Below are 57,671 nucleotides of genomic sequence, written 5' to 3'. Positions count from 1 at the left end.
CTTAGCGGGGCATTGGGCATGTTCAGCGTCCTGTTCCTGCTACCGGTTTATATTTTCCTACTACTCCTGTACAAGCCGCTGATATTAAATTTTCTTTATGAGGTGTTTTCCAAGAAGAACACCAGCAACGTGGCGGCCATCTTACACGAAACCAAATCGGCGGTGCAGAGCTACATTGTGGGTTTGCTGATAGAAGCTGCCATTGTAGCGGTACTTAACTCCACGGCACTGTTGCTGCTCGGTGTCCGGTATGCTATTCTGCTGGGCGTAATCGGCGCCATCCTCAACATGATTCCGTACATCGGCGGCCTGATTGCCATATTGCTGCCCGTACTCATTGCAACCATCACCACAGATGGTTATACCACACAACTTGCCATTGTGGGAGCATACATCGTTATACAGTTTATCGATAATAATATACTTGTTCCGCGTATTGTTTCTTCCAAAGTACAAATCAACGCACTGGTATCGATTCTGGCGGTGCTGCTGGGCGGGGCATTGTGGGGCGTGTCGGGCATGTTTCTGTCCATACCTTTCGTAGCGGTGTTAAAAATTATTTTTGACAGGATTGAACACCTCCATCCCTGGGGCAAACTGCTCGGCGACGAGATTCCGAAGCGCTACAAAGCGCCTCTGTAGCTTTAATAAGTATAATACTGACAAAACACTGCACAACTGCTGGAAAAGCAGTATAAAACAAAATGCCGTAGCAGCTGCCACGGCATTTTGTTTTATACTAATGATGCATGCTGAGGCATCCAAGTATACTTAATAACGGTTGTACCCGCCCATGTAACCATAGTTACGGTCGTTATTAGTTCGGTCACGGCTGCCGTAATGGTCGTTGCCGAAGTCCAGGAACTCATCTTGGTTGCCGTAAGCCGCATCATGGCGGAAACCATGGTTGCCCCGGCTGTCAAAGTCACGATACCTGTCGCCTTCTTCCGGGTTGTCGTAGTTAGGGTTATATCCCTGGCTGTAGCGGTAGCTGCGCGGCTCGTAGTCGTCCGGGAAGCGTTCTATTCTGCTCAGGTCATTGCTTTCTGTTCCGTAAGGCAGCCCGTAATCAAATTTGCGGGGCTCATCCGAATAATTGGCAGTGTCATACATCGCTTTATACCGATTAGGGTTATGGCTCACATCTCCGTCCCCTCCTATTCTGTCGTAGCCCGGCTCTCGCTGCGGCCGGTAAGGTCCGGGGTCATAGGTGCTGTCTCTTCGATAGCTCTCCTGCCTGCCGTAAAAATAATCGTTGCCGTTATAATTATTCCGCTCATCAAAATTCCGGCGGTTATAGTTTCTATAATTTTCTTCTCTGTTATTTCTCATAGCTGTTTAAGTATAGCGCAGCAGTTAGTTGCTGCAGATTAAACTTTTTTAGTTACCTGTTTTGGTTTCTATTTCCCTCATCGTAGCGGTCACGGCGGTTGTCGCTGTGGCCGTTGTTCCACCGGTCCAGGTTGCTGTAATAGCTGCCTTCGCCGTAGTGAGTTTCGCCTGGTGCATAGTTGCGGCCTGCAAAGCCGGTAGTATAATCATTGTCGTAGTCAGGGTTGCCTTTTTCATAGCGTCTGTACGACTCATAGTCGCTGCGTGAATCACTGGCCCACCGGCCATTATCATTTCCGCGTCGCATCTCGTGCCCGAAGCGTTCATCGGCCATCCGATACCTGTAATCTGATTCTCCCTGGCGCCGTAGATCATCATAATCCCGGTTGCTGTAATCTGCCCGTGCATCGTAATGCCGTGATGAGTTATAATCGTCATCGGGCGTATACGTCATACCATAGGGATTGCTGCTGTGGCTGTTGCGGGTATAATCTTCACCGCTGTATGGTGCGCCGCCTGCCTGAAAGCGCCCCTGCGGTGACATCCGGCTCTGATCGGCATTGCTGTTATAACTGCTTGGGTCGCCGTACTGGCTATAGGAATTATCTCCCTGGCCGCGGTTAAAATGTGTATCTACTGTATAGTTGCCGCGGTCTGAATTCTGGCCGTGGTGATGGCCATGCAGCCAGCGGGCATCATCAAAATCTCGGCCATAGCGGTTGTTGCCGGCATTATCATTTCTGTTTCTCATAGCTTAGGGTTTGTTTGGTAAATAACTCGTTACACTGTTCTTATGTACGGGAGGTACGGGTGCTTGGGTTAGCGGCTATACTTAAACCCCCAGCACGCGCAGCCGTTAAAAAGGTATAACCAAATAAGAACTACGACTATGAAAGGAAACGATTGGTATAATAGAACCGGGTATACGGATAACAGAAATCACTCAGGCAGAGATGATCAGCCCGTAGATGAGGACAGATACAGAGGGGCCTACCGCTTCGACAACAAAAGCGCAGACCGCAACGAAACCACCTACGACGGCTTCGACAGAAACCGGCATCCTTACAGGCGGGCCGACAATCCGGGCAACAGCCGCGATTTTGGGCGGGACCGGGGCGGCGCTTATCAGAACGATTGGAGCGCACAGGATCGTAACAGCCGTTACCAGCAAGGTGGCAGTAACAGCAATCAATACCGCAACAATAGCGGCAGCTATGATCGATATTCTGACAGGAATACAGACAGGTACAGCAACCGCTATGAAGGAGAAGGCCATTCGGGACTCGGAAACTTTAACCCGGATTATGGCCCCGATCATTACAGAAGCGGAAGCGGCGAAAACTATGGCAACATGGCCGGTTCGCTCAGCTATGGCTACGATGGTACCAGCAACTACAATCATGACAAAGACAATTATTATGATCCCCTGACGGGGCATCACCACAGCTACCATGGCAACTATAGCAGCCGCCACCCGGACTTTTACAACGAACGCGAACGGCGAAGACATCAGGATGACTTCAGACCGCTGGGTCGGTAGAAACACAGTTAATACTCTTAAGTAAAGTTGCCGGCAGATAAAGGCCGGCCGTTATTCACCATAAAAGAAGAAAACAATGAGCACGAATAAGGAAAACGACAAAAAAACAGGCATGCTGAAAGACGAGGATGTAAACAAAACCTTAAATAAAGGCAACAAAGTGCCCAACATACATCCTACCCCCGAAGCCAGTGATGATATAAGTGAAGAAGATATCATGGAGGGCCGAGTAGGTGGCGCTCCTTCTCAGAAAAGTGGCAGCAGAGGCAGCGCCGACGTACAGGACGGTGGCCAGGATGTAGGCAGCAGCGCCGGAAGCCATTAAGTTTTGAATCAGTTTAGCGCTGTAATACAGAAAAGCGTGCAGCAATGATTATTGCTGCACGCTTTGTTTTAAACTTTACCTCGTAGAGGCCTGTCAGTCGCCGGTGGTAGTTTCTGAAGTAGTGGTACCAGTAGTTGAGCCACTGGTTGTACCGGTTGTATCCGCACCCGCTGAATCAGAAGCAGCACCGGTCTGCTGCATGGAGGAATCGGCAGAAACAGAATCTGCAATATTTCCGAAGCCCGTGATATTATCTGTTGCTTCGGGCGCGCTCTCTGTTGTATTCTGATATTCGTCTTCTGCAGGCATATCACCGTTATTGCCACCACAACCAGTCAGCAACAAGGCCAATCCTGCAGCTATCATTGTAAAAATTCTTTTCTTATTCTTTTTCATTGTACATGCATCTTTATAAGTGAATTAAACCAGCCGGGCGCATCTTTTAACGCCCGTTGTCTCCTACACATACGCAAAGGACAGATTTACTATACAAATACTGCTGAAATTTGAATTTAAGCGTTCCCGGCAACAAATTATTTTATTATGCAGCAATAAAAAAGCCACCGCTGCAGGTGGCTCTTTGGTAAGTATAGATACAACATTTTAGTTTATACCGGATGTTGTTACCCGCTTTTGTCAATCCGGCACTCGTCGTGAAAAGTTTATCGTGCCACGCAGTACATAGTTAGCCGACTGGCCGCTCTACCTGCCAGGTTGCATTTGCCTGCATGGCGGGCCGGTTACCAGGGAGTTAAGCGCAGGTACGGCCGGGGGTACTTCGGGCCGTTGAAGTATAAATTTATACTTTACTGCAGTTCTTCCTGCTCCAGATATTCCCACATGGCATCTTCGCTGGCACCTGATTTCACCGCATACAGCAGCATGATGGTATACACGGCAATTAACAGGAAGCTTAGCGGAATAGAAAACAGGAAAGCGACAATAACAGCTTTTACCGGATCCGGCTGTGATTTCATTTTAGTGGAAGCGTACCAGAAAAACAACACATTGAAAATGCCTGAAATGGCAACAAAATTAATAATGTCTAACATTGGCTAAAAACCTGACTTATATAATCAATTAAATTTTGATTTGATTCTTACCTGAACGCAATAACTCTTGTATATATAAAGCTACTATTTAAAAGATAAAGCCCTGTTTCTAAAAGGAATGCTCGCGAATATGGATACAATTTAAACGCCCTCTAATTAACTTACAAGTGTTTTGTCATTTTAAATTTATAAACAGTAAAAATTTATGCTGAATAATTATAATATTATATATTTAAAAAACCAGTGCAATTTACTCTTATCCTCTTATAGAAATAAACTGTTATAACACCCTATTTATCCGGACGCATCAGCATCTTAAAATACAATTAAATTCAAGCTTCGACAGCCCTCTACTTCCGGAATAAGTATAAGCAAGTCCGGCAGCCAAAGCTTTAAAACAGCGGGCAAGGCAACAGACAGCCCATATCTGTTCTACCCTGTTTAAAACAACAAAGCCCACCGGGACTGGGCGGGCTTTGTTGGGCAGAAAGAGCCTGGCAGCAGAAACTGCTTCAGGTATAAATTCCTTTATGATAACGCTGTACTTTATTCTGTAAGATGTTGCACGAAGAAGATGCTTATAAGCTCCGCGTCAGGATCTTCTCTATATCTTCTATCTGGATATCGGCACGTTCTCCCAGGTTTTTTGTGCCGCGCTCCTGTAGCCGTTTTACAATGGTACGAATGGTGGCTTCGTCCACGTCATAGTCCTGCAGGCGGGTACGTATATCCAGCGACTCGAAAAAGCTGATGGTGGCCTGTATAGTCGCCTCAATTTTTTCATCATCCGTTCCGACGGTTACGCCCCATACGCGCTCGCCGTACTGCAGCAGTTTCTCTTTCTTGGTTTCCTGCTTGTAGCGCAGCAGCGAGGGCAGCACAATGGCCAGGGTGCGGGCGTGATCAATGCCGTGCAACGCCGTTAGCTCGTGCCCGATGTAGTGCGTGGCCCAGTCGGTTGGCACCCCAACCCGGATTACACCGTTCAGGGCCATGGTAGCAGACCACATAATGTTCGCCATGGTATCGTAGTCGTGCGGGTTGTCCAGCGCTTTGGGACCCTCTTCTTTCAGCGTCAGCAAAACAGCCTCCGCCATGCGGTCCTGCAGCGGCGCATTTACGGGGTAAGTCAGGTACTGTTCCAGCACATGGGTAAAAGCATCTGCCACGCCGTTGCTAATCTGGCGCAGCGGCAACGTAAAAGTCGTTTCGGGGTCCAGCACAGAAAACTGCGGAAATGTAAACGGACTTCCGAAGGAGAACTTTTCGCTTGTTTCCGCACGCGTAATTACGGCGCCGGAGTTCATTTCTGAGCCCGTGCCGGGCAATGTAAGCACAGTGCCAAACGGAACAGCCTTTTTAGCTTTTATACCTTTCGAAAGCATATCCCAGGGGTTATCGCCGTCGTAAAGCATAGCAGCCGCAATAAACTTAGTGCCATCTATCACGGAGCCACCGCCCACCGCAAGTATAAAATCAACCTGTCCGCGCCTGGCAATGCTTACGGCCTGCATCAGGGTTTCGTAGCGCGGATTTGGCTCTATCCCCTGAAACTCTATTACCTGGTGGTTTTTCAGCGCCGCCATCACCTGGTCGTACACGCCGTTTTTCTTAATGCTGCCGCCGCCATATGTCAGCATAACGCGGGCATTAGCCGGTACTTCCCTGGCGACAGCTGCAATCTGGCCTTTGCCAAAAATTATTTTAACGGGATTATAAAACTGGAAATTATTCATTGTATGATTTAAAATATAAAACATGAAGCAGGCAGAGTAGGCTGTTTACTGTCTGCCAGAAATTGATATAAAAGGTTCTTCTAAAAAGTATGACAAGCGGGATTAAACTGTTTCTGTAGATTTTCCCGGCTAGGCACTTTTTAACTCGTAATCGCTGACTACCTGTGCCAGGCAGAAGCAGGTATAAGTTTGCTGCTAAAGTATAAGTAGCCGAAGTATAAGTATAAATCAACCCTTGCTGGTATGCGCTTATAGCCTGTACCCTTACATCTATAGAATAAAGCACAAACTATAGTTTGCACCAGCGGAATAGCCGGAAATTAACCCTTATCATACTTGCTTAAGAGGGATCTGCTATTCTCACCAGTTGCTTGCCGGTATTTTCGCCTGTAAAAAGCCCCAGAAAAGCCTGCGGCACCTGCCCGAAACCTTCTGTGATGTTTTCCTGGTATTGCAGCTTTCCTTCCTGCACCCATTTGGCCAGGCCGCGGGTTGCCTCCCCGAAACGGCCGGTATAATCATTTACGATAAAGCCTTTCATCAGCGCGCTTTTCTTCAGCAAGGTACTTTCTATGCGGGGTCCCACCGGTACAGTGGTGGCATTGTAATAAGCAATCTGACCGCAGATGGCAATGCGCGCAAACTTGTTCAGGTTGGCATACACGCCATCCGTTATCTCACCGCCCACATTGTCGAAGTATACATCCACCCCGTCGGGGCAGGCTTGCGCAATAGCTGCAGCCATGTCACTGGTTGCCTTATAGTTAATGCCTTCATCGAAGCCCAGTTCGTTTTTCAGGTAATCTATTTTGTCGTCGGAGCCGGCAATGCCCACCACGCGGCAGCCTTTTAATTTTGCAATCTGGCCTACTACAGTACCCACCGCGCCGGCTGCGCCCGATACCACCACTGTTTCCCCTTCTTTCGGTTCGCCGATGAACAACAAACCACAGTAGGCGGTCAGGCCCGGCATACCCAGTATACCCAGATGGTAGCTGAGTGGCGCTACTTGTTTGTCTATTTTGGTGAGTCCTTTGCCCCTGGCGATTGTATAGGTGCTCCAGGGCAGGTTTCCCAGCACAACATCTCCTTTCGCATATTGCTGCTCCCGGCTTTCAACCACTTCCGCTATCACGCCTCCCGCTATGGGTTCGCCTACTTTGTAAGGCGGCACATAGGATTTGGCCTCGCTCATGCGGCCGCGCATATAAGGATCAACAGAAATATACAGCGCTTTCAGCAGCACCTCTCCCTCCTTCAGGGGGGACAGTTCCTGCTCCTCAAACTTAAAATTTTCTTCCGTAGGCGTCCCGTGCGGACGGCTCGCCAGTAGTATACTTGTAGCTTTCATTTATGTACCATTTGTTAATAAGTACCCGGACAGAATTGACTTTCATTCGCCACAAAAACATTCCGCGGCGCAAGGCATTGAACACCATACAAATAGTGCTTGAAAAGTCCTGTGTCTTGATACCAGATACTTATGTCTTTTTACTTAGTATAGACGCATAACTGTTGGCGCGTGTTTTTGTTTGCGTGTAAGTATAGGCGCTTTCGGGGCAATCCTTTATCTTGGGAGCTCATTGAACAGGCATAATCAACCAACACCTTCGCCGCTATGCACCTGAGAGAAAAAACGCTATTTATACTTACCCTTGTCTTTGCCGCCGGATTTATAAACGGGTGCAAAATGGTGCCTGCCGTAAGCTCCGATGGCTTTGCAGATTATAAAAATGATAAGATAGCCTATACAGGCCGGATAGGAATGCAGGGCCCCGAAGCAGCAGAACTATACTGGTCGGGTACCTCCGTGAAAATCAACTTTGATGGCACATCTGTAAAAGCATGGCTGCAGGACGAAACCGGCGACAATTATTACAATGTGATTATAGATGGCGACAGCCTTCACCTGCTACGGCCCGATACCACCCGGCGCGCTTATACTTTAACTTACAATCTGCCCGAAGGTAAACATACGCTGGAGCTTTTTAAGCGCACCGAGTACGACCGCGGTAAAACCCTGTTCTATGGCTTTGATTTAGGGAGCGGCACAGCGTTACTTCCGCCGCCGCCACCCAAAGCACGCAAGCTGGAGTTTTATGGCAACTCCATTACCGCAGGTTATGCGGTGGAAGATACCTCAGGCAAAGACAGGCCGGACAGCACCTATACCAATAATTACCTGAGCTACGCCGCCCTGACTGCGCGCCACTTCGATGCCGCTTATACCTGCATCTGCAAAAGCGGTATTGGTATCATGATCAGCTGGTTCCCTACTGTTATGCCGGATATTTACGACCGCCTCAATCCGTCTGAGCCAAACAGTACCTGGAACTTTACAAAGTATACGCCCGACGTGGTGGTTATCAACCTGCTGCAGAACGATTCTTGGCTGGTAAACATGCCGGAAAACGCCGAATTTAAAAGAGTGTTCGGCAGCACGCCCCCGCAACCCGATGATATTGTTAAGGCATATGGCCGTTTTGTGGCATCTGTCAGGGAAAAGTATCCGGAGGCGCAGATCATCTGCATGTTGGGCAATATGGACATCACCAAAGCAGGATCGCCCTGGCCCGGCTACGTGCAGCAGGCAGTGGACGCGCTGCAGGACGACAGCATTTATACACTGGTGGTGCCTTATAAAAACACGCCCGGTCACCCCGATATACGCGAGCAGCAACAACTGGCCGACCACCTCATCCGCTTTATAGACAAAAACATAGTATGGTAGCCGCAGGCATGGTGCTCCGGCAAGCTTATAACAGAAAAGGCTCCCTTACAGGAGCCTTTTTATACTTGCAAGCCGCCATACTTTCAACTGGCGACTACCGTTTGCTGATAGCTTTTTAAAAATGTTTGCAGTTTCAACACCGTTTGGGCCAGTTCTGTTACATCCGGCAGGTATACAATGCGGAAGTGGTCCGGCTGCGGCCAGTTAAAACCGCTGCCCTGCACCAGCAACACGTGCTGCTCACGCAGCAAATCCAGGATAAGCTGCTGATCATCCGTAATCCTGAACCTGCGCACATCAACTTTAGGGAACATGTAAAAGGCTCCCTTAGGCTTAACGCAGGTAATACCGGGTATAGCTGTCAGCATTTCGTAGCACAGGTCGCGCTGCCTGCATAGCCTGCCCGTTGGCAGCACCAGTTGTTCCATGTTGTAGTCGCGCTCCAGGGCTGTTTTAATGGCATACTGTGCCGGCACATTGCTGCACACCCGCAGGCTGGCGAGCGTATTTAGCCCGTCAATATAGTCTGCGGCCTTTTCCCTGGCGCCGCTCATCACCATCCATCCGGCCCGGAATCCTGCCGCCAGGTAGTTCTTGGAAAGCCCGCTGAAAGTGACAGTCAGCACCTCATCCGAAAAAACGGCCGTAGGATGATGCACCACGCCATCGTACAGAATCTTGTCGTAAATTTCGTCTGAGAAAACCACCAGGTTGTGTTCCGCCGCCAGTTGTACCATTTGCTGCAATACTTCCGGGCTATACACCGCGCCCGTGGGGTTGTTGGGATTGATGATAACGAGGGCACGCGTGCGGGGCGTAATCCTGCTTCTGATATCCGCCAGATCAGGGTTCCAGTCAGCTTCTTCATCGCAAAGGTAATGCACAGCCTTACCTCCTGAAAAACGCACGGCGGCTGTCCAGAGCGGGTAATCGGGCATGGGTACCAGCACTTCATCGCCATCGTTCAGCAGCGCCTGCACCGCGTGCATGATCAACTCACTTATGCCATTGCCTATAAAAATATCATCGGCGTCAATATTGCGCAGGCCTTTGGCACTGTAATACGCACACAGCGCCTCACGCGCCTCCAGCAAACCTTTGTGGTCTGAGTAGCCTTGTGCCTGCTCTAAATTCTGAACGAGCTGTGCCACAATCTCCGGTGAGGCGTGGAAACCAAACGGCTCCGGATTCCCAATGTTAAGTTTGGTAATGGTGTGCCCCTGTTGCTCCAGTGCCTTTGCCTGCTCGTATACCTGCCCGCGTAGTTCGTAATGAACACTGTTTAGCCGTGTGCTGCGCTGTATCATGTCATCTGCTGAAAAATTTATCAAAAGTAATGTTTTGGCGCCGATTATAGTACAAAGCAGTTGCAACAGAAAGAAATTTTAAGGCAGGCGGCGCCTGCAGGGCTGTAAAACACCACTAAAACTTTTGTGCGTGGCAAGCAGTAAAACAGGGCCTTAAGACTCCTGTAGCACGAAACCGGGATTATCGTAAGGAGATGTTCGGGAGAATAACTAACTTTGCTTTGCAAGACAGCAAAAACAGATTTACTTTTACTCCCTTAATCAAGACTCATCAAGAGATTATTTGTATGGCAACCACCGCTGATATCAAAAACGGCCTGTGTATGGAATACAACAACGATTTATATGTTGTTATTGACTTTCAGCACGTAAAGCCAGGAAAAGGCCCCGCATTTGTTAGAACAAAACTCAGAAACATAAAGACAGGCAAGGTGATTGACAACACCTTTTCGGCCGGGCACAAAATAACGACGGCGCGTGTGGAGCAGCGGCCGCACCAGTTTATTTACAAAGATGACCTGGGATATAACTTTATGGACATGAGCACCTTTGAACAGGTTACGCTGGAGGATACCATGGTTCCTTTTGCAGACCTGATGAAAGAAGGCCAGGAAGTAACCATCCTTTTTCATGCCGAAACAGAAACACCGCTTACCTGCGAGATTCCTCCTTTCGTAGAACTCACCATTACGTATACCGAACCCGGCCTCAAGGGCGATACCGCCACCAATGCCTCTAAGCCAGCCATTGTGGAGACAGGCGCTACCATACAAGTGCCCCTGTTTATAGGCCAGGACGAGAAAATTAAAGTAGATACCCGTACTTATTCATACGCTGAGAGAGTAAAATAAAACATGAAAGCTAAAGAAATCCAGGATCTGATTGACTTCATCGCCAAGTCCGGCCTCAACAAAGTCAACATTGAGACAGAAGAGTTCAAAATTTCGGTGCAGCGCGAGCCCAACCAGAAAGTGAAGTACATGAGCGAACCGGCACCACGTGCCGCTGCTCCGCAGGAAGTTCCGGCTGCTGCGCCACAGGCGGCAGGCGGAGCACCAACTGTTGCTGCTCCGCCTGCCGCCCCTGCACCCGCTTCCGACGAAAGCAGGTACATCGCCATTAAAGCCCCGATGATTGGCACTTTTTACCGATCAAATAGTCCCGAGTCTCCTTCCTTTGTAAATGTTGGCGATGAGATGAAACAAGGCCAGGTTATCTGTATTATCGAAGCGATGAAGCTGTTTAATGAAATCGAGTCAGAAGTATCGGGCAGGATAGTGAAGGTGCTGGTAGACAATGCCTCGCCGGTAGAGTATGATCAGCCGCTGTTCCTGGTAGATCCCAGCTAATTTTACGATTTGAAAATTTGAAAATGAGAAATTATGAAGATGGAGATGGTGCTGATCGCCTCCTTTTAGTTGCTTATTATCTTCAAATCCACAAATCTTCAAATCTCCAAATCAAAAAATATGTTTAAAAAGATACTGATCGCCAACAGGGGCGAAATTGCACTGCGTATTATCCGTACCTGTAAGGAGATGGGCATTAAAACGGTAGCCGTATACTCTACCGCCGACAAAGAAAGCCTGCACGTGCGTTTCGCCGATGAGGCCGTATGCATTGGCCCGCCACCCAGCCCCCTGTCGTACCTCAACATACCCAACATTATTGCAGCCGCAGAGATAACGAACGCCGATGCCATTCACCCGGGCTACGGCTTTTTATCGGAGAATGCCGAGTTCTCCCGCATCTGCGCCGAAAACGGCATCAAGTTTATAGGTGCTACGCCGGAGATGATAAACGCCATGGGCGACAAAGCTTCGGCCAAGGCAACCATGAAAAAAGCAGGCGTGCCTACCATTCCCGGCTCCGAAGGGTTGCTGAAAAACATTGAGGAGGGTATAAAGCTGGCCAACAAGATCAAGTATCCGGTTATACTAAAGGCGACTGCCGGCGGTGGTGGCCGGGGCATGCGCATCGTGCGCAGCGACGCCGAATTTGAGAAGGCCTGGAACGATGCCCGCACTGAAGCGAAAGCTGCTTTCGGCAACGATGGCATCTACCTCGAAAAATTTGTGGAAGAGCCGCGCCATATCGAAATTCAGCTGATTGGTGACCAGTATGGCCATGTGGCGCACCTTTCGGAGCGTGACTGTTCTATCCAGCGCCGCCACCAGAAGTTGGTGGAAGAAACCCCCTCGCCGTTCATTACCGACGAATTGCGCGACAAAATGGGCCAGGCAGCTATTGCGGGCGCCAAGGCCATCAACTACGAAGGTGTGGGCACCATCGAGTTTCTGGTGGACAAGAACCGTGATTTCTACTTTATGGAGATGAACACGCGCATCCAGGTAGAGCACCCGATTACGGAAGAGGTAATTGACTACGACCTGATTAAAGAGCAGATCAAGGTTGCCGCCGGTTACGAGATAACGGGCAAAAACTATTACCCGAAGATGCACGCCATCGAGTGCCGCATCAATGCCGAAGATCCGAAGAACGGATTCCGACCGTCCCCGGGTAAAATCACCACCCTGCATGTGCCGGGCGGCCACGGCGTACGCATCGACTCGCACGTTTACTCGGGCTATACTATTCCGCCCAACTATGATTCGATGATTGCCAAGCTTATCGTAACGGCGCAAACCCGGGAAGAGGCTTTGGTGAAAATGAAGCGGGCCCTGAGCGAGTTTGTGATTGAAGGTGTGAAAACAACCGTGCCTTTTCACCTGAAACTGATGGACGACGAAGGCTTTAAAGAAGGCAATTTTACAACGGCTTACCTGGAGAACTTTGACTTCGGTTCGTTAGAATAAGCAACTGAATTGTACTATAATAAAAACCCGGCTACCTGCATAGCCGGGTTTTTTGTTGAAGATAAAGTATAAACCATCTGCCGTATTGCTGCCGGCCACTGTAAAGTGAATTAAACGCTAAAATAATCAGGTATAAAATTGATAATTTAAAATTTATAGAGTATACTGTATTCCGGCAGAAGGCTATTGCTAAAATGTTTTAGCTGTAGCCTTCTGGTTTGTTTTAAATTATCGCGCGGAAACTGCTGCCGGCCCTGTGCAGGCAGAAATGGTTACTGTAATAAATCCAATAATGCGGCATATCTAAGTAAGAGAAATTTACATTTAAAATGAAGTTAAACCAGTATACTGTTCTCACGAATACAAAATCCATCCGCAGATCCTTTTCCGTTATAACGCTCTTACTTCTCTTTATACATCTTTACAGACCTGCTGCCGCGCAGGATGTGGTGCTTACACGGGTGCTCACGCTTCCGGCAGCTGTTGCGCTGGCCCAGGAGCAATCGCCCAGTTTCCGGTATGCTTCTGTGCTGCTAGAAAACAAACAATGGCAATACAGGACTTACCGCTCAAACTTTTTCCCGCAGCTGAACCTGAGCGGCGTGCTACCGGAGTATAACAAAACCATTGAGCCGCGCCTGACAGATAACGGCAGCCTCATTTTTATTAATACCCACAATGCCAACTCTTCCCTGCAGCTCTCGCTGCAACAGGAAGTCTGGTTTACCGGCGCAACCATTTCAATTAATAGCCAGATCAAGCGCATCGACGACTTCCAGGCTGACGTGAACCGCACCAGGTACTCTTCCGTGCCGGCTACCATCACACTAAACCAGCCTTTTTTCGGGTATAATTACCGGGCCTGGGAAAGAAAAGTAGCCCCGCTCCGCTACCAGGAAGCCAAACGCGATTACTGGGAAGCCATGGAGGATATTGCCAAGGCTACAACCGATCATTTTTTCAACCTCCTGCTGAGCCAGAAAAGCTATGAGATAGCAGAAAAAAATGTGGCCAACAGCGATACCCTCTACAAAGTAGCCCTTGCCAGGTTTGAACAGAACAAGATTCGTGAAAATGAATTGCTGCAAATGGAACTGACCCTGCTGAACGCCCGGCAGAACCTCGAACAGGCAGCCCTGGATGTGGAATCGAATACACTTAAGCTCAAAGTATACCTGGGCATTACAGATGATGAGCCCATATCTTTGGTTCCTCCGCAGGAAATACCAGATTTTGACGTAGATGAGAAGGTTGCCCTGGCAGAGGCCCACAAAAATCGCCAACAGATAATTGGCTTTAAACGCGAACTGCTTGAGGCTGATATGCGCATGGCCCAGGCAAAAGGGCAAACAGGTTTCCGCGCAGATTTGTACGCTTCTTTTGGCCTAACCCAGCAGGCGCTGGAAATTGACGAGGCCTACCTGGACCCTTCACAGCAACAGCGTTTTCGGCTGGGCTTTAACTTACCGGTGGTAGACTGGGATCGCACCGCCTCGCAAATTGGAACAGCCAAGGCCAACCAGTCGTTGGTGAGAGCCAATGTGGAGCAGCAAAGGATTAACTTTGATCAGGAGATTTACTTAAATGTCAAACGCTTCAAAGTGCTCAGAAAGCAAATGATAGGTGCTAAACGTGCCGACGAAATTGCAGAAAAGCGGTACAGCATTACCAAATCCAGCTATCTGTCTGGCGAAATTGATATCATCAGCCTCAATGTGGCTACCGAAGAAAGAGATCAGGCCACACGCAGCTACATCAGTGCCCTGTGGAGCTTCTGGTCGGCTTACTATAATCTCCGCCGCCTTACCTTGTATGATTTCGAACATCACGTGCCCTTAATTCTGGATTCTTAGGCGCTAATTGCTAAGGCAAGAAATAGCTTCCATAGTCCTGACAGCATCAGAGACAAAAGTGCAAAACAAGTTGCTGTAGCAGTATAATATTATTTATACCTGTGCAAGGCCAGGAACAGAAACACTCTGGCTGTTCAGCATAGAAACTGCATTTTATTAATTTATTCAGCTTTATTACTGGTTTTGTAGTAGTACACGTATGCCGTAGCAGCAAGACCGGCAATATGAAAAAACTTATTAATGGCATATGCGTTTTTGCAATACATACACTTTTATTTATCTTTAGGGTCGTTATGACCTGCTTTTTACGCGTAGCCCCACTTATGAAAAAGAGCATCCTTCTTTTTTCTGCTATTATAGTGTTTAATGCCAACGTATACGCCCAGGATACCACTGCTGAAGCAGGCTCCCTGGTGCTGCAAACCGTTGCCACTCCCCTGAAACTCTCCTTTCCGGATAAGCCTGGCTGGAATGTGCTAAAAGAAGGACAAAAACTGGAGTTCGATGTGAAAGCATCAGGCGGTACCGGCAACAAGATCGTTTTTGCCCTTCCCCAGGGGAGAATAGATGGTATAACGTTCGATTCGCTCGGCCATTTCTCCTGGACGCCCAGCTATGATTTTGTAGATCGCCTGGGTGGCGGGCGCACCATCCAGCTGCTTTTTGAAGCACGAAATGAAAAAGATGAGAGTGTGCGGCAGGTAGTAGATTTCACGGTGGAGCATGTAAACCGGCCACCGGTAATTGGCGAGCTAAAACCCTTTTATGTCCGGTACAATACGCAGAACACCTATACCATTGAATCGTCGGTGGTAAAAGATGAAGACAACGACCCGGTTGCGTTTGTGCCCATTATGGATGCCATGCCCGAGGGCGCTAAGCTGTCGGCACAGGGAGAGTTTACCTGGAAGCCTTCGCTCACCCAGTATAATGATCTGCGCGAAAAGCCAATTTTTATAGAGTTTTACGTTGAAGATCAGCCGGCAAAAGCCCGCACCAAGGGTTCCTTTAAAGTGGCGGTAACCCAGCAGGACCTGCCTCCCAGCATTCAGATGATTCCGTCTCAGAAAAGATTTGTGTATAAAGAAGGCGCCACGATCGATCTGATGTTTCAGCTCTATGATCCGAATGGCGAGAATAACCTCGCTTCCTTCAACTTTATTTCCGGTAACGCCGATGTGCCGGCCAGCGCCCTGGTAAAAAATACACCTTCGCAGTACGAGTTTATCTGGAAGCCAGGCTATGATTTTGTAAAAGATCCGCTGGACTCGCTCTCGTTCGATATCACTTTTTTTGTGATGGACAAATCCAACAAGCGCGAAGAACGCACTGTGACTTTCACGATCCTGGAAGCCGTGAATGAGGCAGAAATAGATCAGAAACTATACAACGAATACCGCTCTGCGCTGGTAAGGGCCTGGGACTTGATGGAACAGCTGAAGCAGGCGGAAGATGACCTGAAGAAAAAGTATAAACGGGCAAAAAAAGGAAAGAAAGGCAGATCGCTTACCAATGCCTCGCTTGGAGCGGTTACGGGTATTTCGCCGGTGGTTGTTGAGGAGCCTGCCACTTCTAAAAAAATAACGACTGTAGGCGGCACCATGGTCATGACAATCGGTACGCTGGAAGCAACCGAGGTAATAGGACGCTCTACCAAAGACTTGATTGAGCGCCTGAACTATATCATGGAAAAGCGGAATGAACTACAGACGAAAGGCGATGTTTTCGCGCGCAAATATGCCCTTAAGTCGTCGCGCCGCAAGCCCGAATTCATGAAAGATGCAGACGAGTTTGTGGCGCTGATGAACCTCAAAGGATTAGTAGCGCTGGAACTGGATGCTACCTGGCAAAACAAATCCAAACCCACCGATCAAAACATATCCAAAACGTTCAAGGACTTTAGCCCGGACAACTGATAAACCCACGCCATAGTTTGTTATAAGCAAGTATAACTCTGCTGAACAGAAGCAAGCGCTGTTTAGTTAAGGGTGGCTGGTAGCTTAAGCGTAAGCTATCAGCTACCCTGAATTAAACAGTTTATTGCAGCTTATTTGGGGTAGAGATGAGTGGATGTTTCTTATACTTAACATAACATTAGTTATCCAAGAAACAGCCTTTCCAGCCACTACTGGAGGGGGTGCCGGATTTTGTACTTTCAAGAGGAGTAGGAAATGTCTGCGGGTCCTTTTATTTTAACAGGAATATATAGTATATTCGTTAGTTCAGTTCCGTTTATCCTCCTGATTTGGAAGGATAGCAGGAATAACTCCTTATATCCAGTAGTTGGTGGGAATTATAAGAGACATCCTGTAATGACAATAAGACGATTAATAATTTTAGTTCTGACAATTTCGATTTTGACAAGTTGCAGACATGGATATAAAGTTGAAGACGGCAAAGTATACTACGAATATTGGCACGAAGGATTGGGATTTGAACAAGGTAAACGACTGATTGAAGTAGCAGATGCAAAGAGCTTTAAATCATTAAGTTTCGATTGTGATTGTAGTTTCGAATTTGGCAAAGACAAGAATCACCTGTTCATAAATGGAGAGCCTATTAAAAATATAGACCCAAACACTTTTGCATTTATCGGAAACTATATTTTTCGTGACAAAAACTCAGCTTACTTTTTTGGTTTCTATAATAACTTGAATGATTGTGTTATCAAAGGAGTGAATCCTGACAAAATAAAATTGATTAAATATCCTTGGGCAAAGGCTGATAACTTTTTAATTCACGGGAGTGACACAGTTAGACTTGATGATATCAATGAATTTATCCCAATTGACGATAACTGGGGAAGAACAAAGAAATACATTATAAATAAGGATAAAATTTTATACAGAGCAGACGTAGAAACTTTTAAAATCACAAGTTCTTTTCAAGGGAAAGATAAAAATTACAATTATGAATCTGGATTCATAGCGAGAGACGATTTTAAGAAAACGAGTTACAAAAATTTCAATTTTGACAAGGCAGATATTTGCAAATCTGGGTTATTGGAATTTACAGACATATATGATAATGAAGAACCAATACCTGATTACCAACATGAAAAAAGTGTACTTACAGAAAGTTTAAAGATTAATGGGTTTACAATAAAAGCATTTAGACAGGGAAATTGGTCTAGTGGACCAAAAATTGTGAGTTATACGCTGACAGATAGCAAGTGTGATTGCTATGTTGACAAGCTCTATTATTATGACTATTCAAAACCGTTTGAAACAGAAAAAAAATATAGAGTAACAGAAAGAATTTATTGCAAACCGACAGAGAATAAATAAACGAAGTGGAAGATAGATTACAAATAACTGCCACCAACACGGCACAGACTCCATATTCGGCTGCGCCTCATCCGCAGCCTGTACTAATCCGTTGGCGGTAAGTTGAATTAATGAATTTTGGAATAAATGACATTGGTAAGAAGCAATAGCTTGTTAAAAGCATTTTATGTGATATATAATATCATCTATCAATGTTTTGGCTTTATAGCTTTAGTCTTTGCAGCCACATATATCAATGACTTCATAATTCCCGATAATCTCAAATGGGAAAATGGCAGACTAAGAAATGACCTGACGAATTACTCAATTGTTGGAATAGGGATTTTAGTTATAGAAGTTGTTCTTCTTTTGCTGGTAATTTATGGTATAAATAAAGCCTATTTAATAAAAGTATTGAAATCTAATATTCCAACTTATGTAGCTAATTGGACATTAGGTATAAATCTGATATTGACATTACTCACTGTAATCTTTGTTGCTTTCCTTAGCTATAGAGCCTGAAAAATAAAATAAACCAGCCGCCAACAAGGTGCATAAGTTAGGATCGGCTACGCCTCCCCACATTATAGCACAAGCACGTTACCAGCAATTAGAATTATAAAGAATCACATTTGAAAACAAAAACATCCTTAAAAAAGCGGCTTCTAATATCGCTGCCACTGTTATTAATAGGTTCTGGATTTGTAATTTGGCTTATTTTAAAACCTGAATACGATTATCATTACTATAAACTGAATGATTGTGAGAACAGCTATTTAACAGCAATTATTTATTGGGAACCTGGCGAACGTGGGGTGATTTTAGCTAAAGGTAAACATGAAAGTTTGCCAACTAATGATTTTCTTATTTACAGAGGTTTAAGCGGCTTTGATGCTTATTTCAGAGCTGTCGCGACTTGTGAAAATGGTACTGTGATTGTCAACTCTATTGAACACTTCTTTTATAAACAAAAAGGTTCAGAAAATATAAAGCCGAGAGTTACATATTCTGATACTTATAAGAAATTGAGAGAAGAAGGTAACGGTATAGAAATAGAGTTTTATTAAAAAAAAACAAACTGGTAACCACACCTTTACTGTAGCTACGCCACAGCAAAGCCAAGTACGTTACCATAGATTTAAATGAAAAGAAACTGGGAAGATATAAAATGGATTTTTGAACCTGATGGTTCTTTGAGAGACATCTATGTTCAAAACGTTTCCATTTCAGATTGGGAGAAGCTTATAGACCTCCTGAATGAGAACTACCCGTTGAAGTATGGAATAACAGGTGAAGCAAGAAGTGCAAGTCAAATAGATAAGCAAGACGTAATCAGTTTCCTGACTGATAGAACAGGCGAAATGTATTGCAGGAGTACTACTGTTGACGTTGGTGGAGTACATGCTAATTGCCATTTCTTCTTATCAGAACAAATAGAGTTTGATATTGACCCAAAGGAAATTTCTTCAGTTGAAGACTTTGAGAAGGTAGAAAAATTCATGCAATCAATCAGTTGGGCTTTAGAACAGCAAGTAACCTTGACAGATGAAAACACCCCTGAATTTCCATTGATAAAGGTTGATGTGGTAAAAAATACACATAAAGTGTTGACTCGAAAAGAAGTACAAGGCTTACAGGGAAATGAAAATACTCTTATAAACCAAATAGCAGACTTAAAGTTGAATTTAGAAATGAAGCTATTCACTAAAGATTTTGAAGAGAGAATCCTAATGAGTGCAAATGAACCATATAGTTCAACAAAGCGGAATCAAAACATATGGTAACTACACCTTTACGGTAGCTGTGCCACCTCATGTACCAAGCCGTTAGCTTCTAGTTCAAACTTACGGTTCCTTTTTATACTTGATATGGCGGAATCCTTGTATGAAGCAGTTTAAACAACAGCACAAAGTATAATCCGGCTTCGGAAGGACGTATGTGTTTTACTACTGCTCCGTTACCTCTCCCTCATCAATCATCTGTCTCAGCTCCTATTATCCTGTTCAGCTGCCGGCCTTTTGCTTCCTTTTCAGGAAGAAAGCGGCCTGGTCGCCCCGGTTTTGCTGATTGAGTATCCGGGCTTTTCTGCCATACTTCCATTTATCCCTTTTTCGCCGGAAGAAATTGGAGAACGTGCGGGCAGGCGTTTCCTGTAGCGGAACACCTTTCCGATACTGCTCGCTGTTTATAAACTGGTAAGCTGTAGCATCATACACCACGTCGGTTACTTCTAAGCCGGCTTGTTCGGCTAACAGGCGCATGCTTTTGACTGAGTGCAGGAAAAAATGGCGCGGCGCATCCAGCTGAAACCAGTCAGTGCCGTAATATTCCCAGGCGTAAGACGAAACAGTGGGAATGCGGATGATGCAGGTACCGCCAGGAGCGAGTAGCCGCTCCACAGCCTGCAGGTTTGCCAGGGGATCGGGTACGTGCTCAAAAGAATGGTTGTACATAATTACATCCCATACCCCTTCCAGTTCATAAATAAAACCTTTCTGCACCCGGTAACCGTCCGGGTAAACAATGGAAGCGGCAATAAACGGGTCAGCTCCCATTACGTGCTTCATGCCCAACTGGTAAAGCGGATATAAAAAAGCGCCTTTGCCGCAGCCCATGTCCAGGATGCGGGTATTATCGTGCAGCGGTATACGGGCAAGCACCTGGTACTTCCCCACCGGAAATAAGGCACGCAGCACCTTTTTAAAGGCTCCCTTCTGAAGCACTGCCGCCTCATAGCGCTTCCGCTTCAGGCTGCCCTGCCAGCCGCCGTAGTATTTCTTTTTAGGCGGAGCAAAACCATTGTAGTCGGCAGGATAATAGCGGGCTATGTCGGCTGGTATGGCTTCTATCTGCAGACACTGGCAATTGGCGCACTGGAAGTAGTTAAACGCGGTACGTAAGCCGTACATCATTTCGCGTGCCTCGTAAGGCATATTGTTCCGGGTGTTGCCGCAAATCTGACAGATCATACGTATGATTAATGTTCTTTATCAGCTACAATTTAAGCAAAAATCCCTTACAGCTCTCGGTAAAAACGAGCGTTGTGCCTGGCCATACCTTGATGAGAGCCATACCCATGCTTTCAGACAACACAGAAAAAGTTAGCGGGAAAGATGCAGCCGCTGTTTGCTTTATACCTTTACCTCTTCCGCATCTATTATCTGTTCCAGTTCCCGGTACCAGCTTTCGCCATACTTGCGGATGAGGGGCTCTTTGAGGAACTGATACACGCGCACGCCCAGATCCTCGCCAAAGCTGCAGGCAGGGTTGCAGATATGCCAGCGGTCGTAGTTCAGGGCTTCAAAGTCATCATACTTTGTGATGCGGATAGGGTATAAATGGCAGGAAACAGGCTTCTTCCAGTCGATTTTACCGTCCAGATAAGCCTGCTCTATGGCACATTTCAACACTTTGTTGTCGTCGTAAATGGCGTAGGCGCACTCGCGGTTCCCGATGGTAGGCGTAGAGTAATCGCCTTCAAAGTCCATTACATACAGGCCCTGCTCTTCCACGGCGTGCTTGCCAGCTCCTGACATGTAGGGCTTTATTTTGTCGTAATGCTGTGCCAGGATGTTCAGCTCCTCCCCTTCCAGCGGCGCTCCCAGATCGCCTTCCACACAGCAGGCACCTTTGCACTTTTCGAGGTTGCACACAAAAAACTTTTCGCGAATGTCGTCGCTGATAACCGTATGCTGGAGAACTATCATGATTCGATTAAGAAAAGAGCACTTTTAGACAAAAGACATATGAAAAAGATGACGGACTGCTTTATACCATCACCCTGTAAGTAAAAAAGAGACAAAAGTAGCTGGAAAAAGGTTTAAAACCACTACCTCGGCTAATGCAGGATAATACAAGTTGCCTGAACTCCATAAGCACAATACCGGTCTTTTGTCCTGTGCCTTTCATCTAAAAACTACGGCTGCGGCTGCGGTGAGCCGGCTGCCAGCAATATGTTGCGCACGTTTTCGTGTTTAGTATAGTCGATGGCCGCTTTGCCGCTGCTGTCTTTCAGGGTGGCATCGGTACCGGATTGCAGCAACGCAAGTATAATTTCATAGTTTGCGTCAATCTCGCAGGCCAGCATGAGTGGCGTTTTACCTTCGTTATTCTGGATATTGGGGTTAGCGCCCGAGTCAAGCAGCTTCTGAAGTTCCAGGATGCCGATATGCTGCCCGATGGTGGCATGCAGGGCCTGTGCCAGCGCCGTATTGCCTTCCTTGTCCTGCAGGTTGGGGTCTGCGCCATACCGGAAAAGGGTATCCAGCAACTGTACCTGTTCCTGCTCAAAAAACTCTGTTTGGATGCGGGAGCAGCTTACCACATAATGCAGGGCTGTTTTGCCATCCAAATCCTGTGCGTTCACATCTGCGCCTTTTTTCAGCAACTGGCTGGCCGTGGTCAGCCTTACCTCCGGCTGATAGGTTACGCCATAGTCTTCCAACAGCATCGGAATATACACGGTGTGCATCAGCGGCGTGCGGCCATGCAGGTTGGCTTCATAATCATCCGGCTCAGCCATCGTATTCACATCACCACCCGCCGCAATGGCACGCTTCAGCATGTCCGGGTCGCGGTTAATGGCGGCAATCACTACTTTCTGATCAGGTGTCTGGTTAATATAGCGGAGCTGCTCATAGGCGCTTACACTGCCTTTGGAAACCGCCGCGCGGTATAATTTACGGGCTTCCGGAATATTCACCTCACCCAGTGTGCCCTCCTCATGCAGCAGCGCCAGGGTATAAAGGGCTTCCCTGTCCCCGGCGGCAGCGCCTTTTTTCAGCAAAGCAGTAGCTTTTTCTTTGTCCTGTGGCACACCTTTCCCATCCAGGTACATGTTGGCCAGGTAAGTATAAGCTACCACATCATTCTTTTGGGCCGCGCGGTTCAGGTAGTTAAGCGCCAGTCCCATGTCCTTCATTTCGCCAAAGCCGGTATAATACATGCTGCCCAGAATGCGGTTGCAGAAAGCGTCGCCCGCCACGGCCTTCTCCCGGATTTCGATGGCGGCGGTGCGCATGTGCTGCAGAAACACTGTTTTATCATCCTCTGTGCGCAAAGTCATCAGTTCCGCCAGCCCCAGATGGCCCAGTACGCTGCCGCTGTCTACAGCGGCCTTGTAATAATAGGCGGCGGAATCACGGTTAGCGGCAAAATATTTTTCAGCGTTCTGCACCTCCTGCAAAGTATCTATTTTCACGTCCTCGTACTTAAGCTGGCGGTACTGGTGCATGCGCCCTAAAAAGTATAAGGCATCGCTGTCGCCCTGCCTGGCTGCTGCTTTAAATCCGGCGTATGCTTCCGGAAACTTAAGCGCCGTATAAAGCGCCAAAGCCTGCTGCACGCCGTTGCTGCGCCATATTAGCCTGGCAGCCGGTGCTGCCTGCACTGGTGTGGAAGCCTTAGCGGTTACCGTTATTTTGGCTGCTTTGGGAGCTGTTTTCTTTACGGCCTGTGTTGTTTTGCTTTTTTTGGGGGCAGCGCTCTTCGTCTGGGCCATACCGGCCGGCGCGGCTAATACCAGAAAAAGCAACAGCAGCAGTTTCTGTGAAAAACGGGGGGTTTTATGTATAGCTGGTTGTATCACAATCTTGTATAACTTGTTCATTATCCGCTCAAAATTACAGTTATCAGGTTCTAAATCAAAAATAGCACCAGAAAGCTTTTCCCGAAACTAGTAGGCCCGCTCCTAAACGCTTTGTGCCTGGTTCTTGTTCATTAGATAATAAAGAATATAAAGCGGATGCCGTATCCCTGGCTACTTATACTTTAAAGTATGTACAACGCCAAATTAGCTATGCCATTCTAAAAACGGATTTGTATTTGTAACTTGCATAGATTTTAAGACGCACGCGGAAGAGAAGAAATGGATTATATAAGTTTATTGAATGAGTCGCAGCGCGCCGCTGTGCTGCATACCGAGGGGCCGGCCATGATTATTGCAGGCGCGGGCTCCGGCAAAACAAGAGTGCTCACCTACCGGATTGCCCACCTGATAAGCCTGGGCGTAGATCCGTTTAACATACTGGCCCTTACCTTTACGAACAAGGCGGCCAAAGAAATGCGCAACCGCATTACCAAAGTAATCGGTAACGAAGCAAAAAATGTGTGGATGGGTACTTTCCACTCGGTGTTCTCGCGTATTCTGCGCGCCGAAGCAGAAAAAATAGGCTATCCAAGAAGCTTTACTATTTACGATACCGAAGACTCCAGGACCCTGATCCGCAACATTGTGAAGGAGATGAACCTGGACGACAAGCTGTACAAGCCCAATGTGGTACTGGGCCGCATCTCCTCGGCTAAAAACAAGCTGATCTCCGTAAAACAGTACCTCAATGATCCGGTGATCCAGGCGGATGATGACGCAGCCATGCGCCCCAAAATCGGCAAAATCTATGAAATGTACCAGAGCCGCTGCTTCCGGGCTGGCGCTATGGACTTTGATGATTTGCTGTTTAATACCAATGTGCTCTTCAAAGATCATCCGGATGCGCTGAACAAATACCAGAACATCTTTAAGTTTGTGATGGTAGACGAGTACCAGGACACTAACTACTCGCAGTACCTGATTACGCGCAAACTAGCGGCCCAGAACCGTAATATTGTGGTGGTAGGCGACGATGCGCAGTCCATTTATGCGTTCCGGGGCGCTGATATCCAGAACATCCTCAACTTTGAGCGTGATTACCCGGAGTTGCAGGTATTTAAGCTGGAGCAGAATTACCGTTCTACCAAAAACATTGTGCATGCGGCCAACTCCGTTATCAAAAACAACCAGGCGCAGCTGCGTAAAGATGTTTTTACAGATAACGAGCAGGGCCCGCTGATAGAAGTGATCAAAGCCAATTCCGACAACGAAGAAGGCAAGTTGGTGGCGACTTCTATTTTTGAGGAGAAGATGAACAATCATTTCTCCTACGACGATTTCGCCATACTTTACCGCACCAACGCGCAATCGCGGGCCATGGAAGAGGCGCTGCGCCGCATGAACATCAAGTATAAGATTATCGGTGGCTTGTCATTTTACCAGCGCAAGGAAATCAAGGATCTGATTGCCTACCTGCGCCTGACGGTGAACCCAAACGATGAACAGGCCCTGCGCCGTGTGATCAACTATCCCAAGCGCGGCATTGGCGACACCACGGAATCCAAAATTTTCGTAACTGCCGAAGAAACCAACCATACCGTGTGGGAAGTGGTGCAGAACGCCGGCCAGTTTATGGGCAACCGCGTGGGCACAGCCATCGAAAATTTTTCTATCCTCATCAAAGACTTCGCCCGTATTGCCGAACATACCGATGCTTTTGAAGTGGCCAAACACGTGGCCAAGCACTCGGGTATTGTGGATGATTTGTACCAGGATAAAACCGTAGAGGGACTTGCCCGTTATGAGAACATACAGGAGTTGCTGAACGGTATTAAGGAGTATGTGGACGATCCGGAAAAGGAAGATAAAAGCCTTTCCGCTTTTCTGCAGGACATTGCCCTGATTACGGACGCGGATACCAAAGCTACAGACGATGGGGCGTTTGTAACGCTGATGACGATACACTCGGCCAAAGGACTGGAGTTTAAGAACGTGTTTATTGTAGGCCTGGAAGAGAACCTTTTCCCGAGCCAGATGATGCTGAACTCCCGTGCTGATTTAGAGGAAGAGCGCCGCTTGTTTTACGTAGCCATCACCCGTGCCGAGAAGAAACTATACTTAACGTATGCCACCAGCCGTTACCAGTGGGGAAATTTAAGATCCTGCGAAAAGAGCCGCTTTCTGGACGAAATCGACCCGAAATACCTTAACTTTAAATATGGCGAGGCCGCAAGCGCAGGGGGCAGCGTCGTAGATCGGGTGCTGCAGCGCAAGAGCAACCTTATAACACCGCCGCCACGCAAACAGGTAGCAGCTAACTACACCGCGCCTGCTGATTTTAAAGCGAGCGATACTTCTACGCTGGCAGCAGGCATGAAGGTAGAACACCCCAAGTTTGGTTTTGGCGTAGTTACCAAAATGGACACGCAGGGCAACAGTGTTAAAGCCATCATAAACTTCGATGAAGTAGGCGAAAAAACACTGCTCCTGAGTTTTGCCAAACTGCGCATACACAATTGAATTACGAATTAAGAGTTCCGGATTACGGATTGGAGAAGGTGATATAGTGCCTTAACAGGCATTTGAAAGCCAAGCTCGTTTACATGACATTCATAACTCTTAATTGGTAATTATAAATTCGTAATTCTTAATTAGAAAAAATGGAAGCTAGTACCACTTTTAAACAGGATTTGCTGCTGCGCGAGTATGGCCGTAATGTGCAGGATCTGGTAAATTACATCAGCCAGGTAGATGACCGGGCCGAACGCACCCGCCTGTCGCAGTTGCTCATTAACCTGATGGCCAAGCTAAACCCGCAGCTCCGCGATACCCAAGATTACCAGCAGAAACTCTGGAACCACCTCTACGTGATGTCCGGCTCTACGCTGGATGTGGATGCGCCTTATCCCCTCAACGCCATGGAGTACCTGAACGACAAGCCGCAGCGCATGCCGTATGCTTTGGTTACACCACGCTTTAAGCATTATGGCACCAATGTGGAGTTGCTGATACAAAAAGCCGTAGAGCTGGAGGATGAAAAAGAGCGCGAAAATGCCATCATTTCGCTCGGCAAACTGATGAAAACGCTGTACCGCTCTTACAACAAAGACAGCGTTACCGACGAGCTCATACTGGATGATATCCGCACCATTTCCAAAGGCAAACTGAACATGGACTTGAAGTATATCGAAAGCAACAACCTGTTTGAGTCGAACGGCAAACCGCAGCAGCAGGAACAGAACCAGCGTAACCAGCCACAAAACCGCGATAACAACCGGAATCGCAAAAACAATACGAAATCCTCTTCCAACTCCAGAAATAAGTAATCATACATGGCTTCTTTTGAAGTAACAGGCGGCAACAGGCTGCGCGGCGACATTATTCCACAGGGTGCAAAAAACGAGGCCCTGCAAATTCTCTGCGCGGTGCTGCTCACCTCCGAACCCGTTACCATTTCCAATATTCCCGACATCCGGGACGTAAATAAATTAATTGAGCTGCTCCGCCATATGGGCGTTTCGGTTGTGCGCAACGCGCCGGATACTTATACTTTCCAGGCCGACAACGTAGATCTGGATTACCTGGAGACCGAACAATTCGTAGAGCAGGGCCGGGCCATACGTGGCTCTGTGATGATAGTAGGTCCGATGCTGGCCCGCTTCGGCCGGGCCAAAATGCCCAAACCCGGTGGAGACAAAATCGGCCGCCGCCGCCTTGATACGCATTTTATCGGTTTCGAAAAGTTAGGCGCCACCTTCAGCTATGACTCGCAGGACAGCTTTTTTAACGTACGCGCCGATAAGCTGAAAGGCGCTTATATGCTGCTGGATGAGGCTTCTGTAACCGGAACCGCCAACATCCTGATGGCTGCCGTGCTGGCCGAGGGTATGACCACGATCTACAATGCCGCCTGTGAGCCTTATGTGCAGCAGCTTTGCCGGATGCTCAACCGCATGGGCGCGAAAATCAGTGGCGTAGGATCTAACCTGCTGATGATAGAAGGCGTGTCACAACTGCACGGCACCGAGCACCGCATGCTGCCCGACATGATCGAAATTGGTTCTTTTATCGGTCTGGCCGCTATGACAGGCTCTGAAATCACCATCAAAAACTGCCATATCCCGGAACTGGGCCTGATACCGGACACCTTCCGGCAGTTGGGCATTAAGATGGAGTTCCGGGGCGATGACATCTATATTCCGGAGCAGGATCATTACGAAATCGAAACGTACATCGACGGCAGCATCCTCAACGTATCCGACCATACCTGGCCCGGCCTGACACCCGATCTGCTAAGTGTGGCACTGGTTGTAGCCACGCAAGCAAAAGGAACCGTACTGATTCACCAGAAAATGTTTGAGAGCCGCCTCTTTTTCGTGGATAAACTAATCGACATGGGCGCGCAGATTATACTTTGCGATCCGCACCGCGCCACCGTTATCGGGCAGGACAAGCAGATTCCGTTACGCGGCATCCGCATGACGTCGCCGGACATACGTGCCGGTGTGGCCCTGCTCATCGCCGCTCTTTCCGCCGAAGGCAAAAGCATCATCGACAACGTAGAGCAAATCGACCGAGGCTACCAGAACATCGATGGTCGCCTGAATGCTATCGGCGCGCAGATCAGAAGGCTGTAAACTTTGTACAAAAGCCATTAGACTTAAGACGAAAGACTATACAAGTATAAAAAAGCAGAGCGGGCACCTGAAATCAGGTGCCCGCTCTGCTTCTAGGGCTAAAAGTAAAAATTAAATTTATCTTACAGAAGCTATATATTGAGTCAGAAACTATACATTGAGTTGAAGATGCTAATACTGCTACGGATATAGTGCCGATAACTCCAGTTATGTGTAATATATTACATGTGTTAGCTACAAGTCAAACACCGACACAACCTAGATATTATGCCATATAAAGATCTGACATTTTCAAGTTACTTAATCATAGTGAACGAAGAGCCGCTTGATGAGGCTACATTCTATAAAATTTTCGATGTCGATCAGGAATTCGAAACAAACAATAATCAGACGAACTATACGATTACTGTGTCTAAAATTACCAATTTTGCACGGTTCTATATACAATATGGCAATCCTTTCCCACGGCCTGAGAACGTAAGAAATACGGAAACGCATCAATCTGAAGAAAATCCCAGGCAACCACACCAATACGAACCCAAACAAGAATTTGGATTGATTGATTTTAACAATAGCATGCTATGGTTAAGCAATTCCAAAAGAAAAACTTTCTTCATGGACATATTAAAAGATAGGTTCGATACTACCAATGTAATTATTAAAAATGTTTATAGCGAAGAAGATTTTATAAATTCAATTAAAAAAGTAGAAGAAATTAAATTTTCAGCCTTACCAAATTTGTTTTCACAAACCAATAGCCTATCTAAAGAACTGTCGGAGGAAATACTTGGTTATGGAGCAAATATTGCGACATTAATAATGCGATTTACAAACAATCAAAATGTTGGTGAACAAATATTGTTGAGAATAAAAAATCTTTTGTCTAACAAGACAATATACAAGAGCTTAGTTATAACAGGTAGGGATAGTGAGAATTTTGGAATAATCTTCAATAATGAAATCTTATCTAAGAGAATTCCTTTAAAAGCAATTGTAGACGAGAATGATATTTTTAATACTGAAAACGTATTTTCACAATTGCTAGCAACTCTACAAAATGCTTAAAAAACTCATCACATTGAACAACATCTTATCGGTTGCAGCTTTTGCAATCGTTATGATATTTGCTAAACCAAGTGACAAAGCATTTAGCGACATAGTAACATTCATATCTATTGCGGCAGGTTTTAGTATTACAAGTTTATCAATCATTGCAACTTCAACTTTTTCAAAAAACTTATACCTCAAAGAAAACCCAAAAAACAGGTCCCAAACTCTTCTTCACGTTCTTGTCGGCAATTTTAAAAATTCAATTTTCTTTTTCACGTTTACTGTGTGTTTGATCTTGATTTACAAATATATTGACTTTCCAAATTATACTATTTCTATTCGGACATATAGTTTTGACCTTATTAAGCTTTTCTCGGGTTTCATTTGGTATTTTACTATTTTGTCAATGGTTAGATTTGTGCTTTTAGTAAACATTTTTGGACAATTTGTTTTGCAGACAGCTAAACAAACATGAGAATGTGAAGATAATCAGAAACTAACATGCGTTTGGCAAAAGCAAGGCGACAGTACTCCGCTTAACAATTTCTCGTAAATTGAACTTTGGCGCTTCATACTGGAATTCCCCGCCTTCGGCAAGCTTCAAAACATTACCTCCTATCTAAACCGCCCCCGACCACATCCCCACAAAAACAATTTGAGGCAAAGTATAGAAAAGGTTAAATTGCCGTCAAATAACAAGACATGAGCAACGTAAATTGGAAAACCGTAAAGGAATACCAGGATATAACCTATAAAAAGGCAGGTGGTGTGGCCCGCATTGCTTTTAACCGCCCGGATGTGCGCAACGCCTTTCGGCCTAAAACGGTGGCAGAGCTTTTCGAGGCTTTTCTGGATGCGCGCGAAGATACTTCTACCGGTGTGGTGCTGCTTTCAGCGGAGGGCCCTTCTTCCAAAGATGGCGTGTACTCCTTCTGCAGCGGCGGCGACCAGAATGCACGCGGCCACCAGGGTTATGTAGATGAAGAAGGAATGCCGCGCCTGAATATTCTGGAAGTGCAGCGCCTCATGCGCTTTATGCCCAAAGTAGTGATTGCTGTGGTGCCGGGCTGGGCAGTGGGTGGCGGGCACAGCCTGCACGTTGTCTGCGACCTGACACTGGCCAGCAAGGAGCATGCTATTTTTAAGCAGACCGATGCAGACGTAACCAGCTTTGATGGCGGTTACGGCTCTGCTTACCTTGCCAAAATGGTAGGCCAGAAACGCGCCCGCGAAATCTTCTTTTTAGGCAGGAACTACTCGGCCCAGGAAGCTTACGACATGGGCATGGTAAACGCCGTGGTGCCGCACAACGAGCTGGAAGACACTGCCTATGCCTGGGCACAGGAAATTTTGGCTAAGTCGCCCACGTCTATTAAAATGCTCAAATTCGCTTTCAACGCTACGGACGATGGCATGGTAGGCCAGCAGATTTTCGCCGGTGAAGCCACCCGCCTGACGTACATGACCGAAGAAGCCAAAGAAGGAAGAAACGCTTTCCTGGAGAAAAGAAAACCTGACTTCAGCAACATCCCCTGGATTCCATAAAGCATACGCCTGCTAGCCAGTGTATTTGAACAGCAGCATTTCATTGAGGCCATCAGGATCTGTAAAAGGCTTTGCGACAGATAAGCGAATTTTATTTTGTAATCGGTAGCAGACACAATCCAACCACCCCTACCCCTCCTTAGAAAAGGAGGGGCTTTTTTACAACGGACTTTGAATCACCCAAACGCTACATAACCATCATCGAAGCATAACTATGAAATCAGAACTGCAGAAAATGCTGGACGGGGAACTCTACGACGCCTCAGACGTGCAATTGGTAGAAATGCGGGTAAAAGCGCGAACGCTGGCTACGCAATACAATGCTATACCAGTGGAGCATGCTGCAGCACGTAAAGCCTTGCTGCAGCAGTTGCTAGGCAAAACCGGCACGAACATCGATATACAAACACCTTTTTACTGCGACTATGGCGCGCACATTTATGCCGGTGAAAACCTGTTCATGAATTTCAACTGCATTATTCTGGATTGCGCCGAAGTGCGCATCGGAGACAATGTGATGATGGGGCCGAACGTGCAACTTTATACCGCTACACACCCGCTCCAGGCATCCGAGCGTATCAAAGGGCCTGAGCTAGCCTACCCCATCACCATTGGAAACAATGTATGGCTAGGCGGCGGCGTTATCGTGTGCCCGGGCGTAACCATCGGCAATAATACAACCATTGGTTCAGGCAGTGTGGTTACCAAAGATATACCTGCCAATGTATTTGCCGCTGGTAATCCCTGCAAAGTAATAAAAGATCTGCCGGCGTAAAAAGCCACGCCTGCTTCACCAGAAAAAGCAATACTTCTTATACTTCCCTTTCTTCTACACCTCCCCGGCGGCTGCCACGGTACAATTCATACTTGAGCAGGCGGCAATCGATGGGACCGTTGTACAGCGGAATGCGGCGCGACACGCGCAGTCCTATACTTTTGGCGGCTTCCAGGTTGCCCGTCAGTATGTAAGCATCGTAGCCCTGGTAACCGGTTTTAAGTGTATCGCCAATATTTTTGTACAGCAGGTTGATGTCGTCTGACTGGATGCGCTCGTTATAGGGCGGGTTCATCACTACCACGCCTGGCGTTGCAGGCGCTTCCGTTTTAAAAAAATCAGCTTCTTCTACTTCTATCACATCTGCAAGGCCGGCATTTTCGATGTTGTTTCTGGCAGCGGTTACGTAATCCGGATCGATATCGTAGCCAAGTATGGTGGCTTGCGGCGCATCTTTTGCCTTCGCTTCGGCCGTCGTCCACACCATCTCAAACAGTTTTTCATCATAATCCTTCCATTTTTCGAAGCCATAGCCGTCGCGGCGGTACAGGCCGGGCGCAATGTTCTGCGCCATCATAGCCGCTTCAATCAACAGCGTGCCCGAGCCGCACATAGGGTCAATAAAGGCGGATTTTTTGTCCCAGCCCGAAAGCGCAACAATGCCGGCGGCCAGCACCTCGTTGAGCGGTGCGACGTTGGTTTGCAGCCGGTAACCGCGGCGGTGCAGCGAATCGCCACTCGAATCGAGCGAAAGCGTCACCATGTTTTCGTGCATGTGTAAGTTCAGGCGCAGATCCGGTCTGTTAAGGTCTACAGACGGCCGTTCGCCGGTTGCTTTCCGGAACTGATCTACAATCGCATCTTTGGTCAATTGGGACACAAACAGCGAGTGCTCAAAAGTAGAGTGGCTCACAGCGGCGTTGATTGCAAAAGTTTGTTTTACATTGAGGTAATCAGACCATTTTATTTTCTGTACCTGTGCATACAAATCATCTTCATCACGTGCCTTAAACGTACGGATGGGTTTTAAAACACGTATAGCAGTGCGGCACCATAAGTTGGCTTCATACAACTGGCGCAGGTTGCCCGAACAGGTTACCGCGCGCACGCCTACTTTGATAAACCCCATATCGAGCGCGCGGAGCTCTTCGGCCAGTACCTCTTCGAGGCCTGCCAGCGTGGTAACTGTGATGTTGAAATTGCCGTTCGGGTTCTGCTTTGCCATACTTTATACTTGCTTGAGGTTGCAAAGATAGTGCTGTAAGTTACGAGTTCCGAATTATGAGTTACGAGTTTAAGTTTTGATTCACTCGTAATTCATAATTCGGAACTCGTAACTCTCAAAAAAGCTATCTTTACAGCAAAAACCGCTTATGAAACTGCAGTCCGGCATTTCGCTGAAACCTTACAATACCTTTGGCATCGATGTAAAAGCCAGATTCTTTGCACGTTTCGACAGCATGGCGAAACTGCAGCAGCTCCTGCAAATGCCAGAAGTTAAACATCTGCCTATGCTTATACTTGGCGGCGGCAGCAACCTGCTCTTCACCGGAGATTTTGATGGGGTGGTATTGCAAAACAACATCAAAGGTATAGAAGTGCTGCGTGAGGAGGAGGTTTATACTTACGTAAAAGCCGGCGGTGGCGAAGTATGGCATGAGTTTGTGCAGTTTGCGCTGGCACAAAATCTGGGAGGTGTCGAGAACCTGTCGCTGATACCTGGCACCGTAGGTGCCGCCCCTTTGCAAAATATTGGCGCTTATGGCGTGGAGCTAAAGGACGTTTTCTACGAACTGGAGGCGGTGCATCTGCCCTCCGGCGAAATCCATACGTTCGACAATGCTGCCTGTAGCTTTGGCTACCGCGAAAGCATCTTTAAAAACGATTTGAAAGGCCAGTATATTGTAACCTCCGTTACGTTCCGGCTGCACAGGCAGCACCAGCTCAATACCTCGTACGGCGCTATTAAAACAACTTTGGACGAAATGCAGGTGCAGGAACCTACTATTCAGGATGTAAGCGCTGCCGTGTGCCACATCCGCCAGAGCAAACTGCCGGACCCGAAACAGATAGGTAATGCGGGCAGCTTTTTCAAGAATCCGGAAATTCCTGTAATGCAGTATGAAAACCTGAAAGCGCAATTTCCGGATATCCCCTCCTACCCTGTTACCCCAACTACAGTGAAAGTGCCGGCCGGCTGGCTGATTGAGCAGTGTGGCTGGAAAGGCAAAGTGATCGGCAACTATGGCGTGCACAAAAACCAGGCGCTGGTGCTGGTAAACTATGGCGGCGCCTCCGGCGATAAAATCCGGCAACTGGCCTTGGATATCATTCAGTCGGTAAAAGATAAATTCGGCATACAGCTGCACCCGGAAGTAAATATCCTCTGATGATCATAATTAGTATAAAATAAGCACTATCTTGTCCAACTTTCTGTGCCATACTACGATATATAAAAGTCTACCCTTAAATCAGCTAATATGAAGTATAATTTCCTGCGGACAATGCTGCTGCTGTTTTGCTCGCTTGTCCTGTTAACCGCCTGCGACAAAGACGAGGAAGAAACAATACCCGAACCAACCAAAAAAGATTTGCTGACTGCCCACGACTGGAGGGGCGATCAGGTCCTTGTGAACGATATCAATGTGGCCGCCATACCAGGAGTAGGAAGTAATGCTGCTACTTTTAAAACCATGCTATTGTCGTTCAGGGAAGATAATACCTACACGGCCAGTTTTACGGTATCAGGCCAGCCGCAGAGTTTCGACGGCACCTGGCAGTTTAATGCAGACGAAACCAGAATTACCTTAGAGATGCTGGGTGATTTTGATATAACAACACTGACCGAAGATAACTTTAACGTAGCCGGTTTGATTAGTAGTGACAATGTTGATTTTATTGCCCGGATTATGGGGATCGATACAACTATCATCAGCATCATCACCGGCGGCGGACCTGTTCGGACTAAAATGCAGTTTGTGAAGTCGTAGCTTGTAATTCCCGTTCTCCTCAGCGAAGCTTTTGCCCTCCTCTTTACCATAAACTGATGCGCGATAAACAGCGCTTCCAGCCTGTATAGTTTGTTCTCCGGAATGAATTTAGAAACAGGTGCGCTGCTGCATTTGGGGATAAAAGGTTTATATTTGTTTTCTTCTGGTTTAGCCCCATGTTGCTTATCGTTGCAGCGCAAGTATATTTAGTCAGATCATCTAAAATATTTAAATTTCATGAACAAGCTTAGACTTCTTACATTTCTGTTTACTGCCTTATTTCTTACAACACTTGCAAGTTGCTCCAAGGACGATGATGCAGAACCAAGTAAAAAACAACTGCTAACTGCACACGAGTGGGTCGGAAGTGATATTTATGTAAACGGCACTAAACAAACTGGAAATCCTTATCTTCAGGAAAACTTATTTGATATAAATACAGTGAAATTAAACTTTAAGGATGACAGGACTTACACTGCCACTTTCAGAGTAAATGGCACACCTCAGACGCAGGATGGAATTTGGGAATTGTATGATAATGACACTAAACTAAACCTGCCTTTTTTGAATGAGCCTGGCGATACCACAGATATCAAACGTTTAACGGAAAATAATCTGGATATTTCTACCAGCTTTGAAGAGAATGGAACACCAATTACGGTGGAACTTAGATTCGTAAAATAGCAAGTATAAAAATAAGAAAGGCTCCGTTTCAGGAGCCTTTCTTATTTTTATACTTGCTTTATACTTTACTTCAATACGGCTACTGTTGCGCCATCACCGCCGCGCTCTTCGGCTTCGCTGCTTAGGCTTGCCACTTCGCGCGTAGCGTATAAATAATCCCTGACAACCTGCCGGAGTACGCCGTTGCCGCGGCCATGTATGATTTTAATTTCCGGGATGCCCAGCATAATGGCTTCGTCGGTGAAGTTCATCACTTTGGTCAGCGCCTCCTCGGCGTACTCGCCCCGTATATCGAGGGTGCTGCCGAAATCAGCCATACGTTGCGTGATGTTCATGGCGCGGGTATAGCCTTCGGCTGCCTCCGCTGCTTTGGCCTTTTTCAGCTTCGCAGCTACCTGGCCCTCCACTTTCTCCAGGTTATCTACTTTCACAATTGTTTTCAGGCCGCCGAACAGCACCTCTGCCGTTTTGCCCTTTATACTTACCAGCTGCCCAATAGAATCCTGCCCTACCAGCGCCACGTTGTCGCCTGCTTTTATACTTGCGGCTGCCACACGTTTGTGGGCTGGTTGCGGCGCTTCCTTGCGAACTTCGGTGGCAAAGATTTCCAGTTCCTGGCGCGCTAGTTTGGTCTGTTCCTTTTCGGCCTGGCTCTGCTTGATCTGCTGTATCGTGGCTTCTATTTTCTGGTTGGCATCTTTGAGCAGCAGTTTGGCTTTGCCTTTGGCTTCACGCATCACGTCCTGCTTGCTCTCCTCCAGAAAGTTTTTCAGGTCGCTGTACTCTTTCACGTTACGCTTCAGCTTCTGCTCCAGCACAGCCGCCTCGCGCGATTTTTTCTCCAGTTCCTGCTTCTCGGTTTCCAGCTCTTCCAGCAAACGGTCGTAGCGAATTTTGTCTTTGCCTACCAGGCTGCTGGCTTTGTCTACAATGTGCTTCGGCAAGCCAATCTTGCGAGCAATCTCAATAGCAAACGACGAACCCGGCTTGCCGATTTCCAGCTGATAGAGCGGCTGCAGGTTTTTGTGATCGTAGCGCATGGCGCCGTTCACGATACCTGCGTTGCGCTCGGCAAAGTTTTTCAGGTTGGTATAGTGCGTCGTAATCACGCCGTATACTTTGCTGTCGTTCAGCGTTTGCAACACAGCCTCGGCAATTGCGCCGCCCAACACCGGCTCCGTACCTGTACCAAATTCATCTATCAGCACTAAACTCTTGTTATCGGCCACCGTCACAAACTTTTTCATGTTAGTGAGGTGCGAGCTATAGGTACTCAGGTCGTTTTCAATGGATTGCTCATCGCCGATATCGATAAAAATATCATGGAAAATGCCGGCCTCCGAACCATCTGCCGCAGGAATCAGCATGCCGCATTGCAGTATATACTGCACCAATCCTACAGTTTTCAGGCTCACCGATTTACCGCCTGCGTTTGGCCCCGAAATCAGCAGGATGCGCTGGTCACGGTTCAGCTCCAGATCCATGGGCACGGTTGGTTTGCCCAGTTGCCGGTGCGCCATATATAAAAGCGGGTGGAAAGCCTGCTTCCAGTTAATGTGCGGATACTTTTGCAGCTGCGGCATGGTCGCTTCGATACGGCGCGCGAAAGCAGCCTTGGCCCTGATAAAATCCAAAAGGCCCAGGTACTGGTATGCTTTGCGCAGTTCCGGAATATGGTTTCGCAACGTATTCGTCAGGCCAATCAGGATGCGCACCAGCTCCCGGTGGTAGGCATTCTCCAGGTCTTTGATGTCGTTGTTGAGCTCAAAGATAGACTCCGGCTCGATGTATACCGTTTGGCCGGTGCTCGACTCGTCATGTATCAGGCCTTTTACGCGCCGCTTGTGCTCCGCCAATACAGGAATCACCAAGCGTCCGCCCCGTATGGTTGGCTCCACGTCGGCAGGCGTCCAGCCTTCGTTTTTGGCATGCTTTATAACCGAGCTGATTTGCCTGCGCAGGATGCCCTGCTGTGCTATGAGTTCGCGTTTCAGGCGCTGCAACTCGGGTGTGGCATCGTCGCGTACGGCACCTGCATCATCCACCACTTTGTCTAAAGCAGCGATTAAGGCGCGCTCTACGGTTACGTTGGCTCCCAGTGCTTTCAGCGCCTCATAGGTACCTTCCTCTGTCCCGGCGATAAAGCGCAGCGAGTCACGGATGGTGCGCAGCGACATTTTTATCTCGAAAAACTGGGACACATCCAGGTAAGTGCCTTGTATGGCAGCCCGGTCGAGGTAAGCGGTTACATCAAAATAATGCTGCAGCGGAATTTCGGCATCCGACTCCAGCAGTTGTTTAAATTCGTTTGTTTGTTCGAGCAGCCGCTGCACCAGGTCGTGCCGGTTCAGGAAAGCCATGCGGTTTACGTACTGGCGCCCCAACGGGCTCAGGCACAATTCTGCGAGCATTTCGCGCACCTGTGCAAACCCGATTTTTATTTCAAAGTTATCTGGATATATCAAGGGTTATCTCTTAATTTAAGGCAAATTTAGCAATATCTATAACAAGTATAAGGGGCTGTTTTGTTCGTTTTCGCAGCTCGTATTTCGTATCAGGTACCACGACACACGTAGCACGATTTATTCCTGAACAGTTAATGTAACAGATTGCTGTTCGCACTAACAACCCTCTAACTTTTTAATTCTCTAACTCTCTAACCCTCTAACTTAAAATGATCCTCGATAAACTCGCCAACGCTTCGCGCTATACTTGTATGCACCCGCTTTTTGAGGAAGCATTTCGCTTTTTACTTGAAGCCGATCTGCAGCATCTGCCCACCGGGAAACACAGCATCAAAGGCGACGAACTGTTTGCCATACTTTCGGAGGCCACAGGTATAACGGAGCAGGACGCAAAGCTGGAAGTGCACCGCAGGTACATCGACATCCAGTACACTGTTTCTGGTACCGATCACATGGGCTGGAAAGACCTGGCGCAATGTGCCGCACCCAGCGATCCATACACCGAAGTGCGTGATGCCGCTTTCTTCCCGGACAAAACGCCGAACTGGTTTGATGTGCCGGCTGGTTCGTTCACCATCTTTTACCCCGATGATGCCCATGCAGCCATGATTACCGAAGACAAAGTACGGAAAGTGGTGCTAAAGGTGGCGGTAGGATAGCAGCTTCTACTTTTATACTTTACTGAAGTATAAAAGTAGAAGCATTCTGAAGTATAAATATCAAGCTGAAATTTACTTGCCCAGGCACACCAAGAATAAAATGAATTTAGTGGACCATTATGCTAATCTTTATAAAGATGCTATCCTGAAAATAAAATCTGACAGCTACCAGACGGACAAGCTTATTGATTCTCCATCCGATAACCGGTTCGGGATTACGCTTTTAATTCGGCCGGACAATCAGGTCAGGAACAGGTTTCAGGATTTAATAAGTGCTTTAAAAGCAATAGAGCCTGATCAATATTATTATCCGAATTCAGATATGCACGTGACAGTGCTATCTATTATCTCATGTTATAATGGATTTGATGTAACACAAATCCGGATTTCAGATTATGTTGAGCTGATTAAGAAATGCATTGCCACACCCAAGCATATAGAAATTCAATTCAGGGGCATTACAGCATCTCCGTCGTGTATCATGGTTCAGGGTTTTTTAAGCGACGATACGTTGAACAGGATACGTGATGAACTGCGAACAAATTTCAGAAACTCAATCCTGGAACAAACTATAGATAAGAGGTATTCCATACAGACGGCACATGCCACTGTGGTACGATTCAGAAAAGAACTGACAAAGAAAGATGCGTATATTAAGGTACTAGACGATTACAGAGACTTTTATTTTGGAACATGCGCCGTCGATTCCCTGGAATTAGTTTATAATGACTGGTATCAGAGAAATGAACATGTAAAGGAGCTTTATAGATTTGAAATCAAATAATGCCCGATCCTGAGAACGGATAAGCATCAGATTTCCGAAGCTGTACTTCTATCTTTTTAAGTATTGGAAATTATATTGTGTGGCCAGGAATAAGAAAGGATGGGCAACCTAATGAGTATTGCTTACGCGCATCTACCGGCTCTAAAAGAAAATAAAATGAAATTTTGTAAACCATAGAGGCACTAAAACGTTTCTTTTATCAATGTATTACAATTCTTTAACCGAACAAAATTATGGAAACGAACGATCTAAAAAACAAAGCTGAAGATTTAAAAAACAAAGCAGACAGGTTTAACCCGCAGCATAAAGAAGGGCCAGTTGCCACTGCTATCGAAGAATATACATCAAAGGTTCCTTCTGACGTATTTTTATGGGCAGCTTTAGGTTCTATGGCTGTTTCGGCTACCCTGAAAGTCTTGAATAAAGATACTGAAGCACTATTTGTAGGGCAGTGGGCACCATCATTCTTACTGCTCGGCAATTATAACAAAATTGTAAAGCTGTTAGGCCACGATTAAGCCGAAGAGACTTTATAAATTCTTAAGATAAATAAAAAAGAGGAAGCATTAGCTTCCTCTTTTTTATGCGCCAGGTACAAGTAAGCCGGCAGTTTGGGTACGGCAACTTCAGGCTGCACGTGATATGGCTACAGGCTAAAACTTTTCCTCTATCCCCAGCCCGAACAAGGCATAATCATACTTCACCGGGTCAGCCGGGTCAAACAGGCGGAGATGGGCGGTGAGTTCTTCGGCGGTTTGCCAGTTCATACCGGGCCTGGTAATCAGGCCGAGACGGCGGGCCACGCGCTCCACATGCACATCGCAGGGACAAATAAGATCCTGCATTAGCAGCTTACTCCATAAGCCAAAATCTACTCCGGCATCATCAGAGCGCACCATCCAGCGCAGGTACATGTTCAGGCGCTTGCACGCCGATTTGCGGGCTGGTGTAGCGATGTGCTTGCGGGTGCGCTGTGGGGCATCGGGTAGACTGAATACCAGGTTATGGAAGTGCTCCAGCCGCTCTTTCTGTGTTTTGAATTGGTTCTGCTCACCCGTAAAAGCTGTTTCCAGGCTTGCGTGTTGCCGGTAATAATGCCTGAAAAAGTATAACAAGTATAGCAGATCAGTATCGTTGAAGGTGCGGTGCCTGAAGCCGAGGAAGCGTTTCAGATCCTGCTCCTGATGCTGCAGGATAAAATCATGCGGAGCGTTGTCCATCAGGTCCATCAGTTTCAGGCTGTTGTTGATAATGGTTTTACGCTGCCCCCAGGCCAGAATCGCCGCAAAGAAACCGCTGATTTCAATGTCCTGCTTTTTTGTAAAGCGGTGCGGAACAGAAACCGGATCATGAAGTATAAAATCCGGCCGGTTATACCTGGCTGCACGGTCGTCGAGCAGGGCTTTGATTGCAGCAATGTTTTGTTTCATACCTTAAAAGTACGGTTTTGGGAGAGTTTATCTCATCCATTTACCTCTCCGTAAACCTTCTCGGAACGGAAAAATCTTCGCAGCCAGGCCAAAAGTCCAAGTATAACAAAAAGCCTGCGCATTGCGGCGCAGGCTTTAATCATGCGTGGCATCAGCAGCTTTAAGGCATATAAGATAATTCGACCCGGAACCTTGGATCAACAGCTCCCAGTTTCTGATATGCTTTTTTAGAAACGCGTACAATTACTTTGTCATTTTCGTCGGTATTAGGCAGTTTGCCGATAACGCGCACGTACACCACCTGCCCGTTCACGGCATTTTTTATTTGCATAATGGTACCCACGGGCGCCGATTTATGCAGCGCCAGGTATTTGTTAGAGTCCATTTTCGGATCTATCATCTCGGCCATGCCGCTCTCCACCATCTTCTTAATGCCGCTCTCCGTGCTTTCCGTGGTTTCTTCCTCACGCTCATTGGCTGCAACGGTTACAGGTTCTGCTTCGATAGGTGTGGCGGCTGCAGGCGGGGCTGTTGTTACAGGGGCTGCCATTTCATCGTCCGCTTCGGGCACGTAAACAGGTTTTTTGGTGGGTGTTGCTCCCCCTTTGCCCACTATCAGGCTCGAACCTATGCTAATGCTGTTGTCTGGCAGGCTGTTCCAGCGTTTAATATCGTCCACGCTCACGTTATACATGCGCGAAATGGCGTACAGCGTCTGGCCGGGCTGCACCGTATGTGTTTTGTTACCAGCAGCACTTACCGTATAGGTGCGGCTGCTAGCAGCCGGGGCTGCTGCAGGAGTAGCTCTCTTGGCTGCCGAAGCAGTTGCTCCTGCCGGCGCCTTATACTTGCGCGGAACCAAAATTATCTGGCCTATTTTGATAGTGGTTTGTACGGTGGGATTGGCCTCTACAATCTGGCTAACCGGCACATTATACTTTCTGGACAGCGAGTACAGGGTTTCTTTGGGCTCTACCTTGTGCTGCACAAACAGCTTTCCGTTCCGGCGCTCTACTCCCACCGAATCGCGGACAGCCGTGCTGCCCATGGCCTGGGCCGAAAAAGAAAGCAGGGGCGCCACCAGCAGGACAGTAAAAAAAGCTTTTATCATGGCTAAAATCTATGCTATAAAAGAAGTGCGTATACGTGTAAACTATCCTTGTTTTGGATGAAGTATAATTTATGCTTAAAGATAAAAAAAGTATCTGAACCTATCCCACTTAATCCGCTGCCAAGTGTTGTATTTAGGAGTAAATCACCTTCAAAATTAAAAACAGCCAGGTAATTATCCAGCTTCCCGTCTGTTGCCGGGGTATAAAAACTTACCACCAGCATCTCTCCGGCTTCGGCATACTCTATGGCGCTGACGGGTGTCTGCCCCAACTGCGCTTCTACAAAAGCCTGAACCTGGGTAAAGTAGGCTTCTCCCTCGCGGTACAGTATGGGATAGATGCATGCCTGGTAGCGGCTGTGGCTGAATTTTTCGGCAGCCGCAGCGGCCGCCTGCTGCGTTATTTGTTTTCTGATGATTTGCCCGGTTGCGCTGTTCAGCAGCACAAAGTCTTCCCCGGGTGCGGCTGCCGGATGCGCCATAATGCCTTCGTCGCTCAGGCCGTAAAAAGCCAGATCAGCAGCTTCCCACTGTATCTTATCTGTAGCGGCATTCAGCGCCGTTATACCTTTGTGCTGCCCCAGCTGGCGGTCGGCGTAGCCATGCAGGTATACCAGGCCGGCATGGGCATCTTCCAGGCCCTGCCACCAGGTAAGCGCCTGCGGCAAAGATAACTGCTGCAAAGTATGGCCCTGGCAGTCGAAAGTATAGAAAAAGGCAAGCAGCACATCCGCGTCGCGCACCTCCAGCGCCAGCCGGCCGGCTGCAGCATCGATGCGGATGCGCCACACGGGAGCGCCGAAATGATATGTGAACAGCAGCGGAAGTATAAACTCGTATTTTTTTGTTACCTTATCAGCCATTAGCCTGCAATGTATGAAAACCAGCCCAAAGCAACTGCATCTGTGGCAAATCAGCCTCCTGTTCAGCTTCCTGCTCCTGCCCTATGCCTCGTTTGCACAGGCGCAGCAGAAAGTGTTTGTGATGGAGGTGAAATCCGAAATAGATCCGCGCACCAACCGCTACACTGAGCTTGCCCTAAACGAAGCCACAGAACTTGGCGCTGACCACGTGCTGCTGGTGCTGGATACGTTTGGCGGCGCACTGCAGGATGCTGACGAAATCCGGAAGCGCATCCTGGAATATCCGAAGCCTGTTTACGTGTTCATCAACAAAAATGCTGCTTCGGCCGGGGCACTCATCTCGCTGGCCTGCGACAGCATTTACATGGCGCCGGGCGCAAACATCGGCGCGGCTACGGTGGTGGGGGCTGATGGCGCCGCAGCGCCCGGCAAATATCAGAGCTACATGCGATCCATTATGCGCTCTACAGCCGAGGCCAACGGCCGCAATCCGCATTTGGCCGAAGCCATGGTGGAAGCCAGCGTAGACAGCACGCTTTCTGCCGGCCAGGTGCTCACGCTTACCACCAGCGAGGCACTGAAGTATGGCTTCTGCGATGGCGTGGCCACCAGTGTAGCGGGCGTTCTAAAACAGTTGCACCTGCAGGAGGCAGAAGTAATACGCTATGAACCAACTACAACTGATAATATCATTTCCTTTTTCCTTAATCCTTTCATCAGTGGCATTTTGCTGCTGGTGATACTGGGCGGTTTATACTTTGAGCTGCAGACGCCCGGCATCGGCTTTCCGTTATTGGCGGCCATCGTAGCGGGTATACTTTACCTGGTGCCATACTATCTTACAGGGCTGGCCGAAAACTGGGAGCTGCTGCTGTTCATTATCGGGCTTATACTTATCTGCCTGGAGGTTTTTGTGATCCCGGGCTTTGGGGTGACCGGCATCAGCGGTATTCTGCTGGTGTTTGTCTCGCTGGTGCTCATCATGCTCAACAACCACAATTTTGATTTCACTTTTGTAGCCACAGACGAGCTGATGAAAAGCCTGTTGTCGGTGGTGGCGGGTATGGCAGGCGCTGTTGTGCTCATCGCTTTAACCTGGAACCGCCTGCTGCGCAGCAGGCACATGGATGGCCTGATACTCAAAAATACTTTTAACAGCAGCGAGGGTTACCGCTCAGCCAACACCACCGAGCACCTGGTAGGCAGAACCGGCATCGCCCATACCCGCATGACGCCTTCGGGCCGGGTAATGATAGACGGCGCGCTCTACGACGCCCAGGCCCGTGACGGCTTTATCGAAAGAGGCGAATCTATCCAGGTAGTGGACCAGAGTACTTTTGCGTTAAGGGTAAAACGGAGTGGCCCGCTGCCTGAATAACCTGTATGTTGCCTGCATCGGGGTTGCCAGGATTAAAACGATTTCAGGATAGCCTTTGCAAAGCCCGGTTATACTTCATCCCGCCTGAAAAATCCTGCTATAAGCGCTCACAGATCCGATAGACCCGTGAGATCTTTGGAGCAATCAACAATTATTTTATACTTGTTGTACTTTCGTAATTTTGAAATCCGCCTTACAGCGGCAATCCACATTTGATTTTATCAGCCACAACACCATGAAAGTACTCGGAATTATACCCGCCCGCTATGCCAGCACCCGTTTCCCCGGCAAACCGCTCATTGATATCAACGGTAAAACCATGATACAGCGGGTGTATGAGCAGGCAAAAAGCGCCAACCTGGCCGAGGTGCTGGTAGCCACAGACGATGAGCGGATTATGGCACATGTGCAGGCATTCGGCGGCAACGCCGTGATGACGGCCGCACACCACCAGAGCGGCACCGATCGTTGCTTCGAAGCGTATAAACTTCACGATGAACCTTTTGAGTACATTATCAACATTCAGGGAGATGAGCCCTTCATCAGGCCGGAGCAGATAAACCTGGTAGCTGCTTGTTTTGCGCACGCGGGCACACAACTGGCCACGCTGATAAAAAAAATAACGACGGCGGAGGAGCTGTTTAATGTAAATGCACCCAAAGTGGTTATCAACAAAGCACAGGAGGCCTTATACTTCAGCCGCAGCCCTATTCCCTTCTGCCGCAACGTACCCAACGACATATGGCACCAGCAACACACTTATTACAAACACATCGGCATTTACGGCTACCGCACCGACATTCTGGAACAGATTACGCAGTTGCCGCCTTCACCCCTGGAGCTAGCTGAATCGCTGGAGCAGTTGCGCTGGCTGGAAAACGGCTTTCGCATCACCACCGCCCTTACTGAATTTGAGACCATCGGCATAGATACGCCGGAAGATTTGCTGAAAGTACAACAAGTTCCCGGAGAATAAGCTCTCGGAAGTATAGGCCGGGCTGGGCCGTGTCATTACTTTACATAATAAATCAACCAAAGAACACATATTTACCTCCAGAAGCGCATCCTTATGAAGCATTATACTTTGCAGCGGTTTGTGAAGCTGAACTTATACTTCTTTGTGCTGTATAGCCTGCTCACGGCTGCCTGGTACGCTGCAAGCGGCAGATTTGCCGCAGACGCCACGTTAGCTGCAGGCGAAATTGTATTTAATGCCGCTATTTTTTCGCTACTGTTCAGCCTAAGTATACTTGTATGGTACAGAAGAGCGGCGATTCAGATTCCGGTAAAGGAGCTAAGTATAAAGCAACTCAATGCACGCCTGGAAGAACTTGGTTACCGCAAGCTGGCGTCCGGAAATACACCATCACAAACCAGCACCTACAAGCCCGCTCCTCCCGGCGCATCTGTATTTGCAGGCAAAGTATTCGTGCAGAAAAAAGCTGATTTCTATTTGATTGAAGGGCCTGCCAGGTATGTTAAGAGGATTCAAAAATAGATATGAAACTCTATAAACCAGAAGTTTAACAGCGATTTATACTTATAGATTTATACTTATAAAGATAAAGGCTAAAAAAATGTTGCAGCCGTATGCTTTCACCTGGAAGTGCAGGCTGCCGAAGTATACATTACCGCTAAAACCAAACAAACCGGATTGGCATACTTTGGATATGCCGTAATGCTAAACAGCTTCAAAGTATGCATGGTCTCAGGTTTATAGTCATTCATAATTATTAATTCGGAATTCGGAATTAAAATATCATCCGCCTGATTTTTTGGCTTTATAACCTGCGGCCTGCAACACCTGCAGCACTTTTTCGCGGAAGTCGCCCTGGATAAGAATTTCGCCGTCTTTAGCGGAGCCGCCTACGCCGCATTTACTTTTTAGCAGCTTGCCCAACTCCTTCAGATCTTCATCGGTACCAACAAAGCCTTCTACCAGCGTTACCTGCTTGCCGCCGCGCGACTTTTTATCGAGCATCACTTTCAGGTTCTGCTGCTGAGGCGGGAGCGTTTCGGCGGCGTGCTCCTGCTCATAGGCATAATTAAAATCAGCGGCTGTAGAGTATACGACACCCTGCCGCCCTTTTTTATTTCTGTCTTTCATTGCTCTTCTAAATAAAAGGAGATAAGTCTCAACACATTAGACACAAGGCAGCACGCGCCACGCCTTTGTTCCTTTCCTGCTATGGCAAAGGCGTAACGACCTTCAGCGACAATGGTTCCAGGTATACCTTAAAGGCCGTTGCCTTGCCTATGTACTCGCCATCGGCATGGTACATCATCGGCTCCTCCGTCTGTACGGTTACGTCGGTGGCTTTAAAATACTCGGCACTGTTGGTATTGGCCAGTTGCTTCGTCAGCATGCAGTAGCTCAGGTTCAGCGCTTTCCGCAGATCCAGTTGCCGCACCAGACATACATCCAGCAAACCGTCCCGGATATCTGCAAGCGGTGCTATGTAGGCGTTGTTGCCATACTGCGCTGCATTGGCAAAAGCCAGCACAAAACAATCGGTTGTAACCGTGTTGCCGTTTATAGCAATTTCCACGGGCAGGTGCCTGTAGTTACGTACCTCTTTCAGCACCAGTTCTACGTACGTCTGGAGCCCGCGCTTTTTGTTGCCGGCAAACACTGAGCTGATGTACGCATCAAAACCGATACCTGCTGTGGTAAAAAAAGCATGGCCGTTGATGTTGCCACTGTCGATGCGGGTGATGTTGCCCTGGTTGATTAGCTGTATGGCTGCATCCAGCCGGAGCGGAACCTTCAGATGGCGTGCCAGCCCGTTCCCGGAACCTTTCGGAAGTATGGCCAGCGCCGTTTCGGAATGCAGCAGGCCCTGCGCCACCTCGTTTACGGTTCCGTCGCCGCCTACCGCCACTACGATGGCGCACTTCTCGTCCGCAGCCTCGCGCGCCAGCGCCGGGGCATGTCCGGCATAAGCTGTGTACACAATATCGTGGCTATACCTGCTATGATCCAGTTGCAACTGAATGCGTGCCGCTACATCTACCTTGCTTTTAGGGCCCGATGTGGGATTAATGATAAAGCGTATGTGCGTGCGTTGGCTCATAATCTGCGGCAGGTTAGCCGGGAATACAAAAATACCTTTTCCGGCGGACAATAAAAAAGCCTGAAGCGCGGCGGCATCAGGCTTTCTTCAACTCAGGAGCACCATTATTTCAGGTGAATTGTGAGAACCGGTTTGTGGGTATGGTTTACCAGGTCTTCAGCTATACTTCCGCTCAGCAGGTGCGCCAGACCAGTGCGGCCGTGCGTTGCCATCATGATGAGATCCGCTTTTATGTCCTGCGCAAAATGCAGAATGCCGTCCTCCTCGTTCGTATCATTGTATGTATTGATAGTATAGTTGCGGAGCCCATACTTGTCTGCTATTTCTTGCAGCCTGCGATGCAGGATGCTGCTCGACTCAAATGCACCGGGCGTGTTGACATACAACAGGTGCAGCCGCGCCCCAAACATCTCCTGAAAGTATTTGAACTTTTCTATTGCTGCGCCAATCTCACGCTTAAAATCTGATGCCAATACCACTTCGCGCACTTCAAATGCAGGCTGGCGATGCTTTACAGTCAGCACAGGGCAATCGGCGGCACGCACAACCTTTTCAGTATTGGAGCCAATCAGGAACTCATCAAGCCCGCTGGCCCCCTTCGAGCCCATCACCACTAAATCCACCTGCTCGTCCTGCACCGTGCGTTTAATATTGCTGATGATCAGACCGGTTTCCACCTCCTGCTCCACTTCCACGCCCTTGTGATCGACAGCTTCCAGCAGCCGGCCCATCTGCATTTTTGTTATTTCGAGCAACTGCACCGTATACAGTTGATCCATGTTATTTCCCACCATCACGTCGCCGGTAGCGCTGAAGTTCGCGGTATGCGGCACCTCCACCACATGCAACAGTTTGATGGCCGCACCGGTTTTGCGGGCTATAGCCAGGGCTACCTCAAAGGCATTCCGCGCTTCTTCGGAGAAATCAGTAGGAACCAATATTTTTCTCATAGTTGCAGATTTTAAAGCTTAGTTTTTAGACACATCCCTATGTAAAGTACCCATACTTCATCTTAACAGAAGAAATCAGAAGGGCTGTTTTATACTCCCGGCCGGCCTGATTTGGCATTTATGCGATGACCGCTCTTTCTATACTCCGGATTGAGCCTTTAGAACGCCAGGCAGTTTTAGTATAACCATTGTTTAGTTAATACGCTTATTTAAACCTGCCGGGTTTTTATTTGTTCGGTTATAGCTTAACTGCTGATGTTTGGCACCACAGTTTTACTGCGGGCTTATTATATTCAGGCCTGAAATCTGCGTATTCAGTGTAAAGTAAGACAGCAAAGTATAAATTGCTATGGACCTGCAGGCAATCTATACTTTAACTCCTTATACCGGCAGAGATGATACCGGTTGCGGTACAGGCTCTCCATACTATCAGCAAGTTTTAAAACGAATAGAGACTATGGAAAGCTATTTAATTCAGAAGCCCACCCCTGTGAGGGGCGGGCTTCTGAATTATTACAGTCTATCAGTTTAAACTTATCCGATACGCGCAATCAGATCAGCGGCACGGTTAGAGTAGCCGGTTTCGTTGTCGTACCAGCCTACTACTTTCACCAGTGTTTCGTTTGCGGATGTCATCTCGGCGTCAAAAACGCATGAATGCGGGTTACCAACAATATCGATAGAAACGATAGGGTCTTCGGTATACTCCAGAATACCTTTTAATTCGCCCTCAGCTGCTTTCTTCATGGCAGCGTTGATCTCCTCTTTGGTTACTGCTTTTTTCAGGATGCAGGTAAAATCCGTTAAAGAGCCATCCGGAATAGGAACACGCATGGCCACGCCGTCCAGTTTGCCTTTGAGGTGCGGCAGCACCAGACCAACAGCTTTTGCAGCGCCTGTAGAGGTCGGCACAATAGAATAAGCAGCAGCACGCGCTCTGCGTAAATCTTTGTGCGGTCCGTCCTGCAGGTTCTGGTCGGCGGTGTAAGCGTGTACGGTGGTAATATAGCCTTTTTCAATGCCGAAGGCATCATCCAGCACCTTCGCCATTGGCGCAAGGCAGTTGGTGGTGCACGAAGCGTTAGATACAAGCGTTTCGTCGCCGGTGAGGATATCCTCGTTTACGCCAAGCACTACGGTAGGAATATTGCCTTTGGCCGGGGCAGAGATAACAACTTTTCTGGCACCTGCGGTAAGGTGGCCGCTTGCCCCCTGCTCGTCCACAAAGCGGCCGGTAGACTCCAGCACCACATCCACACCCAACTCGCCCCAAGGCAGGTTTTTCGGGTCGCGCTCTGCGGTAATCTTTATTTCTTTACCATTTACAATAATACCGTCCTTAGAGGCCTCTACAGTGCCGTTAAAGCGTCCGTGTACCGAATCATACTTAAGCAGGTGCGCAAGCGTTGCTGTATCTGTCAGGTCGTTGATGGCGACTACCTCCACATTGTCTTTTGTAAGCAGCGCTCTAAAGGTAAGCCTGCCAATACGGCCAAAGCCGTTAATTGCAACTTTTATGTTAGACATAGTTTCAATTTTTGATAAGTTGATTAATGCTGCGAAGTTACAATTCCGCTAATGGAAAAACAATTAGTTTTTTCACTCTGATACTGAAAGGCTTATGAAAGGCAGGAAAAAATCTCGTATATTTATTTTGCAAGTTGAAAAACCGCCGTATATTTGCACCGTCAATCGCACAGAAAGACAAGTTCAACAGTAGCAAAAAGGCCCGTTCGTCTAGGGGTTAGGACGTCAGATTTTCATTCTGGTAACAGGGGTTCGATTCCCCTACGGGCTACTGGAAAGCCTCTTAGTTGATTCTGAGAGGCTTTTTTTATGCGCTTCGGACACAATTCGGACACTAATACTTATTTAGATGTATAATTTCTACTGAGGCTGATGCTGGTGGAGGTAATCAGAATGGTGCTACGTAAGCACTCCCACAAACACTAAAAAATTAGTTGAGGCTGTTATAGCCTGCTTGGTAAGCTAAAGCATTGATATTTTCTTGCCTGCACCTCCAGCAGCCTGGCTGCTCTTTTGAGCCAGAAGGTGCGCATGAGTTCACTGGCTGATTGGTCGGTTAGCTTATGGTGCTGATGCGCCCAGATCATGCCGATCTTCCGGCTGAAAAATTCTACACCGAAACCGGCATTTGTCTGATTGACTTCCAGCAAAGCCACAACCTTTTACAGGAAGTTCTCACCCATCCGAAGGGACAGCCACTTCCATAGGTTCCAGCGTGAGCGAGCATACCTTTCGCGCAGTCTGCGGCGGTTCTCAATAAGGTTCTTGTTCCGTATCTATAATTACTACAGCCAGAAAGGCTTGATCAGGTAGTTATCTGCTCCTGTTTCCAAAACAGCCATTTTACTTTCAACATCTGCTTTTGCGGTCAGCAACACAATAGCTATAGAATGGTGCGTTCTTCTGTTTTTACCTGCTAGCACAAGCTCACCCGTCCATTCCCGGCATCATCACATCAAAGATGATCAGATCCGGCATCACCTCCAGCGCCCACTCCCATCATTGCTGCTCATCCGCTGCTTCATACACAGCGTATGCAGCGGGCAAACTGTCTCTTATAAAGTGACGCCGAGCGGGGGCGGGATTATTTTCTACCACCAACACAAGCGGTTGATTATTCTGGGGCTGCTTTTCAAGCCTCTATTCTTCTTCAGGAGCTGCAAAAGAGGCTGCAGTCTCCTATGGCAGCAGCTTCTCTTCATCCTGCTGCCCGGCTCCCGATTTTTCAGCATTGCAGAGCGGAAGGAAGAGTTTAAAGGTTGTTCCTTTTCCTGGTGAACTGGCTACCCTAATCTTACCACCATGCAGTTCCACAGCTCTTTTGTCAGGGCCAACCTAATGCCGGCTCCTTCACAGCCTCTTTTTAGAGACGAATCTACTTGGAAGTAACGCCCGAAGATACGCGAAACCAGCTCAGGCGGAATGCTCAAGCCTGTATCCCGGACGCAGATGGGCAGTGCTGTCTCTGTAGCGGAGACCCGCTCGGCTTCTACCTTCAGTTACACCCGCCCCTGTTGGGGTAGACTTGCAGGCGTTGGAGAGCAGATTTATCAGAATTTTCTCCAGCTTTTTTACTTCGAAAAGCACCCACATCGGCTCCTGTGGCAGAGATTACTAAAAAAGGATACCCTTGTTTTCGAAAAGTGAAGCATGGAAGCTGCCCAACAATGTTTAAAAACTCACCACGTCCCTCGTTTCGGCTGTGGCGTCAGCTTTTCTGCCTCCTGCCGTGAGAGGTGCAGTAGCTGGATGACAAGTTGCAACAGCCACTCTGCACTACGGTAAATTAGCCCATCTTCCGGCACCGTCAGCTTCTGCACCATTACTTAGTTAAGGAGAACAGGAACACAAATAAAAAGTAGTCTATAAAAAAATCCTTTTATTATCTAGACAAATAATAATATTTCTTTTGCTTAAGTTTGATATTATCAATGCTTATCACATGATCGTAAAATTTCTACAAGCTCAAAATGGTGATAGTACTCTCATTTGCTACACGGATGATAATGGAATTAAACGAAATATTATCATTGATGCTGGAATGGACGCCACTTACTTCAATCCTGCCACAAACACGTTTGGAGAATTAAAAACCGAGATTGATGGTATTAAAGGCCGCAACGAAAATATTGATTTGCTCATACTGACCCACATCGACAATGATCATATCTGCGGATTTTTGAATCTTTTTCAGATGGATGCTGAAATTACCAACTTCATTAAAAAAGTTTGGTTCAATTCAGGAAAGCTAATCGCGGAAAAGTTAAAGGAAGAAGAAAATATAGCTCTCGCGATGGTTATGCACAATCCTTGCACAGTGTCAACCGGCGTAAGTGAAGGAATCGATTTTGAAGACTTCTTATTAAAATTTAAATTTTGGGAAAGAGAATTAATTATTTCTGGGCAGGAACACCAACTGTATGATGCGAAGTTTGAGATTCTGGGTCCAACCATACCCCAGTTGAGAAAACTACTGAAGGAATATCATGACAAAACGCAGGATGATGTATACACCGGAACTCGAGGGAATGATTGGGAAACGGACGTGACTACATTTATTGAAGAAGAGGGGCCTAAATACCGGTTTTCACAAGACAACAGTGTAAAAAATGGAAGCTCTATCTCATTTATATTGACAATACAAGGTAAAAAATTTGTTTTTCTAAGCGATTCGCACCCCAAACCTGTGACAATGGCACTGGCCAAGCTCGGGCATAATGCGGAAACACCACTACCCGTAGAGTTCATTAAATTATCCCACCATGGAAGTAAAGCCAATACAGATAGTAAAATACTTTCAGCCTTTACGACTGACCACTATATGATAAGTACAGACAGTACAGGCCATGGGCATCCCCACAAGAGAACGTTGTCTAGAATTATTGCAAGAAATCCAAATGCAATATTTCACTTCAATTATGATGAAGTAAGAAATAGGATTTTTAATTATTCCGATAGAGAAAACTACAATATTCGCGCTCGTTTTACACCCTTTATTAACTATTAGGCATGACCCATGAAAAGCTAAAAACTTATATTGTCTCCTTAAATGGCGGAAGTGGATGTCTATTTCAACCGATGACTGGTACAAACGAGTACACTTATATACTGACCGTTAAACATCTATTTGAAGGGATGAGGCCTAATATAGACGGAGCCGTAGAAGCTTATGATACAACAGAAGGACAAGTTGTTCCCATTACCAGAATAATTTTTGAGCATGGCATCTGGTCTGAAGTTATTATCAATTTTGTGTTTCGCAGAGGAGAAAACTACTTTGCTTCAGCTGAAGCGGATGCAGCAATTTTAAAAGTTGATTTTATTCCCGGCTTTAGCGAGATATTTCAATCAAACATTACTCTTGCTACAAACGGGTACGGGCTGAGCGGTTACCCAGAAATTTACGGTGGTCGGCCTGTTGGGGAGAAGAGCACAACACATACTATTTTACGATTAATCGCCGCTGGTTCATATACATACAGTGCACAACTGGAAAATCACACGCTTGCACATGCGCAAATCAAAGGCATGTCAGGTGGCGGGATATTAAAGATTATAGACAATCAGATTTCCATTATTGGTATTCAAAGTAAAGTAACCCACCAGATGCTCGCTGGCGGACAGATCGATTTTATACCTATTCACTACTTCAACCTGATTGTTGTAAATGCCGCTAATCATGATAAACTTTCAGCACTCTATCCACCTTATCTGCACTCATTCGAGTTTTTGAAGGATGACGCCTTCAGGCTGGAGGTCGATCAAATTGATGAGGACAATATTGCCGGTGCCAGGATCACACTCAAAAATAAGGCGGAACAAATCGTTAACTCCGACATTACTCCCCAAGGCATAAAGGAATTGTTTGAAGCACGGTTGCTCCTCATTGAGGATGAAACCTGTTGTTTTTCACAAAAGGAAATTTGGATCGCCTGGCTGGAGTTCCTGACTATCCTGAACATCGTTAAATACGATCCGGTGCAAAAAACGATGCTGTCGGAGATCTTTAATAATTACCGCCTCAAATATATCGATGGCCATGGCTGGACGGAGGTAAGGAAAGATTTTGGTAGGTCAGACTATGTAGGCCTTAAGCCCAACTCAACAATATTTGTCAGTTCGAAAACACCGCCAAAATCATCCTTTATACTTAGAAAGGGCAAATTGATCGATATTGCCAAGCCGTATGACAAACGCGGCTTCAAAACGGATAATGGAATAGATCTATTCACCTGTTTTGACTTTGTCCATCTGGAACATTTTAAGGAGGTCTGCATCATCAGGAAACTAGATGAGTACCGGGATTTGACCGAAGAACATTTACTGCGAAAACTACAATCTGAATATTATGAGCTTTTCAATTGAACAGTTTGTCAAAGCGTTGAATGCCGAGTACAGCAACCTTACTGTCAGTTATCAGGAGCTGGACTATAATGGAAAAATTCCCATATTTTTTGTGCGCTTCACCACTCTGAGAGACTTGGCAACCACTTGGAGCAAATTGGTAGATACCATTGCTTTTGATTTTCAAAGCCAGCTTACGGATGAATTTCAGATCTGGAACATTTATATCTTCTTTATCCGACCGGCAGGAATAATTGACGAACTTGCTTACAATAGCCTGAAGCTTAAAATTGAAAATGATACGTTTTCCAGCAGAAAGATCCTAGTAGAAGATCATGATACTGATGAGATCCTCAATGAACACATAATCAATAAAAATGTAAACTTTTCAGTAAATCAAGTTGCCAGACCTTCTGCAAATTTCGAACCGGATCCACTGCTTTGGTCAATACTGGAAGACAAAGTCTTAAAAAAACAAAAGATTACAAGCGAAGCCAGTAGTGCCTTTGACGAACTTGTAAAGCAGCTTAAAACGCCACGTTCATGAAATTTAAAAAGATAGAGATCTCTGCTTTCCGGATCTATGACAAGCCCGAGGATGCAACCTTTGATTTTTCGATCAATGACCACACAACGGCAGATTTTATATCCCTGTACGCGCCAAATGGCTATGGTAAGACCTCGTTCTATGACGCGGTAGAATGGGGCATGACTAATAATATTCAAAGGTTCTGGCAAAATATTGAGATTACCAGTGGCGCGATCGATGCCCTCAAAAACCAATCTGATGCACAGGTTAAGCTTTGGCGGAATATTCATTCAACCCAGCCTACCTACGTTAAAATAATTGCTGATGGTTTCAATCCGATCAATCGGCAGCTCAGGCCACATGGTAATAAAAAATCAGACGCCGATATGCACAACGTGGAGAACATAACTTTTCGCAACGTTATTCTTTCTCAGGAATGGATATCTGCATTCCTGAGAGAAATAGATGGGAAAAAAAGGTATGAAATCTTCATGGATAACCCTGAGCTAAAAGAGGTCAACAACTACTACAAAAACCTCAAGGCACTGCTTAGCTACTGTCAGTCCAGCATTTCAACCATAGATCAAAAAATCCATGCTGAAGAGAAAAGGGTCTTAGCACTGAAGAGCGAAAATGTCCTTGAAAAGATCAATCAGCAGATCGATATCCTTACCAAAAAATTCCAGCAATCGGGTTTAAACAAACTTACTTTAGCAACCACCAAAGAGGAGGTCAGTAGATTAAAAAACTTGGTAGTAGACCGGTTGGTTTCTGTTAACAACAATACCACGATACAGGAAAAATTGGACTGGGTGTCGGCAGCAAAGATCGGCAACGAAGAATACATTGGCATCCGGACATTTTTCGAACTGGAAATAAGGAATAAAACGATCGAAGATGCCCAGCGAACAATCCGTCAAATTTTAGCCAAATACGCAGTTGCTGATAAAAAATCTAATGAAATTACTACGCTAAATAAATTGCTTGCTGAAAAAGAAGCACTTAAAAATGTTTTCTCAAATATAATTAGTCAATACGAAGAATATCTTAGAATTTCTGACTTGATTTTGAATAACGAAAACAAGTCCAAAGAGATGAGAGAAGGTATTAATGCCAAATCTGATGAACTTAGTAGCCTTGTTGTACAGGAGACAAAAACAAGGACAGACTTAAATAACACCTTAGCCGGAATTAACGAGACTACGGCAACTATTGCTGGCCTTCCAGAACGTTTACATCTTATTAAAAATATTGAGCAAGAGATCGCCAGTCAGAGCGAAAAAATCACTCTGGAAAAAGATCGGTTAAGTGTTCTTGTGTTGCAAATTAACGCCAACGAAGCAGAGATTCATACTTTAGAAGACGAAGTTGCGGATATCAAAAAGGGCAATTACTCTAAAAAATTAATCGAGGATCAAGCATTGGCTTTGAGCATTGATGTTATCTTGGTTAACCGTGAGGAGCTGGCTAAAAATGATGAACTGCTAAAGTCACTTTCTGAGCGAATAGCACAACATGAAACTTTGAACTCCGAAATATCGGCCTTCGTCCGTCAGGGTTTGGAAATTATCAACAAAGACCGCAACAGGAGGAATTGCCCACTCTGTGAGCAGACTTTTAAAACTCATCAGGAATTAGCGGAACGTATCTCCCATAATAAAGCACTTGGCAAACTACTCCAGGATCTTTTTGAGGATAAGAACAGATTGGAGCAGAAATCTGTGCAGCTACAAGAACTGATTAAAAATGCGGTTGGGCAACTGCTGTTATATTTTGAAGAAAAAATCAAAGATAAGCGGACATTGCAAGCAGCGGAATCAGATCATGTGAAGACATTAACAAAAGCGATAGCCTCGTATGAGGAAAGTCTGGAGTCGATGAGGGATGACCTGCGCAAGCTGATGATTCAACAGCTCGGCTTAAGCAACGAGGATTACGAGCGGGAGCTAAGAAACAAATTGGAGGTTTTAAAAAAAGCCGAAGAGCGCTTGAATGCCGTTCTAAAAAAACAAATACAGGATAAAAAAGAACTCATAGAACTGTTGGTTAAGCTACAGGACGAACTAAAGCTTTCCGCAGAAACAACAGAAACGCTCAAACGATCCGAACAGTACCGTGGGGTTCTTGATTGGTTCCGCACCAATTTTAGTGGTGAGACGGCATCTTTTGAGGTCTTGCAAAATAAATTTGCCGAAAATGACAATCTAGTTAAAGAATATTTTGATAAGGTCAGCAATTTACGGGTAGAACTGGAAAGCTTAACACTGGAACTGGGTACGTTCAATCAAAAGGCAGAAAAAGACCGCCTGAAAAACCTGTCAGAAGAAAAGGAGCGTGCAGACGCAAAAATGGATGGCTATAGGAGTTTATTGAAAGATAAATTAGATATAGAAACACAATTCATGGATTTCAAAACGCTGGCAGCCACGCTCGATCTAAAAGAGCAAGGTTTAAATGTAGCGCAGCTCAATAACAGATCTTTAGTCGATGAATACATTAAGATCGAAAAATATGCCGATCATATCAATGAATTCCTGCAATCAGAAAACGCAAAAATAGAATTGCAGAAATTTGCTGAGGACAAAGCGTTTTTAGAGCAGAACGTACGGTCTTTACTGGTTGATGAGATTGCAAAAACAAAGGCCTTCCTTCAGGAAAAAGTTAAGGAATTCTTTTTTGAGAACCTGATCAATGACCTGTACCGCAAAATAGACCCGCACCCGGATTTTAAAGAGGTACTTTTCAGAGCAGATTTAGACGCCGAAACTCCGCGCCTCAATATCTTTGTCAGGAACAAAACTAATCAGGATATCCTGATACCAAACCTATATTTCAGCACGGCCCAAATCAATATCTTAAGTTTAAGTATTTTTCTCGCCTCAGCATTAAATACTCCTGGTTATGAATGTATATTTATCGATGACCCCATTCAGTCGATGGATAGCGTAAACATACTCTCTACCATCGATCTCTTAAGGAGCATAATGCTGAACTACAATAAGCAAATCATCCTTTCGACTCATGATGAAACTTTTTTCAACTTACTTAAGAAAAAGATGCCGGTTGAGTCTTTTAAATCAAAATTTATAGAACTTGAAAGCGTAGGGAAGATTAAAACAGCTATATAGAATTGACATTGCTACGCTACATATTTGAATTTGTGGAATATATCTGGGCTATTTATTCTATGTCCTCGTACTATTAGAAAGATCTTACCACTCCTCTTCCACTTCCAAATGGTTAATTATGTCAATTAAATCTTTGTGGATAAGGTACTGTTTTGAAAGTCAAGGATTTTAGTTGAATTTTTCTTATCTTTCCCTTACCTGAA

53 protein-coding genes and 1 tRNA gene (1 of these 54 running past the window's edge) are annotated in these 57,671 nt (G+C 46.8%); 34 read left to right on the top strand and 20 right to left on the bottom strand.

The genetic code is table 11. The features are described 5' to 3' along the window. A protein-coding gene (locus tag I2I11_RS15280; protein ID WP_196268606.1) for an AI-2E family transporter crosses the window boundary here: on the top strand, positions 1-642 show its 3' portion. 417 nt of this gene lie to the left of the window's left edge; only the last 642 of its 1,059 coding nucleotides appear in the window; its start codon lies off the left edge, out of view; it ends in the stop codon at positions 640-642. Positions 643-771: 129 nt separating this feature from the next. On the opposite strand, the gene I2I11_RS15275 is transcribed toward I2I11_RS15280, so the two are convergent. Next, complete coding sequence (locus tag I2I11_RS15275) at positions 772-1,332, bottom strand: hypothetical protein (protein WP_196268605.1); 561 nt, start codon at positions 1,330-1,332, stop codon at positions 772-774. 52 nt (positions 1,333-1,384) lie between these two features. Further along, positions 1,385-2,083 (bottom strand): hypothetical protein, encoded by a 699-nt coding sequence (locus I2I11_RS15270; protein ID WP_196268604.1) that lies wholly within the window; start codon positions 2,081-2,083, stop codon positions 1,385-1,387. 138 nt (positions 2,084-2,221) lie between these two features. Between I2I11_RS15270 and I2I11_RS15265 the strand changes: the two genes are divergently transcribed. Both I2I11_RS15265 and I2I11_RS15260 read left to right on the top strand, forming a co-directional pair. Next, positions 2,222-2,872, top strand: coding sequence for a hypothetical protein (locus I2I11_RS15265; protein ID WP_196268603.1), 651 nt, complete (start codon positions 2,222-2,224; stop codon positions 2,870-2,872). Between the two features lie 76 nt (positions 2,873-2,948). Continuing rightward, positions 2,949-3,197 (top strand): hypothetical protein, encoded by a 249-nt coding sequence (locus tag I2I11_RS15260; protein WP_196268602.1) that lies wholly within the window; start codon positions 2,949-2,951, stop codon positions 3,195-3,197. A 93-nt stretch (positions 3,198-3,290) separates the two neighbouring features. Here the strand turns inward: I2I11_RS15260 and I2I11_RS15255 are convergent, their stop codons facing one another. The 4 genes from I2I11_RS15255 to I2I11_RS15240 all read right to left on the bottom strand — a co-directional run bounded on the left by I2I11_RS15255 (position 3,291) and on the right by I2I11_RS15240 (position 7,336). Next, the gene (locus I2I11_RS15255) at positions 3,291-3,593 is read right to left on the bottom strand and encodes a hypothetical protein (protein ID WP_196268601.1); all 303 of its coding nucleotides are present in this window, start codon (positions 3,591-3,593) and stop codon (positions 3,291-3,293) included. 410 nt (positions 3,594-4,003) lie between these two features. Continuing rightward, positions 4,004-4,249 carry a hypothetical protein gene (locus I2I11_RS15250; protein WP_196268600.1) on the bottom strand — a complete coding sequence of 82 codons (246 nt, stop codon included), beginning with the start codon at positions 4,247-4,249 and terminating at the stop codon, positions 4,004-4,006. Positions 4,250-4,827: 578 nt separating this feature from the next. Next, positions 4,828-5,985 (bottom strand): iron-containing alcohol dehydrogenase, encoded by a 1,158-nt coding sequence (locus I2I11_RS15245; RefSeq protein WP_196268599.1) that lies wholly within the window; start codon positions 5,983-5,985, stop codon positions 4,828-4,830. A gap of 340 nt (positions 5,986-6,325) precedes the next feature. After that, positions 6,326-7,336, bottom strand: a complete 1,011-nt coding sequence (locus I2I11_RS15240) for an NADP-dependent oxidoreductase (protein WP_196268598.1) — start codon at positions 7,334-7,336, stop codon at positions 6,326-6,328. A gap of 267 nt (positions 7,337-7,603) precedes the next feature. On the opposite strand from I2I11_RS15240, the gene I2I11_RS15235 reads away from it, so the two are divergent. Next, positions 7,604-8,716, top strand: coding sequence for an SGNH/GDSL hydrolase family protein (locus I2I11_RS15235; protein WP_230680327.1), 1,113 nt, complete (start codon positions 7,604-7,606; stop codon positions 8,714-8,716). 83 nt (positions 8,717-8,799) lie between these two features. Here I2I11_RS15235 and I2I11_RS15230 read toward each other — a convergent pair whose 3' ends face one another. Further along, positions 8,800-10,023, bottom strand: coding sequence for a pyridoxal phosphate-dependent aminotransferase (locus I2I11_RS15230; RefSeq protein WP_196268769.1), 1,224 nt, complete (start codon positions 10,021-10,023; stop codon positions 8,800-8,802). A gap of 287 nt (positions 10,024-10,310) precedes the next feature. Between I2I11_RS15230 and efp the strand changes: the two genes are divergently transcribed. The 9 genes from efp to I2I11_RS15185 all read left to right on the top strand — a co-directional run bounded on the left by efp (position 10,311) and on the right by I2I11_RS15185 (position 19,742). Then, entirely contained in the window at positions 10,311-10,874 is a 564-nt protein-coding gene (gene efp, locus I2I11_RS15225) for an elongation factor P (RefSeq protein ID WP_196268597.1), read from the top strand. Between the two features lie 3 nt (positions 10,875-10,877). Next, complete coding sequence (gene accB, locus I2I11_RS15220) at positions 10,878-11,372, top strand: acetyl-CoA carboxylase biotin carboxyl carrier protein (RefSeq protein WP_196268596.1); 495 nt, start codon at positions 10,878-10,880, stop codon at positions 11,370-11,372. Between the two features lie 120 nt (positions 11,373-11,492). Further along, the gene (gene accC / locus I2I11_RS15215) at positions 11,493-12,839 is read left to right on the top strand and encodes an acetyl-CoA carboxylase biotin carboxylase subunit (protein ID WP_196268595.1); all 1,347 of its coding nucleotides are present in this window, start codon (positions 11,493-11,495) and stop codon (positions 12,837-12,839) included. A gap of 329 nt (positions 12,840-13,168) precedes the next feature. After that, a complete protein-coding gene (locus tag I2I11_RS15210) occupies positions 13,169-14,692 on the top strand; it encodes a TolC family protein (RefSeq protein WP_196268594.1) in 1,524 nt (507 codons plus the stop codon). Positions 14,693-15,015: 323 nt separating this feature from the next. Further along, entirely contained in the window at positions 15,016-16,608 is a 1,593-nt protein-coding gene (locus I2I11_RS15205) for a hypothetical protein (RefSeq protein WP_196268593.1), read from the top strand. 396 nt (positions 16,609-17,004) lie between these two features. Then, positions 17,005-17,979: a DKNYY domain-containing protein gene (locus tag I2I11_RS15200; protein ID WP_196268592.1), complete on the top strand. Its 975-nt coding sequence runs from the start codon at positions 17,005-17,007 to the stop codon at positions 17,977-17,979. A 126-nt stretch (positions 17,980-18,105) separates the two neighbouring features. After that, positions 18,106-18,480, top strand: coding sequence for a hypothetical protein (locus tag I2I11_RS15195; RefSeq protein WP_196268591.1), 375 nt, complete (start codon positions 18,106-18,108; stop codon positions 18,478-18,480). Between the two features lie 110 nt (positions 18,481-18,590). Continuing rightward, positions 18,591-19,025 (top strand): hypothetical protein, encoded by a 435-nt coding sequence (locus I2I11_RS15190; RefSeq protein WP_196268590.1) that lies wholly within the window; start codon positions 18,591-18,593, stop codon positions 19,023-19,025. A 75-nt stretch (positions 19,026-19,100) separates the two neighbouring features. Beyond that, the gene (locus tag I2I11_RS15185; RefSeq protein ID WP_196268589.1) at positions 19,101-19,742 is read left to right on the top strand and encodes a hypothetical protein; all 642 of its coding nucleotides are present in this window, start codon (positions 19,101-19,103) and stop codon (positions 19,740-19,742) included. A 219-nt stretch (positions 19,743-19,961) separates the two neighbouring features. On the opposite strand, the gene I2I11_RS15180 is transcribed toward I2I11_RS15185, so the two are convergent. From I2I11_RS15180 to I2I11_RS15170, 3 genes are all read right to left on the bottom strand, one after another. Further along, positions 19,962-20,927, bottom strand: coding sequence for a class I SAM-dependent methyltransferase (locus I2I11_RS15180; protein ID WP_196268588.1), 966 nt, complete (start codon positions 20,925-20,927; stop codon positions 19,962-19,964). Positions 20,928-21,089: 162 nt separating this feature from the next. Next, entirely contained in the window at positions 21,090-21,665 is a 576-nt protein-coding gene (locus I2I11_RS15175) for a DUF3109 family protein (protein WP_196268587.1), read from the bottom strand. Positions 21,666-21,874: 209 nt separating this feature from the next. Then, positions 21,875-23,566 (bottom strand): ankyrin repeat domain-containing protein, encoded by a 1,692-nt coding sequence (locus I2I11_RS15170; protein WP_196268586.1) that lies wholly within the window; start codon positions 23,564-23,566, stop codon positions 21,875-21,877. Positions 23,567-23,824: 258 nt separating this feature from the next. Here I2I11_RS15170 and I2I11_RS15165 point away from each other — a divergent pair, with 258 nt between their 5' ends. The 7 genes from I2I11_RS15165 to I2I11_RS15135 all read left to right on the top strand — a co-directional run bounded on the left by I2I11_RS15165 (position 23,825) and on the right by I2I11_RS15135 (position 31,552). Beyond that, positions 23,825-26,065, top strand: coding sequence for an ATP-dependent helicase (locus tag I2I11_RS15165; protein WP_196268585.1), 2,241 nt, complete (start codon positions 23,825-23,827; stop codon positions 26,063-26,065). Positions 26,066-26,205: 140 nt separating this feature from the next. Then, a complete protein-coding gene (locus I2I11_RS15160) occupies positions 26,206-26,871 on the top strand; it encodes a DUF4290 domain-containing protein (protein WP_196268584.1) in 666 nt (221 codons plus the stop codon). Positions 26,872-26,877: 6 nt separating this feature from the next. Next, complete coding sequence (gene murA / locus I2I11_RS15155; RefSeq protein WP_196268583.1) at positions 26,878-28,182, top strand: UDP-N-acetylglucosamine 1-carboxyvinyltransferase; 1,305 nt, start codon at positions 26,878-26,880, stop codon at positions 28,180-28,182. Between the two features lie 267 nt (positions 28,183-28,449). After that, on the top strand, positions 28,450-29,247 hold the full coding sequence (locus I2I11_RS15150; protein ID WP_196268582.1) for a hypothetical protein: 798 nt from the start codon (positions 28,450-28,452) through the stop codon (positions 29,245-29,247). After that, positions 29,240-29,707, top strand: a complete 468-nt coding sequence (locus I2I11_RS15145) for a hypothetical protein (protein ID WP_196268581.1) — start codon at positions 29,240-29,242, stop codon at positions 29,705-29,707. Before I2I11_RS15150 ends, I2I11_RS15145 begins: the two co-directional genes overlap by 8 nt. Positions 29,708-29,934: 227 nt before the next feature. After that, the gene (locus I2I11_RS15140; protein WP_196268580.1) at positions 29,935-30,777 is read left to right on the top strand and encodes a 1,4-dihydroxy-2-naphthoyl-CoA synthase; all 843 of its coding nucleotides are present in this window, start codon (positions 29,935-29,937) and stop codon (positions 30,775-30,777) included. Between the two features lie 214 nt (positions 30,778-30,991). Then, on the top strand, positions 30,992-31,552 hold the full coding sequence (locus I2I11_RS15135; protein ID WP_196268579.1) for a sugar O-acetyltransferase: 561 nt from the start codon (positions 30,992-30,994) through the stop codon (positions 31,550-31,552). A 37-nt stretch (positions 31,553-31,589) separates the two neighbouring features. Here the strand turns inward: I2I11_RS15135 and I2I11_RS15130 are convergent, their stop codons facing one another. Next, on the bottom strand, positions 31,590-32,777 hold the full coding sequence (locus I2I11_RS15130; protein ID WP_196268578.1) for a THUMP domain-containing class I SAM-dependent RNA methyltransferase: 1,188 nt from the start codon (positions 32,775-32,777) through the stop codon (positions 31,590-31,592). 148 nt (positions 32,778-32,925) lie between these two features. On the opposite strand from I2I11_RS15130, the gene murB reads away from it, so the two are divergent. The 3 genes from murB (at position 32,926) to I2I11_RS15115 (ending at position 35,226) form a co-directional block, all read left to right on the top strand. Then, the gene (gene murB / locus I2I11_RS15125; protein WP_196268577.1) at positions 32,926-33,942 is read left to right on the top strand and encodes a UDP-N-acetylmuramate dehydrogenase; all 1,017 of its coding nucleotides are present in this window, start codon (positions 32,926-32,928) and stop codon (positions 33,940-33,942) included. A 90-nt stretch (positions 33,943-34,032) separates the two neighbouring features. Next, positions 34,033-34,542 (top strand): hypothetical protein, encoded by a 510-nt coding sequence (locus I2I11_RS15120; protein ID WP_196268576.1) that lies wholly within the window; start codon positions 34,033-34,035, stop codon positions 34,540-34,542. Positions 34,543-34,779: 237 nt separating this feature from the next. Then, positions 34,780-35,226, top strand: coding sequence for a hypothetical protein (locus I2I11_RS15115; protein WP_196268575.1), 447 nt, complete (start codon positions 34,780-34,782; stop codon positions 35,224-35,226). 65 nt (positions 35,227-35,291) lie between these two features. Here the strand turns inward: I2I11_RS15115 and I2I11_RS15110 are convergent, their stop codons facing one another. Then, positions 35,292-37,691 (bottom strand): endonuclease MutS2, encoded by a 2,400-nt coding sequence (locus I2I11_RS15110; protein WP_196268574.1) that lies wholly within the window; start codon positions 37,689-37,691, stop codon positions 35,292-35,294. A 209-nt stretch (positions 37,692-37,900) separates the two neighbouring features. Here I2I11_RS15110 and I2I11_RS15105 point away from each other — a divergent pair, with 209 nt between their 5' ends. From I2I11_RS15105 to I2I11_RS15095, 3 genes are all read left to right on the top strand, one after another. Then, positions 37,901-38,350 (top strand): NanQ anomerase/TabA/YiaL family protein, encoded by a 450-nt coding sequence (locus tag I2I11_RS15105; RefSeq protein ID WP_196268573.1) that lies wholly within the window; start codon positions 37,901-37,903, stop codon positions 38,348-38,350. A gap of 100 nt (positions 38,351-38,450) precedes the next feature. Continuing rightward, positions 38,451-39,134, top strand: a complete 684-nt coding sequence (locus tag I2I11_RS15100) for a 2'-5' RNA ligase family protein (protein ID WP_196268572.1) — start codon at positions 38,451-38,453, stop codon at positions 39,132-39,134. A 233-nt stretch (positions 39,135-39,367) separates the two neighbouring features. Next, complete coding sequence (locus tag I2I11_RS15095; RefSeq protein WP_196268571.1) at positions 39,368-39,652, top strand: hypothetical protein; 285 nt, start codon at positions 39,368-39,370, stop codon at positions 39,650-39,652. A gap of 135 nt (positions 39,653-39,787) precedes the next feature. Here the strand turns inward: I2I11_RS15095 and I2I11_RS15090 are convergent, their stop codons facing one another. The 3 genes from I2I11_RS15090 to I2I11_RS15080 form a co-directional block, all read right to left on the bottom strand. Next, on the bottom strand, positions 39,788-40,564 hold the full coding sequence (locus I2I11_RS15090; protein ID WP_196268570.1) for a TIGR02757 family protein: 777 nt from the start codon (positions 40,562-40,564) through the stop codon (positions 39,788-39,790). A gap of 160 nt (positions 40,565-40,724) precedes the next feature. Further along, on the bottom strand, positions 40,725-41,675 hold the full coding sequence (locus I2I11_RS15085; protein WP_230680326.1) for a septal ring lytic transglycosylase RlpA family protein: 951 nt from the start codon (positions 41,673-41,675) through the stop codon (positions 40,725-40,727). Positions 41,676-41,689: 14 nt separating this feature from the next. Further along, positions 41,690-42,538 (bottom strand): DUF4905 domain-containing protein, encoded by an 849-nt coding sequence (locus I2I11_RS15080; RefSeq protein ID WP_230680325.1) that lies wholly within the window; start codon positions 42,536-42,538, stop codon positions 41,690-41,692. A 13-nt stretch (positions 42,539-42,551) separates the two neighbouring features. On the opposite strand from I2I11_RS15080, the gene I2I11_RS15075 reads away from it, so the two are divergent. The 3 genes from I2I11_RS15075 (at position 42,552) to I2I11_RS15065 (ending at position 45,414) form a co-directional block, all read left to right on the top strand. Further along, positions 42,552-43,916, top strand: coding sequence for an NfeD family protein (locus I2I11_RS15075; protein ID WP_196268569.1), 1,365 nt, complete (start codon positions 42,552-42,554; stop codon positions 43,914-43,916). A gap of 235 nt (positions 43,917-44,151) precedes the next feature. Continuing rightward, positions 44,152-44,892, top strand: a complete 741-nt coding sequence (gene kdsB, locus I2I11_RS15070; protein ID WP_196268568.1) for a 3-deoxy-manno-octulosonate cytidylyltransferase — start codon at positions 44,152-44,154, stop codon at positions 44,890-44,892. 93 nt (positions 44,893-44,985) lie between these two features. Continuing rightward, a complete protein-coding gene (locus I2I11_RS15065) occupies positions 44,986-45,414 on the top strand; it encodes a hypothetical protein (RefSeq protein ID WP_196268567.1) in 429 nt (142 codons plus the stop codon). Between the two features lie 261 nt (positions 45,415-45,675). Here I2I11_RS15065 and I2I11_RS15060 read toward each other — a convergent pair whose 3' ends face one another. The 4 genes from I2I11_RS15060 to gap form a co-directional block, all read right to left on the bottom strand. Beyond that, positions 45,676-46,023 carry a translation initiation factor gene (locus tag I2I11_RS15060; protein WP_196268566.1) on the bottom strand — a complete coding sequence of 116 codons (348 nt, stop codon included), beginning with the start codon at positions 46,021-46,023 and terminating at the stop codon, positions 45,676-45,678. Positions 46,024-46,102: 79 nt separating this feature from the next. Beyond that, positions 46,103-46,990: a diacylglycerol/lipid kinase family protein gene (locus tag I2I11_RS15055; RefSeq protein WP_196268565.1), complete on the bottom strand. Its 888-nt coding sequence runs from the start codon at positions 46,988-46,990 to the stop codon at positions 46,103-46,105. Positions 46,991-47,094: 104 nt separating this feature from the next. Then, the gene (locus tag I2I11_RS15050; protein ID WP_196268564.1) at positions 47,095-47,940 is read right to left on the bottom strand and encodes a universal stress protein; all 846 of its coding nucleotides are present in this window, start codon (positions 47,938-47,940) and stop codon (positions 47,095-47,097) included. Between the two features lie 534 nt (positions 47,941-48,474). Continuing rightward, positions 48,475-49,467, bottom strand: coding sequence for a type I glyceraldehyde-3-phosphate dehydrogenase (gap, locus tag I2I11_RS15045; protein WP_196268563.1), 993 nt, complete (start codon positions 49,465-49,467; stop codon positions 48,475-48,477). 199 nt (positions 49,468-49,666) lie between these two features. On the opposite strand from gap, the gene I2I11_RS15040 reads away from it, so the two are divergent. Then, positions 49,667-49,738 (top strand) — tRNA-Glu (locus I2I11_RS15040). A 1,012-nt stretch (positions 49,739-50,750) separates the two neighbouring features. Here I2I11_RS15040 and I2I11_RS21580 read toward each other — a convergent pair. Next, on the bottom strand, positions 50,751-50,966 hold the full coding sequence (locus I2I11_RS21580) for an ATP-binding protein (protein WP_370582988.1): 216 nt from the start codon (positions 50,964-50,966) through the stop codon (positions 50,751-50,753). Positions 50,967-51,409: 443 nt separating this feature from the next. Between I2I11_RS21580 and I2I11_RS15030 the strand changes: the two genes are divergently transcribed. Genes I2I11_RS15030 through I2I11_RS15015 form a run of 4 tightly spaced genes read left to right on the top strand, consistent with a single transcriptional unit; the run spans position 51,410 to position 57,468 of the window. Further along, on the top strand, positions 51,410-52,474 hold the full coding sequence (locus I2I11_RS15030) for an MBL fold metallo-hydrolase (protein ID WP_196268561.1): 1,065 nt from the start codon (positions 51,410-51,412) through the stop codon (positions 52,472-52,474). Positions 52,475-52,476: 2 nt separating this feature from the next. Next, the gene (locus I2I11_RS15025) at positions 52,477-53,832 is read left to right on the top strand and encodes an ABC-three component system protein (protein WP_196268560.1); all 1,356 of its coding nucleotides are present in this window, start codon (positions 52,477-52,479) and stop codon (positions 53,830-53,832) included. Next, entirely contained in the window at positions 53,816-54,358 is a 543-nt protein-coding gene (locus I2I11_RS15020) for an ABC-three component system middle component 1 (protein ID WP_196268559.1), read from the top strand. The genes I2I11_RS15025 and I2I11_RS15020 overlap by 17 nt, the downstream gene beginning before the upstream one ends. Then, positions 54,355-57,468 carry a hypothetical protein gene (locus I2I11_RS15015; protein ID WP_196268558.1) on the top strand — a complete coding sequence of 1,038 codons (3,114 nt, stop codon included), beginning with the start codon at positions 54,355-54,357 and terminating at the stop codon, positions 57,466-57,468. Before I2I11_RS15020 ends, I2I11_RS15015 begins: the two co-directional genes overlap by 4 nt. Positions 57,469-57,671: the final 203 nt, after the last annotated feature.

The sequence above is a fragment of the Pontibacter rufus genome (assembly GCF_015694705.1).
In the GTDB taxonomy this organism is placed as follows: Bacteria; Bacteroidota; Bacteroidia; order Cytophagales; family Hymenobacteraceae; genus Pontibacter; species Pontibacter rufus.
The sequence above is the reverse complement of the archived record's forward strand: the minus strand, read 5'-3'. Positions and strand labels throughout refer to the sequence as shown.

Excerpts from the sequence above, each read along its gene's own strand:
- I2I11_RS15275 (WP_196268605.1), bottom strand. The coding sequence starts at position 1,332 with ATGAGAAATAACAGAGAAGAAAATTATAGAAACTATAACCGCCGGAAT.
- I2I11_RS15270 (WP_196268604.1), bottom strand. The coding sequence starts at position 2,083 with ATGAGAAACAGAAATGATAATGCCGGCAACAACCGCTATGGCCGAGAT.
- I2I11_RS15265 (WP_196268603.1), top strand. The coding sequence starts at position 2,222 with ATGAAAGGAAACGATTGGTATAATAGAACCGGGTATACGGATAACAGA.
- I2I11_RS15260 (WP_196268602.1), top strand. The coding sequence starts at position 2,949 with ATGAGCACGAATAAGGAAAACGACAAAAAAACAGGCATGCTGAAAGAC.
- I2I11_RS15255 (WP_196268601.1), bottom strand. The coding sequence starts at position 3,593 with ATGAAAAAGAATAAGAAAAGAATTTTTACAATGATAGCTGCAGGATTG.
- I2I11_RS15250 (WP_196268600.1), bottom strand. The coding sequence starts at position 4,249 with ATGTTAGACATTATTAATTTTGTTGCCATTTCAGGCATTTTCAATGTG.
- I2I11_RS15245 (WP_196268599.1), bottom strand. The coding sequence starts at position 5,985 with ATGAATAATTTCCAGTTTTATAATCCCGTTAAAATAATTTTTGGCAAA.
- I2I11_RS15240 (WP_196268598.1), bottom strand. The coding sequence starts at position 7,336 with ATGAAAGCTACAAGTATACTACTGGCGAGCCGTCCGCACGGGACGCCT.
- I2I11_RS15235 (WP_230680327.1), top strand. The coding sequence starts at position 7,604 with ATGCACCTGAGAGAAAAAACGCTATTTATACTTACCCTTGTCTTTGCC.
- I2I11_RS15230 (WP_196268769.1), bottom strand. The coding sequence starts at position 10,023 with ATGATACAGCGCAGCACACGGCTAAACAGTGTTCATTACGAACTACGC.
- efp (WP_196268597.1), top strand. The coding sequence starts at position 10,311 with ATGGCAACCACCGCTGATATCAAAAACGGCCTGTGTATGGAATACAAC.
- accB (WP_196268596.1), top strand. The coding sequence starts at position 10,878 with ATGAAAGCTAAAGAAATCCAGGATCTGATTGACTTCATCGCCAAGTCC.
- accC (WP_196268595.1), top strand. The coding sequence starts at position 11,493 with ATGTTTAAAAAGATACTGATCGCCAACAGGGGCGAAATTGCACTGCGT.
- I2I11_RS15210 (WP_196268594.1), top strand. The coding sequence starts at position 13,169 with ATGAAGTTAAACCAGTATACTGTTCTCACGAATACAAAATCCATCCGC.
- I2I11_RS15205 (WP_196268593.1), top strand. The coding sequence starts at position 15,016 with ATGAAAAAGAGCATCCTTCTTTTTTCTGCTATTATAGTGTTTAATGCC.
- I2I11_RS15200 (WP_196268592.1), top strand. The coding sequence starts at position 17,005 with ATGACAATAAGACGATTAATAATTTTAGTTCTGACAATTTCGATTTTG.
- I2I11_RS15195 (WP_196268591.1), top strand. The coding sequence starts at position 18,106 with ATGACATTGGTAAGAAGCAATAGCTTGTTAAAAGCATTTTATGTGATA.
- I2I11_RS15185 (WP_196268589.1), top strand. The coding sequence starts at position 19,101 with ATGAAAAGAAACTGGGAAGATATAAAATGGATTTTTGAACCTGATGGT.
- I2I11_RS15180 (WP_196268588.1), bottom strand. The coding sequence starts at position 20,927 with ATGATCTGTCAGATTTGCGGCAACACCCGGAACAATATGCCTTACGAG.
- I2I11_RS15175 (WP_196268587.1), bottom strand. The coding sequence starts at position 21,665 with ATGATAGTTCTCCAGCATACGGTTATCAGCGACGACATTCGCGAAAAG.
- I2I11_RS15170 (WP_196268586.1), bottom strand. The coding sequence starts at position 23,566 with ATGAACAAGTTATACAAGATTGTGATACAACCAGCTATACATAAAACC.
- I2I11_RS15165 (WP_196268585.1), top strand. The coding sequence starts at position 23,825 with ATGGATTATATAAGTTTATTGAATGAGTCGCAGCGCGCCGCTGTGCTG.
- I2I11_RS15160 (WP_196268584.1), top strand. The coding sequence starts at position 26,206 with ATGGAAGCTAGTACCACTTTTAAACAGGATTTGCTGCTGCGCGAGTAT.
- murA (WP_196268583.1), top strand. The coding sequence starts at position 26,878 with ATGGCTTCTTTTGAAGTAACAGGCGGCAACAGGCTGCGCGGCGACATT.
- I2I11_RS15150 (WP_196268582.1), top strand. The coding sequence starts at position 28,450 with ATGCCATATAAAGATCTGACATTTTCAAGTTACTTAATCATAGTGAAC.
- I2I11_RS15145 (WP_196268581.1), top strand. The coding sequence starts at position 29,240 with ATGCTTAAAAAACTCATCACATTGAACAACATCTTATCGGTTGCAGCT.
- I2I11_RS15140 (WP_196268580.1), top strand. The coding sequence starts at position 29,935 with ATGAGCAACGTAAATTGGAAAACCGTAAAGGAATACCAGGATATAACC.
- I2I11_RS15135 (WP_196268579.1), top strand. The coding sequence starts at position 30,992 with ATGAAATCAGAACTGCAGAAAATGCTGGACGGGGAACTCTACGACGCC.
- I2I11_RS15130 (WP_196268578.1), bottom strand. The coding sequence starts at position 32,777 with ATGGCAAAGCAGAACCCGAACGGCAATTTCAACATCACAGTTACCACG.
- murB (WP_196268577.1), top strand. The coding sequence starts at position 32,926 with ATGAAACTGCAGTCCGGCATTTCGCTGAAACCTTACAATACCTTTGGC.
- I2I11_RS15120 (WP_196268576.1), top strand. The coding sequence starts at position 34,033 with ATGAAGTATAATTTCCTGCGGACAATGCTGCTGCTGTTTTGCTCGCTT.
- I2I11_RS15115 (WP_196268575.1), top strand. The coding sequence starts at position 34,780 with ATGAACAAGCTTAGACTTCTTACATTTCTGTTTACTGCCTTATTTCTT.
- I2I11_RS15105 (WP_196268573.1), top strand. The coding sequence starts at position 37,901 with ATGATCCTCGATAAACTCGCCAACGCTTCGCGCTATACTTGTATGCAC.
- I2I11_RS15100 (WP_196268572.1), top strand. The coding sequence starts at position 38,451 with ATGAATTTAGTGGACCATTATGCTAATCTTTATAAAGATGCTATCCTG.
- I2I11_RS15095 (WP_196268571.1), top strand. The coding sequence starts at position 39,368 with ATGGAAACGAACGATCTAAAAAACAAAGCTGAAGATTTAAAAAACAAA.
- I2I11_RS15090 (WP_196268570.1), bottom strand. The coding sequence starts at position 40,564 with ATGAAACAAAACATTGCTGCAATCAAAGCCCTGCTCGACGACCGTGCA.
- I2I11_RS15085 (WP_230680326.1), bottom strand. The coding sequence starts at position 41,675 with ATGATAAAAGCTTTTTTTACTGTCCTGCTGGTGGCGCCCCTGCTTTCT.
- I2I11_RS15080 (WP_230680325.1), bottom strand. The coding sequence starts at position 42,538 with ATGGCTGATAAGGTAACAAAAAAATACGAGTTTATACTTCCGCTGCTG.
- I2I11_RS15075 (WP_196268569.1), top strand. The coding sequence starts at position 42,552 with ATGAAAACCAGCCCAAAGCAACTGCATCTGTGGCAAATCAGCCTCCTG.
- kdsB (WP_196268568.1), top strand. The coding sequence starts at position 44,152 with ATGAAAGTACTCGGAATTATACCCGCCCGCTATGCCAGCACCCGTTTC.
- I2I11_RS15065 (WP_196268567.1), top strand. The coding sequence starts at position 44,986 with ATGAAGCATTATACTTTGCAGCGGTTTGTGAAGCTGAACTTATACTTC.
- I2I11_RS15060 (WP_196268566.1), bottom strand. The coding sequence starts at position 46,023 with ATGAAAGACAGAAATAAAAAAGGGCGGCAGGGTGTCGTATACTCTACA.
- I2I11_RS15055 (WP_196268565.1), bottom strand. The coding sequence starts at position 46,990 with ATGAGCCAACGCACGCACATACGCTTTATCATTAATCCCACATCGGGC.
- I2I11_RS15050 (WP_196268564.1), bottom strand. The coding sequence starts at position 47,940 with ATGAGAAAAATATTGGTTCCTACTGATTTCTCCGAAGAAGCGCGGAAT.
- gap (WP_196268563.1), bottom strand. The coding sequence starts at position 49,467 with ATGTCTAACATAAAAGTTGCAATTAACGGCTTTGGCCGTATTGGCAGG.
- I2I11_RS15030 (WP_196268561.1), top strand. The coding sequence starts at position 51,410 with ATGATCGTAAAATTTCTACAAGCTCAAAATGGTGATAGTACTCTCATT.
- I2I11_RS15025 (WP_196268560.1), top strand. The coding sequence starts at position 52,477 with ATGACCCATGAAAAGCTAAAAACTTATATTGTCTCCTTAAATGGCGGA.
- I2I11_RS15020 (WP_196268559.1), top strand. The coding sequence starts at position 53,816 with ATGAGCTTTTCAATTGAACAGTTTGTCAAAGCGTTGAATGCCGAGTAC.
- I2I11_RS15015 (WP_196268558.1), top strand. The coding sequence starts at position 54,355 with ATGAAATTTAAAAAGATAGAGATCTCTGCTTTCCGGATCTATGACAAG.